Source organism: uncultured Gordonia sp., from assembly GCF_937858515.1.
GTDB lineage: Bacteria > Actinomycetota > Actinomycetes > Mycobacteriales > Mycobacteriaceae > Gordonia.
Genome location: NZ_CALLZT010000175.1, coordinates 1 through 42,452, shown reverse-complemented (window position 1 = coordinate 42,452; position 42,452 = coordinate 1). Strand labels below are relative to the sequence as shown.

58 protein-coding genes are annotated in these 42,452 nt (G+C 66.4%); 6 read left to right on the top strand and 52 right to left on the bottom strand.

Features of this window, described 5'->3' with window-relative positions; all coding sequences use genetic code 11:
- Window positions 1-60: 60 nt before the first annotated feature.
- A complete protein-coding gene (locus Q0627_RS17435) occupies window positions 61-366 on the top strand; it encodes a Uma2 family endonuclease (RefSeq protein WP_298811674.1) in 306 nt (101 codons plus the stop codon).
- 16 nt (window positions 367-382) lie between these two features.
- On the opposite strand, the gene Q0627_RS17430 is transcribed toward Q0627_RS17435, so the two are convergent.
- Complete coding sequence (locus Q0627_RS17430) at window positions 383-1,126, bottom strand: SDR family oxidoreductase (RefSeq protein ID WP_298811672.1); 744 nt, start codon at window positions 1,124-1,126, stop codon at window positions 383-385.
- A gap of 537 nt (window positions 1,127-1,663) precedes the next feature.
- On the opposite strand from Q0627_RS17430, the gene Q0627_RS17425 reads away from it, so the two are divergent.
- Complete coding sequence (locus Q0627_RS17425) at window positions 1,664-2,545, top strand: tyrosine-type recombinase/integrase (protein ID WP_291020715.1); 882 nt, start codon at window positions 1,664-1,666, stop codon at window positions 2,543-2,545.
- Window positions 2,546-2,619: 74 nt separating this feature from the next.
- Here Q0627_RS17425 and Q0627_RS17420 read toward each other — a convergent pair whose 3' ends face one another.
- The 26 genes from Q0627_RS17420 to Q0627_RS17295 form a co-directional block, all read right to left on the bottom strand.
- Entirely contained in the window at window positions 2,620-3,303 is a 684-nt protein-coding gene (locus Q0627_RS17420) for a hypothetical protein (protein ID WP_298811670.1), read from the bottom strand.
- Complete coding sequence (locus Q0627_RS17415) at window positions 3,300-4,559, bottom strand: hypothetical protein (protein WP_291020743.1); 1,260 nt, start codon at window positions 4,557-4,559, stop codon at window positions 3,300-3,302. Before Q0627_RS17415 ends, Q0627_RS17420 begins: the two co-directional genes overlap by 4 nt.
- Before the next feature lie 4 nt (window positions 4,560-4,563).
- On the bottom strand, window positions 4,564-4,839 hold the full coding sequence (locus Q0627_RS17410; RefSeq protein ID WP_298811668.1) for a hypothetical protein: 276 nt from the start codon (window positions 4,837-4,839) through the stop codon (window positions 4,564-4,566).
- 2 nt (window positions 4,840-4,841) lie between these two features.
- Window positions 4,842-5,525 carry a hypothetical protein gene (locus Q0627_RS17405; RefSeq protein WP_298811666.1) on the bottom strand — a complete coding sequence of 228 codons (684 nt, stop codon included), beginning with the start codon at window positions 5,523-5,525 and terminating at the stop codon, window positions 4,842-4,844.
- Window positions 5,526-5,537: 12 nt separating this feature from the next.
- Entirely contained in the window at window positions 5,538-6,716 is a 1,179-nt protein-coding gene (locus tag Q0627_RS17400; protein ID WP_298811664.1) for a hypothetical protein, read from the bottom strand.
- Between the two features lie 10 nt (window positions 6,717-6,726).
- Window positions 6,727-7,791, bottom strand: coding sequence for a hypothetical protein (locus Q0627_RS17395; protein ID WP_291015133.1), 1,065 nt, complete (start codon window positions 7,789-7,791; stop codon window positions 6,727-6,729).
- Entirely contained in the window at window positions 7,788-8,162 is a 375-nt protein-coding gene (locus Q0627_RS17390; protein WP_291015130.1) for a hypothetical protein, read from the bottom strand. Before Q0627_RS17390 ends, Q0627_RS17395 begins: the two co-directional genes overlap by 4 nt.
- 1 nt (window position 8,163) lies before the next feature.
- Entirely contained in the window at window positions 8,164-8,445 is a 282-nt protein-coding gene (locus tag Q0627_RS17385; protein ID WP_291015127.1) for a hypothetical protein, read from the bottom strand.
- Window positions 8,442-8,687, bottom strand: a complete 246-nt coding sequence (locus Q0627_RS17380) for a hypothetical protein (RefSeq protein WP_291015124.1) — start codon at window positions 8,685-8,687, stop codon at window positions 8,442-8,444. The genes Q0627_RS17385 and Q0627_RS17380 overlap by 4 nt, the downstream gene beginning before the upstream one ends.
- Window positions 8,684-9,382: an N-acetylmuramoyl-L-alanine amidase gene (locus tag Q0627_RS17375; RefSeq protein ID WP_291015122.1), complete on the bottom strand. Its 699-nt coding sequence runs from the start codon at window positions 9,380-9,382 to the stop codon at window positions 8,684-8,686. The genes Q0627_RS17380 and Q0627_RS17375 overlap by 4 nt, the downstream gene beginning before the upstream one ends.
- Window positions 9,375-9,749: a DUF2744 domain-containing protein gene (locus tag Q0627_RS17370; protein ID WP_291015120.1), complete on the bottom strand. Its 375-nt coding sequence runs from the start codon at window positions 9,747-9,749 to the stop codon at window positions 9,375-9,377. The genes Q0627_RS17375 and Q0627_RS17370 overlap by 8 nt, the downstream gene beginning before the upstream one ends.
- A 10-nt stretch (window positions 9,750-9,759) precedes the next feature.
- Window positions 9,760-11,382, bottom strand: a complete 1,623-nt coding sequence (locus tag Q0627_RS17365; RefSeq protein ID WP_291015118.1) for a hypothetical protein — start codon at window positions 11,380-11,382, stop codon at window positions 9,760-9,762.
- Between the two features lie 9 nt (window positions 11,383-11,391).
- The gene (locus Q0627_RS17360) at window positions 11,392-12,237 is read right to left on the bottom strand and encodes a hypothetical protein (protein WP_291015116.1); all 846 of its coding nucleotides are present in this window, start codon (window positions 12,235-12,237) and stop codon (window positions 11,392-11,394) included.
- Window positions 12,234-17,522, bottom strand: coding sequence for a phage tail tape measure protein (locus Q0627_RS17355; protein WP_291015114.1), 5,289 nt, complete (start codon window positions 17,520-17,522; stop codon window positions 12,234-12,236). Before Q0627_RS17355 ends, Q0627_RS17360 begins: the two co-directional genes overlap by 4 nt.
- Before the next feature lie 24 nt (window positions 17,523-17,546).
- On the bottom strand, window positions 17,547-18,032 hold the full coding sequence (locus Q0627_RS17350; protein ID WP_291015111.1) for a hypothetical protein: 486 nt from the start codon (window positions 18,030-18,032) through the stop codon (window positions 17,547-17,549).
- Window positions 18,008-18,427 carry a hypothetical protein gene (locus Q0627_RS17345; RefSeq protein ID WP_291015109.1) on the bottom strand — a complete coding sequence of 140 codons (420 nt, stop codon included), beginning with the start codon at window positions 18,425-18,427 and terminating at the stop codon, window positions 18,008-18,010. The genes Q0627_RS17350 and Q0627_RS17345 overlap by 25 nt, the downstream gene beginning before the upstream one ends.
- Window positions 18,427-19,287, bottom strand: a complete 861-nt coding sequence (locus Q0627_RS17340) for a hypothetical protein (RefSeq protein ID WP_298811657.1) — start codon at window positions 19,285-19,287, stop codon at window positions 18,427-18,429. Before Q0627_RS17340 ends, Q0627_RS17345 begins: the two co-directional genes overlap by 1 nt.
- Before the next feature lie 140 nt (window positions 19,288-19,427).
- Window positions 19,428-19,895, bottom strand: coding sequence for a hypothetical protein (locus Q0627_RS17335; protein WP_291015104.1), 468 nt, complete (start codon window positions 19,893-19,895; stop codon window positions 19,428-19,430).
- The gene (locus Q0627_RS17330) at window positions 19,895-20,209 is read right to left on the bottom strand and encodes an HK97 gp10 family phage protein (RefSeq protein ID WP_298811652.1); all 315 of its coding nucleotides are present in this window, start codon (window positions 20,207-20,209) and stop codon (window positions 19,895-19,897) included. Before Q0627_RS17330 ends, Q0627_RS17335 begins: the two co-directional genes overlap by 1 nt.
- 12 nt (window positions 20,210-20,221) lie before the next feature.
- Window positions 20,222-20,491: a hypothetical protein gene (locus Q0627_RS17325; protein ID WP_291015100.1), complete on the bottom strand. Its 270-nt coding sequence runs from the start codon at window positions 20,489-20,491 to the stop codon at window positions 20,222-20,224.
- A 14-nt stretch (window positions 20,492-20,505) separates the two neighbouring features.
- Window positions 20,506-20,898: a hypothetical protein gene (locus Q0627_RS17320; RefSeq protein ID WP_291015097.1), complete on the bottom strand. Its 393-nt coding sequence runs from the start codon at window positions 20,896-20,898 to the stop codon at window positions 20,506-20,508.
- 1 nt (window position 20,899) lies between these two features.
- Window positions 20,900-21,316, bottom strand: coding sequence for a hypothetical protein (locus Q0627_RS17315; RefSeq protein ID WP_291015094.1), 417 nt, complete (start codon window positions 21,314-21,316; stop codon window positions 20,900-20,902).
- Window positions 21,313-21,555, bottom strand: coding sequence for a hypothetical protein (locus tag Q0627_RS17310; protein WP_291015092.1), 243 nt, complete (start codon window positions 21,553-21,555; stop codon window positions 21,313-21,315). The genes Q0627_RS17315 and Q0627_RS17310 overlap by 4 nt, the downstream gene beginning before the upstream one ends.
- Window positions 21,552-22,508 (bottom strand): major capsid protein, encoded by a 957-nt coding sequence (locus Q0627_RS17305; RefSeq protein WP_291015090.1) that lies wholly within the window; start codon window positions 22,506-22,508, stop codon window positions 21,552-21,554. Before Q0627_RS17305 ends, Q0627_RS17310 begins: the two co-directional genes overlap by 4 nt.
- A 50-nt stretch (window positions 22,509-22,558) precedes the next feature.
- On the bottom strand, window positions 22,559-23,227 hold the full coding sequence (locus Q0627_RS17300) for a hypothetical protein (RefSeq protein WP_291015088.1): 669 nt from the start codon (window positions 23,225-23,227) through the stop codon (window positions 22,559-22,561).
- A gap of 205 nt (window positions 23,228-23,432) precedes the next feature.
- Window positions 23,433-23,606 carry a hypothetical protein gene (locus Q0627_RS17295; protein ID WP_298811648.1) on the bottom strand — a complete coding sequence of 58 codons (174 nt, stop codon included), beginning with the start codon at window positions 23,604-23,606 and terminating at the stop codon, window positions 23,433-23,435.
- 95 nt (window positions 23,607-23,701) lie between these two features.
- Between Q0627_RS17295 and Q0627_RS17290 the strand changes: the two genes are divergently transcribed.
- Window positions 23,702-23,947, top strand: coding sequence for a hypothetical protein (locus Q0627_RS17290; RefSeq protein WP_291016843.1), 246 nt, complete (start codon window positions 23,702-23,704; stop codon window positions 23,945-23,947).
- 82 nt (window positions 23,948-24,029) lie between these two features.
- On the opposite strand, the gene Q0627_RS17285 is transcribed toward Q0627_RS17290, so the two are convergent.
- The 24 genes from Q0627_RS17285 to Q0627_RS17170 all read right to left on the bottom strand — a co-directional run bounded on the left by Q0627_RS17285 (window position 24,030) and on the right by Q0627_RS17170 (window position 40,558).
- Entirely contained in the window at window positions 24,030-24,278 is a 249-nt protein-coding gene (locus Q0627_RS17285; protein WP_291016846.1) for a hypothetical protein, read from the bottom strand.
- A complete protein-coding gene (locus Q0627_RS17280; protein ID WP_291016848.1) occupies window positions 24,275-26,248 on the bottom strand; it encodes a hypothetical protein in 1,974 nt (657 codons plus the stop codon). The genes Q0627_RS17285 and Q0627_RS17280 overlap by 4 nt, the downstream gene beginning before the upstream one ends.
- Window positions 26,245-27,720: a phage portal protein gene (locus Q0627_RS17275; RefSeq protein WP_291016850.1), complete on the bottom strand. Its 1,476-nt coding sequence runs from the start codon at window positions 27,718-27,720 to the stop codon at window positions 26,245-26,247. The genes Q0627_RS17280 and Q0627_RS17275 overlap by 4 nt, the downstream gene beginning before the upstream one ends.
- An 18-nt stretch (window positions 27,721-27,738) precedes the next feature.
- The gene (locus tag Q0627_RS17270) at window positions 27,739-28,383 is read right to left on the bottom strand and encodes a terminase (RefSeq protein ID WP_291016852.1); all 645 of its coding nucleotides are present in this window, start codon (window positions 28,381-28,383) and stop codon (window positions 27,739-27,741) included.
- Window positions 28,367-29,407 carry a terminase gene (locus tag Q0627_RS17265; protein WP_291016855.1) on the bottom strand — a complete coding sequence of 347 codons (1,041 nt, stop codon included), beginning with the start codon at window positions 29,405-29,407 and terminating at the stop codon, window positions 28,367-28,369. The genes Q0627_RS17270 and Q0627_RS17265 overlap by 17 nt, the downstream gene beginning before the upstream one ends.
- Window positions 29,400-29,891 (bottom strand): hypothetical protein, encoded by a 492-nt coding sequence (locus tag Q0627_RS17260; protein ID WP_291016857.1) that lies wholly within the window; start codon window positions 29,889-29,891, stop codon window positions 29,400-29,402. The genes Q0627_RS17265 and Q0627_RS17260 overlap by 8 nt, the downstream gene beginning before the upstream one ends.
- The gene (locus Q0627_RS17255; protein WP_291016860.1) at window positions 29,891-30,106 is read right to left on the bottom strand and encodes a hypothetical protein; all 216 of its coding nucleotides are present in this window, start codon (window positions 30,104-30,106) and stop codon (window positions 29,891-29,893) included. The genes Q0627_RS17260 and Q0627_RS17255 overlap by 1 nt, the downstream gene beginning before the upstream one ends.
- A complete protein-coding gene (locus Q0627_RS17250) occupies window positions 30,106-30,303 on the bottom strand; it encodes a hypothetical protein (protein WP_291016861.1) in 198 nt (65 codons plus the stop codon). Before Q0627_RS17250 ends, Q0627_RS17255 begins: the two co-directional genes overlap by 1 nt.
- A complete protein-coding gene (locus Q0627_RS17245) occupies window positions 30,303-30,800 on the bottom strand; it encodes an HNH endonuclease (protein ID WP_291016863.1) in 498 nt (165 codons plus the stop codon). The genes Q0627_RS17250 and Q0627_RS17245 overlap by 1 nt, the downstream gene beginning before the upstream one ends.
- Window positions 30,800-31,051: a hypothetical protein gene (locus tag Q0627_RS17240; RefSeq protein WP_291016866.1), complete on the bottom strand. Its 252-nt coding sequence runs from the start codon at window positions 31,049-31,051 to the stop codon at window positions 30,800-30,802. Before Q0627_RS17240 ends, Q0627_RS17245 begins: the two co-directional genes overlap by 1 nt.
- Window positions 31,052-31,317: 266 nt before the next feature.
- A complete protein-coding gene (locus Q0627_RS17235; RefSeq protein ID WP_291016869.1) occupies window positions 31,318-31,596 on the bottom strand; it encodes a hypothetical protein in 279 nt (92 codons plus the stop codon).
- 2 nt (window positions 31,597-31,598) lie between these two features.
- Window positions 31,599-32,396 carry a hypothetical protein gene (locus Q0627_RS17230; protein WP_291016872.1) on the bottom strand — a complete coding sequence of 266 codons (798 nt, stop codon included), beginning with the start codon at window positions 32,394-32,396 and terminating at the stop codon, window positions 31,599-31,601.
- A gap of 1,597 nt (window positions 32,397-33,993) precedes the next feature.
- Window positions 33,994-34,257 (bottom strand): hypothetical protein, encoded by a 264-nt coding sequence (locus Q0627_RS17225; protein WP_291016875.1) that lies wholly within the window; start codon window positions 34,255-34,257, stop codon window positions 33,994-33,996.
- Window positions 34,254-34,772 carry a hypothetical protein gene (locus Q0627_RS17220; RefSeq protein WP_291016878.1) on the bottom strand — a complete coding sequence of 173 codons (519 nt, stop codon included), beginning with the start codon at window positions 34,770-34,772 and terminating at the stop codon, window positions 34,254-34,256. Before Q0627_RS17220 ends, Q0627_RS17225 begins: the two co-directional genes overlap by 4 nt.
- Entirely contained in the window at window positions 34,769-36,262 is a 1,494-nt protein-coding gene (locus Q0627_RS17215) for a DNA translocase FtsK (protein WP_291016881.1), read from the bottom strand. The genes Q0627_RS17220 and Q0627_RS17215 overlap by 4 nt, the downstream gene beginning before the upstream one ends.
- Window positions 36,244-36,432: a hypothetical protein gene (locus tag Q0627_RS17210; protein ID WP_291016884.1), complete on the bottom strand. Its 189-nt coding sequence runs from the start codon at window positions 36,430-36,432 to the stop codon at window positions 36,244-36,246. The genes Q0627_RS17215 and Q0627_RS17210 overlap by 19 nt, the downstream gene beginning before the upstream one ends.
- A gap of 74 nt (window positions 36,433-36,506) precedes the next feature.
- Window positions 36,507-38,138 (bottom strand): ParB/RepB/Spo0J family partition protein, encoded by a 1,632-nt coding sequence (locus tag Q0627_RS17205; RefSeq protein WP_291016887.1) that lies wholly within the window; start codon window positions 38,136-38,138, stop codon window positions 36,507-36,509.
- A 5-nt stretch (window positions 38,139-38,143) separates the two neighbouring features.
- Window positions 38,144-38,410: a hypothetical protein gene (locus tag Q0627_RS17200; RefSeq protein ID WP_291016890.1), complete on the bottom strand. Its 267-nt coding sequence runs from the start codon at window positions 38,408-38,410 to the stop codon at window positions 38,144-38,146.
- A gap of 107 nt (window positions 38,411-38,517) precedes the next feature.
- Window positions 38,518-38,865 (bottom strand): hypothetical protein, encoded by a 348-nt coding sequence (locus tag Q0627_RS17195; protein ID WP_291016892.1) that lies wholly within the window; start codon window positions 38,863-38,865, stop codon window positions 38,518-38,520.
- Entirely contained in the window at window positions 38,862-39,080 is a 219-nt protein-coding gene (locus Q0627_RS17190) for a hypothetical protein (protein ID WP_291016894.1), read from the bottom strand. The genes Q0627_RS17195 and Q0627_RS17190 overlap by 4 nt, the downstream gene beginning before the upstream one ends.
- Window positions 39,077-39,451, bottom strand: a complete 375-nt coding sequence (locus Q0627_RS17185) for a hypothetical protein (RefSeq protein ID WP_291016897.1) — start codon at window positions 39,449-39,451, stop codon at window positions 39,077-39,079. Before Q0627_RS17185 ends, Q0627_RS17190 begins: the two co-directional genes overlap by 4 nt.
- Window positions 39,448-39,924, bottom strand: a complete 477-nt coding sequence (locus tag Q0627_RS17180; RefSeq protein ID WP_291016899.1) for a hypothetical protein — start codon at window positions 39,922-39,924, stop codon at window positions 39,448-39,450. The genes Q0627_RS17185 and Q0627_RS17180 overlap by 4 nt, the downstream gene beginning before the upstream one ends.
- A complete protein-coding gene (locus Q0627_RS17175; RefSeq protein ID WP_291016901.1) occupies window positions 39,921-40,274 on the bottom strand; it encodes a hypothetical protein in 354 nt (117 codons plus the stop codon). The genes Q0627_RS17180 and Q0627_RS17175 overlap by 4 nt, the downstream gene beginning before the upstream one ends.
- The gene (locus tag Q0627_RS17170; protein ID WP_291016904.1) at window positions 40,274-40,558 is read right to left on the bottom strand and encodes a hypothetical protein; all 285 of its coding nucleotides are present in this window, start codon (window positions 40,556-40,558) and stop codon (window positions 40,274-40,276) included. Before Q0627_RS17170 ends, Q0627_RS17175 begins: the two co-directional genes overlap by 1 nt.
- A gap of 270 nt (window positions 40,559-40,828) precedes the next feature.
- Here Q0627_RS17170 and Q0627_RS17165 point away from each other — a divergent pair, with 270 nt between their 5' ends.
- Complete coding sequence (locus Q0627_RS17165; RefSeq protein WP_291016906.1) at window positions 40,829-41,320, top strand: hypothetical protein; 492 nt, start codon at window positions 40,829-40,831, stop codon at window positions 41,318-41,320.
- 135 nt (window positions 41,321-41,455) lie between these two features.
- Entirely contained in the window at window positions 41,456-41,752 is a 297-nt protein-coding gene (locus Q0627_RS17160; RefSeq protein WP_291016908.1) for a hypothetical protein, read from the top strand.
- Window positions 41,753-41,757: 5 nt separating this feature from the next.
- Here the strand turns inward: Q0627_RS17160 and Q0627_RS17155 are convergent, their stop codons facing one another.
- The gene (locus Q0627_RS17155) at window positions 41,758-41,943 is read right to left on the bottom strand and encodes a helix-turn-helix transcriptional regulator (protein WP_291016909.1); all 186 of its coding nucleotides are present in this window, start codon (window positions 41,941-41,943) and stop codon (window positions 41,758-41,760) included.
- A gap of 92 nt (window positions 41,944-42,035) precedes the next feature.
- Here Q0627_RS17155 and Q0627_RS17150 point away from each other — a divergent pair, with 92 nt between their 5' ends.
- The gene (locus Q0627_RS17150; RefSeq protein ID WP_298811631.1) at window positions 42,036-42,440 is read left to right on the top strand and encodes a helix-turn-helix transcriptional regulator; all 405 of its coding nucleotides are present in this window, start codon (window positions 42,036-42,038) and stop codon (window positions 42,438-42,440) included.
- Window positions 42,441-42,452 lie beyond the last annotated feature (12 nt).

Sequence of the window (42,452 nt, the reverse complement as noted above, 5' to 3'; positions counted from 1 at the left end):
GCACGCGGCACACCACCAGGCTACACCCTCAACGACCTTAACTGAACGGTATTGGACCTAATGGCCGTCTCACGCACCGCCGTCGCCGCCGCCAGCTACGCGTTCGTGCCCGCCGATATCAGCCTCGCGGTAGAGATGGTGTCGCCACGTACCAAGACCAAGGACCGCAAATTCCGCCCTGTGCAATACGCCGAAGCCGAAATCCCGGTCTTCTGGCGCGTCGAGAACGACGACGACGCGATGGTGATCCACACCTTCGCCTTGTCCCCCGACGCCGTGTACACACCCACGGGCATCCACCGCGACCACATCCTGACCGATCACCCGTTCCCGATCGACGCCGCGATCCCGGACGTCGCCTGGTAACCCGACTCCCGCGTGATCAAAACGCGAGCCACTGCTCCAGCGTGGTTTCCGTAACGACGTCGGCAGGATCGGGGATAAGGCGACCGTCACGGAGGGCCGGGCCGCCGAAGTTGATGGCGACGGGGGCGCGTTTTCCTTGCTGCCGGCGCAGCACCCGCCCCACGTCCGCGAGGTCGAGCCGCTGCGGACCGCGCACGGTCACCAGCGTCTTGCCCTGGTGCGCCTCGCCCAGCGCGGTATCAGCGATCACTGCGGCGCCGTCGACGGCGGCGAGCGGCGCGGTCAGCATGTGCGGCACCATCGCGATCGGCCCGGCCGACAACCGATCGAGCATGGTGGCCGCCAACTCGAACCACTGGGTGGTTGCGACGACCGTGGCGCGGTCGCCCAGATTCTCGCGGTACACCCGTTCCTGGGCAGCCTTGCCGCGGTAGTAACCCATACGTTTGTTGACGGCAGGGTCGGCGGTATTGCAGATCGACAGGCAGACCAGCCGGGCACCGGCAGCGTCGACGGCACGACTGACGTTGCCGGCCGCCGCCGCGAAGAACCCGATCGCCTTGCGTCCCGAGCTCGTGGTCACGTTGAGACAGTCCACGACGACATCGGCGCCGACAATCGCATCGGCAAGCCCAACCCCGGTTACCGCGTCGACACCACTCCCCCGGTGGGCCCGCACCACATCGGCCCCCGACTCCTCCAGCCGCCTGCCGACCAAGCCACCCATCAAACCACTCGCACCGAGAATCACTGCTTTCACAGGTCCAGACTATTTCACAGGTCCAGGCTACGACCGACACGAATACTCCCCTCCGAGTATCGTCGGAGGGGAGTATTCGTATGGTGCGCCCGTAGGGATTCGAACCCCAAACCTTCTGTCGCTCAGTCCGATCAGCAGGCTGCGGCCACGACCGGCAAGGTCGTCCCATTCAAGCGCCCGGACCCCAAACCGGTGGTTGTGCCGTCCAAACCCGGTCGGCGCGCGTCGTGAGGGGGGCACGGATGTACGTTTCCGACGACTACCACACGCACCAACGCGTCCGGTATGTCGGCATCAGTGGCATCAGCAGCATCGACTTGGTGGGCCGGGTGTCTCGCGTCTACCGCACGCACGTCCGCGTGCGATGGGACAACGGGCTCGTCGAGCAAGTGCACCCTGACCACATACGGCCCGTCCGATGACGATCGGCCATGCAACACCCTGGTCACTGCCGGATCCGGCAGAGAAAAGACCATCGTCCCGAAGTGCGCACGACCTCTGGTCAAGACCGCATCAAATGTCACAGGATTCACATTCATGAACTCGTACACGACGCAACCCACCCACAACACCGGCCGCGCCAAACCCGTCCCCGAGCACTGGGCGCCGCTGATCAGCGCCTGGCTGATCTACCTCGCCGCGATCGGCCGGCCAGCCACGACGATCAACACCCGCCGGCAGCAGCTCGAACGATTCGCGCGCGCCGTCGAAGGCCTGCCCGGTGAGGTCACCGCCGATCGCATCATCGAGTACCTCGCCGCCGCCCGCTGGGCGCTGGACACTCGACGCGGCCACCGCAACGCACTCGTTGCGTTCTTCGCGTGGACCGTGACCAGCGGCCGACTCGACACCGACCCCGCACGCCACCTGCCGAAGATCTCTGTCGCGAACCCCGCACCGCGGCCGGCACCTGACCGCGTCGTCAACCGAGCGATCGCCACCACGGACCGGCGAATCCTGCTCATGCTGCGTCTGGGCGCCGAACTCGGACTACGCCGAGCCGAGATCGCGACCGTGCACACCGACGACCTCGAAGACGGCGACCGCGGCGCCATGCTGCGCGTACACGGCAAGGGCGGCAAGGTCCGCGTCATCCCCATCGCCGACGAACTCGCCGACATCATCGAGACCGGCCCACACTGGCACACCCCCGGCGCCGGCCGACGCGGATGGCTGTTCCCCGGCAAGATCGACGGCCACCTCTCACCCCGACGCGTCGGCGAACTCTGCGCCGACGCCATGCCCGGCACCTGGACCGCCCACACCCTGCGCCACCGATTCGCCACACGCGCCTACCGCGGCAGCCGGAACCTGCGCGCCGTCCAAACTCTGCTCGGCCACTCGTCCGTCGCCACCACCGAGCGATACACAGCCGTCGACGACGACGAGGTACGCGCCGCGATGATGCATGCTGCGTAGCCCGCCATCGCCGGCCTGTCGCTGATCCGCGGTCGGGCCGCGTGACATTCGGGTGATTGGGTTTCAGGTGAATGTCACATGGTGAGTTCGATGATCCATGTCATCCACGACCGGGTGCCGTAGTCGGTGTTGGGGCTCCAGGTGATGGCCTGTGAGCTGGCGGTGATGGTGGTGCCGCCGACCGGACCACCGGAGTCCCACACCTCGGTGCGGGTGAGCGCCCCGGTGTGGGTGTGTGCCAGGAGGTCGGTGGCCGGTGAGGTTGACGGGGCGGCGATGTCGGTGGCCTGGACGTACCAGTCACCGGCGTGCGCGACCTGCAGCACCAGCGAGGACGCGTTGACCGTGGCCGCCGCGCGGGCCAGCGGGGTTGCTCCGACGTTGCCGGCGTTGGCGTACGAGGTGGCGCCGATGCCGGTGACTCCTCGGCAGACGACTGCGATGACGGTGTTGGCGTTGGTCCAGGTGCCCGAGGCCTCCGCCCCCGAAGCGGCGATCCGGTATCCGATGGTGGCTTTGCCGTAGCTGGAGATGCCGCCGGTGTCGGCGCGGACCTGTGTCCACCCGGCAGGGAGTGTCGGCTGCACCGACCCGGACGAGGCGAAGGTCGTGAGTGCCACGATCAGGAGGAAGTCCCCGGCCTGATGCTCGGGCAGTGTCACCGATGTCGCGGACGCCGCCGCGGAGCCGATGAACTCAGCGTCCTCACCCGACGGCACCGACCGGCGGCCAGCACGGAACCGGGTCGCCGGGATCACGCCGTCACGTCCCCGGCCACGATCCACGCATTGGTCCCGCGTTTGCGCAGCGTCATCACCGCCCACTGAGAGGCCGACTTCAACCCAACCGCCGCATTCAGGGTCACGCCCGCGCCGGGCGCCAGGGTGACCTGACCGGCACCGGTCTGTACCACCTCCAGCACCGACCCCACCGGGAAGGCTACCGAGGCGTGCGGCGGCACCGTCACCGTCACCCCGGCCGCGTTCGCGCACTCGACCGCCTTCGCCGCGTCGGCCAGCACCAGTGTGTAGCTGGTTCCGGTCTGAGCGTTCACCGCCACCTGCTGAGCGGTGGCGATCGCCGACGACAGCCCTGCCGGCTGCACCGCAGTGTCGGCCAACCCGAGCGAGGTCTGCACCGCGGCCGCGAGCTTCGAGCCGAAGATGCCCGCCGCCGCGTTGATGTCAGCGTTGACGATCGCACCGTCAACGATCTTCTCCGACGTCACCGAATTGTCAGTCGGGGTTCGGGTATCGGTGAACCGGGAATCATTACCGGCCGCAACGGTATTGGCGGCGGTCCCCACCGGCAGCCGGGCGTACCCGACGGTGCCCGAGGTGATGTCAGAACCAGCATGGCCGTGCGCGGTCGGGGGACGCGCATCGGAGAGTCGCTCATCGTCACCCGGGCACGCCGTCGAGCTCGACGACCCCAACGCCAGATTCGATGTGCCCGCACCGATCACCGACCTTGCCGCGGCCGCGTTCGCCGCGACGATCAGGCCCTTACCGACGGCCGTGGCATCGGTGATGTCCTCAGACGAGACGGTGCCACCACCACCGCCGCCTGGTGGTGTCGACCAGACACCATCACCACGCAGGTACGTCGTCGACGACGGTGTCCCTGATGCGTCGATGTCGTCGACGTCATGGGTGTGCGCGGTCGGGGGACGCGCATCGGAGAGTCGCTCATCGTCACCCGGGCACGCCGTCGAGCTCGACGACCCCAACGCCAGATTCGATGTGCCCGCACCGATCACCGACCTTGCCGCGGCCGCGTTCGCCGCGACGATCAGGCCCTTACCGACGGCCGTGGCATCGGTGATGTCCTCAGACGACACAGTGCCACCACCACCACCGCCTGCGTTGAGTTTGGTTTGGACCGCGGCCGCGAGGTCGGTCTCGGGAATCCCGGTCCCGGGCTTCTTGTACGCGGCGTCGGCGACGGTGGCGATGGCGTTGAGGTCGGTGCCGTAGACGGTGTCACCGGACTGCCAGTTCTTCTTGAGCGCCATCGTTCTATTCTCCTGCGCTGATCTGATATCCGTTGAGCCACAACGCCCCCGACACCGTCGGCGATGCCGCGACGTACGAGCCGGGTAGCCGGGTCATCGACTTCGCCGCCCCCGAGGCATCGACAGCGGCGACCACCACCGCCTCCGGGCCCTGCGCGCCGAACACATCCTGCACCCACACCGTCACGAACTCGTGGCCCGCCAAAGTCGGGTCCAGTCGGAAAACTGTTGCCGGCCCGGCGAACCCGGACACCTGCCCCACCTCGTACGCAACTCCCATAGCTATGTCTCCTGGACTAGTTCGACTACCGTCACCACACCGGCGGCACCCTCGCCGCCGGTCAACCCTCCGCCGCCACCGCCGGCGGGGAAACCTCCGGCGCCGCCGGTGCCCGCCGAGTACGCGGACCCACCGGACCCGGACTGCGCGACCTCCCACAGCGGCGGCCAGGACACCCCGGCTCCGCCGCCGCCGGTACCGCCGGGCACCAACCCTGAGGCGCCGCCGCGACCGATGCCGGGACCTCCCGGGTATCCGCCGCCGCCACCGCCGGCGAGCAACCGCACCGGCCCCGAGGACGCATCACCCCCGTTGGGGAGCGCCTGCGATCCGCCGGCACCGCCACGCATCACCGAGAACCCCCCCACGGCGGCGACCACACCATCGGCGGTGCCACCCTCGCCGCCAGGGCACGACACCAGATCCCCGAACGACGATGCGCCACCAGGTGCACCGGTCGTCCCCCCGGCACCACCGGCACCGACGACCACCTCGACCGGGTCATATACGCCGCCGGTGCGGGTCAGGTCGGTGCCGCCGATCTTGCGGGTCGCGACAGCCGCACCACCACCCCCACCACCCTTGCCGGCGCCGCCGCCGCCGCCGCGCAGAATCACCTGCAACGACCGCAACCCGGTCGGCGGGTAGTACAGCCCGTCGGCGGTGAACACAATCGTGTGCGACACCAGACCCATGTGTCAGGCCGGGGGCTCGATGATGAACATGACCGCGGCGGCCCGGCCCCCCCCGGCGGTCCCGGTGGCACCCCCCCGCCCCCCGCCCCCAGCCCCGCCGGGAAACGCACCGTTACCGGCGTCCCCGCCGGACCAGCCACCGGCACCACCACCGGCACCGGTCGCCACGATCGACGACGGCGGATGCCCATCACGAGTCGCGGTGTTCCCCGATGTGCCGCCGGCAGAGATCCCGCCGATACCGCCGGGCCCACCGATCCGGCCACCACCACCGTCGGTACCGCCACCCCCACCGCCACCGCCGCCGTGCAGGTCGTAGGCGCTCGTGGAGTTCCCACCTGGCCAGCCGTTGCCCGAGGACACCCGACCCGAACCGCCGGCACCGCCCGGGATCATCCCGGCACCGCCGACACCACCGACACCCGGCGCGGTCGACGTACCGGTCATCCCGCCCTGACCACCACCAGCGGTCAGCAGACCGCCACCGAACACGGTGTCACCGCCACCGGTACCGGGGTTGCCGACCGTGCCGCGGGCACCGCCGGCGCCGATCGTGATCTCGATCGACGCGAAATCCTCACCATCTTTGGGCAGCAGCGTGGCCGGGATGTTGACGTGCACCTCACCACCACCACCGCCACCGCCGCCGGGGCCACCGTTGACCGCCGACGCGGTCCCACCGGCACCGCCGGCACCGCGGCCGATCAGGATCACATCCACCGACAGGACCCCCGCCGACGGAGTGTAGGTGTTGTTGGAAGTGAACACGAGCGCATTGCCCTGCAAGATCAGCTGGTTGAACGCTTCGCGCAGCTCGGTGATGGACTGCGAATGATCGTTGACCGTGGCCTGCTGAGCGGCCAGGTCCACCTGGACCACCGTCAGCATCCCCATCAGCGGATCGAACGCGGCACCGATCGCCGAGAGCATGTTCGGTTTCGTCGTCAACCCACCAGGCCCGGCCAGCAGGTTCGCCACATTCGTATCGATCGGCAGACCACCGGTCACCGACGGCACCCGCGAGGTGTCGAGCCGATCGTAGGATGTGTTGTCGTCGAACCGTTCCTGCGTTTGCCGTGACGGCAACACGAACGGCACCGTCAACGGCAACCCGCCACCGGTCAGGTCACGGTCGGGCGGATCGTCGTACCAGTCCTGCACCGGCTGCAACGATGACGTCATCGCGCAGGCCTCAGGCGTTCGCCGGGATCAACGACACCGACAGCTGCGCATCCACTGCGGCCACCGACCACGACCCCGCCCCGTCGACGACCACCGCCGTCGCGTACAGCAACGCCGAGGCCTCGGCCGCGGTGCGGCCGGTCGCACCATCAGGGGTCGCCGTCAGGTTCGTCTTCCCCGACTCCTGCGAGGAGTAGTGCGGCACGATGATGCACGGCCCGGACTCGACCGCCATGCCCTTGCCGACGATCTGCCCCGACGACGCGTCACCGAGTCGCACCACGATCGCCACCCGCGTCGTCGCATCACCGGCACGCGAGACCCGCACATGCCCATGCACATCGACGTGATAGGCGTACGCCAGCGACGGCAGACTCATGACGCACATCGTGTGCGACCCGTTCGTCCCCGTGTACGCGGTGAAGGCACCTTCGGGCTGGGTGTAGCGCAGCACCCGCGGGAAGGACCCCAGCTCCAGCAACGACCGCGGCTCGTACTTCGCGGCCGCATCCGACCACACCGGCACATCACCGGTGTCCCTGGTCTGGGTGTCGTCGTAGAGCTGCCACGGCCCCGACGGACCTTGCGGGCCCGGTACGGCGGGCACCTGGAAATGCAGGTGCGGAGCTTCGGCGGTCCCGGACACCACCACCGCGAACGGATCACCGGCGGCGACGAGCTCACCGTCGACGGTGATGTCAGGGACCGGACCAGGCAGACCCGGCCCGAACGCATCGACGAAGTACCGCCACTGGGTGCCGGTCCAGTACGCAATGTCGGCGGTGCCGGTGCCGTCATTGATCACGTACGCCTTACCGACATCGGTCGGTGTGTTGGTCAGCGTCGGCAACTCCGAAGCCGAATCCAGCGACGGGAACTGCCACTTGAACGGCGCCGCCGGCGCACCGGCCGCACCCGGATCACCACGCAACACCGGGATGCCGAGCGATGCGTCATCACCGACCACCGACAGCTGCGCATGCTGCAGCGGAGGCTCACCCGGTGGGGTGGCCAACCCGAACACCTTCGCCTTGAGCAGCACATCCCCGAGATAGGTCCCCAGATTGTTCGTCACGCCAACTCCTCCGGATGGTATTTGCTGATCACGGTGTCGACTCGGTGCTCAAGATCGCGCACAGCCTTATTGACCCGGGCATCCCCGTCACGCCGAAACGTGCGGTCCTCACGGACCTCGGTCCCGATGCGCGCGGTGCGCTCATCGATGGCACGCACCTCCGCGCGCAGCTCGGCCACCTCAGCACGCAACGCCCGCAGCTCGGACAGGACGTCGTCGACATCATCACGCAGCGGCCGCGGGTGGTCGTTGACCGTCGAGTCACGCACCGCCGCCGCCGACCGTGCGTTGCGGATCGTCATCACCAGCGTCGGGGTGGTCAGCATGATGATCGCCGACAACCACACCAGCGGATGCGTGCCCGCAGGCATGTCAGGCACGATGCCGCCCCACGTACGCCTCCAGCTCGTCGATCTGCCGGGCCGTCACCCCGTTCGGGGTGAGCTTGACCCCGACCACCCCGAGCAGCTGCACGAGCGCGGCCACCACTGCGATGACCATCGGGTCCACATCCACACCGAACGACACCAGCAGCCACACCGCATTCACACCCAGCGTCACCGCCGAGGTCACGGTGTTCGCTGATGTGCGCCACCACGGCTGCGCTGCCAGCTGGGCACGCAGCACGTCGACGAGCACCTCGTCAGCGCTCATAGGTCCGGACCCTGAGCACTGCGAGCATCGATCACGGCCTGCCGGACGAAACAGTCCTTGGCCTCCAACAACTTCCGCAACCCGGCCGTCAGCTCCGGACCGGCCATGGATCGGTTGACCATCGTCAGCGCCACGGACCTGCACTGTTCGGACACCATGCGCAGGTGCGGAGGCAGATGGTCGCACTCGAACAGCGACAGCAGGTGCAGCACGTCGTCGCGAGGTCGGTCAGCGATGTTCATTTGCCCATTCCCTTGATCAGCGTGTCGAGCTTGGCGTGTACCTCGGCCAGCGAGTCGACGATCGTGCGGCCACCGAGCTGCGGCCACCCCTTGCCGTTCGGGCCGCGCAGCTGATCCCAGATCTCTTGCAGCAGATTCGGAGTCGACACGGTCGGGGTTCCTCTCGTCATGGAGTCGTAGTGGTCCTGGGCGACCTGCATCCACCGTGCGTGGTACTTGCCCGGCCGGCCCTCGTGGTCGGCGGCCAGATGCCACGGGCAGCCGGTGCCGTAGAAGTTCTTGTGATCGCGGATGTTCTTGCCGTACTCGGGGCGACCGAGCTCGTAGAACACGCACAGCGCCGCGGCCCACTTCGCACCGGCCACGATCGTCGCGTCAGCGATCGGCCAATCCTGCTCGGCACCACCACAGTTCGAGTGCTCAATCGCGATGGCCGAAGCGTTCGCCGCGACGTCACCGTTGGCCCACGCGGTATCGGCGTCGTACACCAGCTGCCCCACCCGGCCGGACACCTCGATCTGATAGTGCGCCGACGCCTCACGCCTCTGCCACGTCTGCCACGTCTGATCGGTCGTCGAGATCCCGGCGTTGTGATGGCGAGTGACGAACCGGATCTTGCTTGCACCACGACCTTTCGTGAAATGCTTGGTCATCAACCGCGTGTAATCGGCGGTCACGGTCGCATAGTCAGGCATCGTCGTCTCCTTCGTCATCGTCGAACGCGGCGAGCTGGGCGCGCAGCACCTGCCGCTCAGCCGGTGTCATCGCCGCCGGATCAGGTGTGGCCAGCTCCGGCGGGTCCGGGGTGTCGGCGGGCACCCACAAACCGGTGTTGCCCCAACCGGATTGGCCACGCGGGGACGGCCAGTACTTGATCTGGCGCGGTGCGGTCTTCCGCAGCCCGCACGCCTCGGCGTGGCAGCCGAGCCGATCACGCTGGGCGTCGTCGAGATACAACGCGTTGCCGCCGTCCAGGATCGGCATGTCCCGGAAGAACTCGGCAAACCGGTGCGGACCTTGCAGATCCGCCGCCGACGGCCCCCGCCACACCTCACCGGACACAGCCCACACCTCACTTCTCGAGGAACAGTTTCTTGGCGATCTCACGCAGATCGTTGGCGTGCCGCCACAACTGGGCGATCGGGTCCTCGTCCTCGTCGTCATCGCCGACCACCAAAGTGCGTCGCAGACCGGCGGTTTCCTCATCACGACGCCACTTGATGTTCGTTATCTGATCGATATACAGAGACCCGTCGGGCATCTCGAAACAGCACATCGTGCCCTTGCGGATGTGCTTGCCCACCAAATACGGGAACCCGTCAATGATCTCGGCGTGCCGCACGATCCGCGGCCGCGAGTCATACCAACCCTTCCGGAGTGCGAGCGCCGTGCTGATGCCGAAACCCGTTGAGCCCTCGGCGCACCACACATGCTTGAGCGCGAACCTCCCGGCGCGCCGGGCCCGCGCGGTGTCTTCGACCTTCGCGAACGCCAGCACCACATTGTCGAGCTGCCCCTGATACAAGTGCGCCAACCCCGGGATGGCCATCAGCCACCCTATGTAGCTCAGCGCCGTCGTGATCGCCAAGGTGATGCCCTGATTGACCCACTCCGGGGAACGGCCACCGGTCCAGAAGATCGTCCCGGTCGACTTCTTCTTCGCCACCCTCGTGCCCACCAGACCCGAGTACTGACCCAGCCGGTACACCGGCCACGGCTGCGCCGGCGGCAACCCCACCTGATTGCCGAGCGCATGCTGAGACGGCAACGCCGGCATCACGTTCGGGTCCAGCACCGGGTGAGTCACCTGAGTTACCAGGTTCGTCCCGAGGGACACGACGAGCTGGATCAGCCCGCCGAGCAATGTGCCGACCAGCCCGGGTGTGCGTGGGTGGTGCTCGATGTCGATGATCACGCAGTTACGCGAGAGCCTCATGTACTGAGGGAACGGTTGCCGGTCACCGACCAGCCACGGCCGGGCGATCGGAATGCACTCGGCGTCCTTGAGTCCCTGAGTCATCGCCGGCAACGCCATGTCGAAGCGCCACGAGGTGATCGTCGGTTTGGTGAACGTGCCCAGCAGCCCGGTCGGGGCGACCACCAGCGGCCAGCGTGAAGGATCAATCGAGTCGGCGATCCCCTCCGGGGTCACCGAATCGGGCACCCGCCACAGCGGCGAGTAGGTCTGCAGCAGGTTGAGCCAGAAACTCAGCAGGTACACCGTGCGGGTGTCGCCGGGGATCGCGAACAGCTTCGGCAGCTGCAACGCCGCCGGCAGCAACGGCATCGCCATCAGGATCTGCGACTCCCAATACGCCAAGAACGAGACGAACGTGACCTCCACCCACTCGGTGCCGTCCTCGTCGGTCACCAAGTCGACGCTGAGCGCCTTGTACCCGACACGGTCGTCGTACCCGTGCACCTCCACCGTCATATTCAGATCAGCGTCGGCGGGAACCCAGTCGTAGGCGAAGTACCCCTCAGGGGAGCGGTAGGGCACCTGGCACGTGGCACCACCGACCGCATAGACCGGGTCCTCACCCTCGGAGAAGATGTCCGAACGGACCTCGATGTTGATGTTCATGTCGCCGTCCCACCACCGAATCAGCGCCGACTCGAAATGCTCACGCCGAGTCTGGTGCTGCACCGCCTTGAGCTGGTGGTACACCGCATCCGGATCGATCGGCCCCGACATCTCAGCCCCTCAGCCCCACGGGTGTGAGAACCGTTGCTCCAGCCGCAGCTGGCACCACGCCGACGACGACCCGGCGACCTTCACCCCGAACACGTACTCGCCCTCACCCTCAATCCACCGGGTGAACCCACGCTGGAGTAGCTCCCACTTGTTCGGGTTGGCCGTGGACTGCAACTGGAAGGCCAGCGGATGCGAGTCGGCCACCCACTCCTCACCGGCAGCCATGCGCGGCAACGGATTCCACAACCCGCCCGGCGACTGCTGCAACACCCAATCCCCGGCCCCACCCACCCACTTCGGATACGACCGACGATCTCCGCGGTTGGCGATCCGCAGGTTCCCGTATCCGGTGCCGGCGGTGTTACGCCACGTCGCCGTCAGGTCGCGGCTACGCCAGTCCGGATCGTAGGCATCGAACTGCAAGTTCCAGATGTGCGAGCGGGACAACGTCGGATCGACGCCGAACACATCGTCAGGATTCTCCCGCAGCCGCACACCGATCCACCGCGGACCCCACGGCAACGTCGCCACCACCAACGGTGAATCATGGGTCGGCGACAACAGCCGCCGCAACCTCCGGTTCCACCACTGCCAGGCGATCGAATCGGCGCCCTGCACGATCACCGGCAGATCGATGGCCCGCTTGGCCACGCGCACAGTCACCGGGATCGCACCCGGCAACGTCGCCGCCCGGATCTCCACCTGCGTCACCGGCGCATCAAAGATCCCGCCGAGCCCTTCGAGCAGCTGCGCGCCGTGGGTGTTCTGCCGCGGCCCCGACAACTCGACGAAGTCACCGGACCCACGCCAGTCGTAGATCCGCAACAGCGTGTCGTCGACCAGGCGCACCGTCACCGCCGACGCACACCCTTACGCCCGATCCGCGCGATACCGGCGCCCTGGGTGACGATGTTGTCGTGCCGGCGCGCACCGCGGAAGAAGTCACCGGCCTGCTCAGCCGGACCGCTGTACTCATACCGCGAGCCCTCATGGTTGTGGACCTCGGTCCGCGGCTCGGCGAGGACCTGCGACAGACCGGCCTGCCCGCCCTGAGCACGCGCGGCGATCCCACCGTCGGCATGCATCTGCACCAGCTGCAACCCGCGCCGGCGGGCCCACTCGGCGCCGATCGCCACATGCTGCGGATCATCGGTGTCCGGGATGAAAAACTCATCAGCGACCGCACGATCACCGATCACCCGCCACGCATCGGCCGCCACCACCGCAGCCTTGGTCGCCGGCATCGGGTCCAAACCGCCGGCCTTGGCACGCTGGGACCACACACCACCGTCGGCATAACCGAGGGTCGTCGGCCACACATTCTGCGGACCACCCCACCGCTTGGCCGTCCAGTTCAGCGCGGCCACACCATTGGCGAGCACGTTGAACACATCATCAGGGAGCTTGTCGTCCCGCATCGACGCGAACGTCGGCGGCTTGACCTGCCACACCCCCGACGGCGTGCCGTCGGCCGACACCGGCCCGAGCGCCTTCGGATCACCCTTGGACTCGATATCACCCTGCGCGCGCATGATCTCGTTGTAGGAGGCCTGCATCCCGGTGATCTGCAATGCCGCCGCGATCTGCTTGTCCCACTGCACCGTTCCCAACGCCGCGTTGTACGGGGCAGCGTTCACCATCTGGTACGGGTCGGTCTCGTCCTTGGGATGCACACGCCCGGAATAGGTTCCATCATTGGTGGAAGTGCCCGCAGTATTGGCGGTGTCGGTGCCCGAGGTGCCCGTCGAATCGGTTTCCTTGATCCGCCGCTGCTCAGCCTGATATGCGAACTTCTTATCCAGCTCGTCGCGGTCACGTTGCTGCTTGAGATCCAGGAGCTTCTGCGCACGCACGTCTTTGTCCTTGTTCGCCGCCCGGATCGCGGCCTGCTCACGCTCGTAGGCCTGCTTACGGTCCAGCTTCTCCCGCTCATATTTGGTCTTGAGATCGAGCAACGCCTTATCGTCGGCGTCCTTCTCGGCCTGCGACCGCTTGGTCGACGACTTCTTACCGTCGCCCTCATCGTCGGTGGCCGTCGGTGCCTGCGCCTGCTCACGCCGGTACCGGTCGGTGTTCTGCGCGATCGTCACCGCCCGCCCGATCGTCGTCGAATCCGGATCGGCCAGCGCCGAATCCTCCAACCCGAACGTCTCCAGCAACCCCCGCACACCGATCCGCGCCGCCTCAGCGGCCACATCCTCCAACTTCGGCGCGGTCGGCGCCTCAATGGTCTGCTTCTGCTCGGCCTTGTCGCCGCCGCGGGCGAGCTCCTGATCCTTCTTGTTCTGAGCCGCATCCGGAATGAACGGGGACCGATCATCGGCCGGCTTGTCCTCCGGTGTCGGCGCCGGATTGATCAAATTGATCGGCAGGTGATACCGGTTGGTGAACTGCGGATCGAACGCACCCGCAGCGCCGCGGCCCCACCGCACCTGCGAGGGCTGCGAATTACCACCGGACTCGGTATTGACCGGCCCGTCGGCGGTCATCACCGTGGCCGCCATATGCTCACGCGAAGTCCCGACCGCGATCAGATCCGACGCCGACGCCCCCGCCTGCAACCCCGCCGTCTGACCATCAAGCAACGAATACGTCGTGAACAACCGTTGCAGCGGTTCCCCCTTGGCGGCCTGCACAATCCACGACACCCACATCGAACAATCGCGCGCACCGGAGATATAAGGCAGGCCGTCGTTGGCCTTACCGACCTGCTCAGCCGACACCGCGCCACCCAGTGAATGCCCGGCCGGGCTGCGCAGCTGCTGACGCAGCGCCAGTATCGCCGCATGCCCACCGGCCGCGGCCACCTTCGCAGGGTCGGCATACAACTCACCATTGGACAGGCGCACCGCCGTCAACGGACCACCGGCCACCGGCACCGACGCCGACGAGGTGGCCAGCGCCGCCAACGCCCGATTCAGCCCATCGGGACCACCGGCCGCGGCGGTCTCGGCCGCGGTGAACACATGCCCACCCACCGGCACCATCGCCGCAATCGAATCCGAGGTCCCCGAACCCGGCCCCCGGATCGCACCATCGGTCCCGACACCACCACCGTCGGCATACCCCCGCACCTGCCCACCACCGGCATACTGCGTGCTGGCGTAATGCTGACCGACCGCGGTACCGTTCGTCGAGAACGGATTCTGATACGCCACATACTCCACCGTGACCGTCTGCCGCTTGGCCGGCGGCTGCCACTGATCGACCTGAGCCTTCGCATCCAGCCACTCCTGCAACTTCGCACCGATCTTCGGATCAGTGCGCAGCGTGTCCAGACGCGCGATGTCGAGCAAGGTCAAATCCTTGCCCTTGGTCCACTTGTCGAAGCTGCCACGCACCGTCGGATCAGTGATCGTCTTCCCGAGCGCCGCCAGATCCTTATCGACCTTGTACTTACCGGCCTCGAACACCGTCGTATCCGCGTCGATCGTCGGGTTCGCCCGCAGAATATCCGTCGCCGCAATCGACTCGGCGATCCTGGTCAGCTTCGCACCCGCCGACGCGGTATCAGCGGTCACCCGGAACTTACCGTTGGGCAACTCCTGAATGGAGAACCCGAGCTTGTCGATCAGGGTCTCGGCGCCGGCGATCTGATCAGCATCGAGCTCCACCGACTGCCCCTTCGGCAACGCGCCGAGCTGTTCGCGCAGATCGATCACATTGTCGGCGACCTTCCCGGTCACCTCCGCCTGCTCCTGCGCGAGCCGGTTCGCCTGCGCGGTGTCGCCGATGTAGCCGCCCATCTTCGACGACAGATCCAGATACGCCCGCGACGTCTCATCAAGCGTCTCGGTCAACGCCTCGTAGTACGAACGTTCCTGCTCGCGGCCTTGACCGTCGGTGTAGGTGTACTTGGTGGCCTTGAGTTTGTCCTGCTGCGCCTTCGCCCCATACAGGCCCTGTGCGATCTCCACATCGGACATGCCCGTCTTCTCGGCCACACCCGTGGCCCACTGGTTGCCCTTCAGCTGATCGGCAAGCGCACGATCCTTGCCCGCGTTGAACCGCTCAATCGCCCTCTTGTCACCCGAAGCCGCATTCACCAACGTCTTCTTGTCGAACCCCAGCTCGTACCCGTCGGTCAGGATTCCCTTGTCCTGCAACGTCTTGGCCATCTGCGCCTTACCGGCATTGTTGAGCGCACCGGTCTGCAGATTGATCGACTGGGTCAGCGAGTCCACCATCTGCTTATGCTCGGCCTCAGCCGCCTTGGCCTTCTGCTGATGCTGGGCAAACAGCGACAACCCGGCCACCGCACCGGCGATCGCCACCCCCCACGGACCGCCGAGGGCACCCATCAGACCGGACGCCCCGACCCGCATCGTGGTCATCCCGGCCGACACCGTGCCCGCCGTCGACGACACCACCGACCCGAACCGCGACATCGACGTCTGAGCATTCGTGAACGACCGCCCGATCGCGGCGAGGGACCCCGACCGCTCACCCATCGCCCGGAACGTCCCCGACAACCGGGAGATCGGGGTACCCGCAGCCTCCGCGCCACGCCGGATATCACCGACCTGCGTCGTGAACCCACGCATCGCCGACACACTGCCCAACGTCGATGTCCGGTATCCCGCCATGACTCGCTGCAGCGGTGACAGGGTCTGACCGGCAGACCGCGCCAGCGCCGCCTGAGTCCGCATGCTCCCGTTGAAGTCCCGCAGCGCCAACGTGGCACGCTGCCACCGGGATGCCTCGTTGATGTTGGTCACCCGCGACAGTGAGGCACTCATTTTGTTGCGGGCGATCGCGAGGGCACCCATTGCCAGGGCAGCGGTCTGGATCGGGCCTGGCAGCGCGTTGAACGCACTCACGACCCCGCCGACGACGCCGAGCACGGGCTGCAGGCCGGCGATCGCCACACCCGCCCCGACCTTCGCGCCTTCACCGAAGGTGGACACCGCCCCGCCTGCGGCCACCAGATCCTTACCGGTCTCAGCGACGGATCGACCGATCTTGCCTACTTGATCGGCCAGCGGCCGCAACGCGTTCCCGGCGGCGGTGATGTCATCGGAGGACAGCCACTCGGAGAACGCACCGATCTTGTCCGCACCGAACGAGGCGATCTCGGTCATCGGCCCACGCAGCAGGTCATAGATCGCCAGCTCCGCGGACTCCACCGAGTTCTGGATACGCTCCATCGCCCCCGGCAGACCCTCATTGAAGGCAGCCGCCAGCCGCTGCGCCGACCCCGCTTCGCCGACCGCCTTCGTCATGTCCTTGAACGCGCCCGCGCTGGAGTTGGCGGCGATCATCGACAGGCGCATCGCATCAGAGCCGAACAGGGTGGAGGTGGCCTGGTTGTACTGCTCCTCGGTCAGCTCCCCGGAGGCCTTCTTGAGCTGGGCCATGATCGGACCGAACCCAGCGAACTTGCCCTTCGCGTTATAGACGGAGATCCCGAGTTCCTCCATCGCCGCCGACGCCGGCTCACCGGTGTCCTGCAGAGCGAGCAGCGCAGACTTGAGCAGCGTGCCCGCGTCCGAGCCCTTGATCCCGTTCGACGCCAGCACCGCCAACGCGCCGGCGGTCTCGTCGATCGTCATGTTGAACCCGGACGCCACCGCCCCCGCTTGCGCGAGACCCTGTGCGATGTCCTCGATCTCGGCACTGGACTTGTTGGCCGCGTTCGCCAGGACATCGGCGACATGCCCGGCGTCGGTGGCCTTGAGGTTGAAGGTGTTGATCGAATCGGCCTGGATCTCCGCAGCCCGCCCAGCGTCGATCTGCGCCGCCGCCGCCAGCGCCAGCGACCCCTTCGCCGCATCCATCGAATCCTTGAGCGACAACCCACCCTTGGACAGCTCCAGCATCGCCGAGGCGGCTTTGCTCGTCGACGTCGCCGGCAACGTCATATCGTTACCGAGCTGCTTGGCCTTATCGGAGATGGCCGCCATCTCCTGCGCGGTCGCCCCCGAGGTGCCCTTGATCTGATTCAGCACCGTATCCAGGTCGGTACCCACCCCGACGATGTGCGAGATCGCATCGGAGACACCACCACCGAGGAACGCCAACCCCATCACCCCGGCCGCGGTCTTGACCGCATCGGTGGCCGCAGACAACGCATTGTCGATGCCCTCGGCCACACCCTCATCGTTGATCGCGACATCGATCTCGATCCGGCCACCGGCCATATCAGATTCACCTCCTCGGATTCGTTAGACGACGACCAGATCAGACCGGTCAAGATGGAGCAGCGACAGCAACGCCCGCGGGTCCATCTGACCCGCCGGTGTCTCGACCGCACCCTCATGGCGCGCCATCAGCTCCTCGTACTGCACCATCAACCGGGCGTGCACCGCCGCGGGCCGGCGCGCCACCGGCCGGATGATCGGCACCGGCGGCGCCGCCCGCCCGGCCAACTCACGCTGCGCGCGTCTGGCTTCGGCCGGTGACGTCGTCGACCGCACGTGCTCGCACTCGACCTGGTAATTGATCAGGTCCACCAGGCGTGCGGTGTTCTCGTCGGTGTCCGACCACGCCGAGTCGAGCTCGTCGACCAGGATCGCCAGATCCTGCCACGGCAACGAGACCAGCAATTCCCGCAGATCTGCGCCGTACTGCCGACGGAACCGGCCAATCAGCGCGCCCCAACCATCCCGGACAGCGTCCAGGCAGGTCAGAGCGCCAACACGTTTCCCCACTTGTCCGTCAACCCGGCCCGATTGTTCAGGTACGCGAAGATACGGCGGGCCTCCGGGATCGACCGCTTACCGATCTCATCGAGCAACGGATCGATCATGTCGTGATCATCGGCGGCGATGATGATCCGCAGAATCTTCCGATTCCCTGTCCGGATCTGCTCGTCCGTCCACGACGAGGTGTCCTCACGCTGCAGGTCCGACCACTCCCAGATCACCGCCGCCGGATAATACCGGTTGATCGCGAACTCGACACCGGCGAACACCGCCGGCAACGGCGCCAACCCCGGCTCACCGACCTCCAGCGCGTCGAGCAGATCGACCCGTTCCACGGCAGAAGCCGCCGCCGAACCCGTCACGGATTCGGCGGCGGCTGCCTTACTGCTGGTCTTGGGCATCAGGCCGCGACCACCGACACCGCCGGCGAGCTACCACCGGTCAGACCGGCACCACTGCCCGACAGCGTCCCACCATTGGCCAGGGTGACCGCGTACGGGCCACCGGCCGAACCGGTCACCGTCGCCGTGGTCACCGTCGAAAGCGCCTCCAGCGCGGCCTTGACCGCCGCGGCCGCCGCGTTGTGCGCGATCACCGCAGTCATCTGACCGTTCACGGTCAGCGTGAAGTCACCGCCGGTCGGGGTGCCGGTGATCGTGACCGCCCAGGCGGTCGGGGTGATGGCCAGCGGATTGATGTTCGTGATCGGCACCAGCGGCGCCAGGGACACGATCTCCAGATCCCAGCCGTCCAGACTCGTGCCGTCGATCTTCTGCGGCGGCGGCGTGGCCAGCGTCGCCTTCGGCGTGTAGAACCCCATCCGGAACGCCGAAGCATTCGACGGCTCGGCCAGCAGACACAAGAACGCGAACTCGTCGCCGTCACCGAAGAGCCACTCGAAGATCCCCGACCCCGGAGCGGTCTCGGTGATCGACCCACCGGAGAGCACCGTCAGCACCGACGCCTTCGAGTAGTCGACCGCCCGGAACTTGGTGGTCTGCTCCAGCGGACCCCGGCTCACCGCGTACGCCGCCTGCCGGTAGTTGAAGATCCGGTGCTTGGTCGTCTCCTGATCCGGAGTGCGTTCGAATCCGGCCTGGATACCGCCGAACGGATCCCAGTTCACCTCATTCGGTGCGGTACCCGAGATCAGCGGCAGCGCTCCGAACGCACCGGCCGGCAGCGCGGTGCCGGCCGGTGCGCGGAACGCATCACCGTCCTGCCACACATACGCCTTCGAATTGTCAGGTGTGGTGCTCACAAGAACCTCTCCCATCTTGGTCGCCCACACCATGTGGGCAAGAACAAACTTCTCGGTTGGGCCGGGCCCGGAGCGGGAGCCGCCCTCACCCCGGGCCCATCAGTCACCACCCCGGTCGGGCGGTGAAAACTACTGCGGCGCTACTGTTTCCCGATGTTCATCTGAACCTGGATCACCGCACGATAAATCGGATTATCGGGGCCCCGCTCAACATCGACGAGCGTGGTGGGACCCTCATCCCACACACCACGCCACCGCGCGCCACGAAACTCGAACGACGGGCCGCGGCCCATCATCCGGCGCATATCCAGAATCTGCCCGGCCGTAGCCGCGATATTCCACGCCAGCTCCTCCGGATCAATCACCAGACCCAGATTGTCCACCAGCAGTTCAGCTTTGGGCACCCACGCATTGAGCATCAACCGCACCGACGACACCTGCTCATTGAGCCGCCGGTTGATCGCAGCCGCGATCGTCACGCACGGCCGCACCAACGGATCAGGCAACTCGCGGGTGGTGATCACCGACGGATCAGCACCCACCAGCGCCACGAAATCAGGGTCAGCGCGCAGGATCTCACGAGCAGCACCCGGCGCGAACGGCAACATCAGCGCGGCGAGAACCCGGTATAGGCGCCATGGCGTGAGGCCGCATTCGTCAACGTCGCATGCGCCGGCGACTTGGAGGTGCCGTACTCCTTGTAGAAGGCATCCGGATCGTTGTCGACGATCATCACGTCCGACCCGTCGACCTCCACACTCACACCATCGCGATAGGCACCGGTCAGGACCGGCGCCTCAGCACGCGCCTCGTCACCGATCTGATGGGCGATCTGAGCACGCTGCTCAGTAGAGGACTCGTACGCCTCACGCCGCGCCGACTGATAGTCAGCGCTGGCCCGAGCCGACAGCGACAACCCCACCGGACCAGGCCCCTACTTGCCGGCCGCAGCCTTGGACGAGGCAGGCCGCGCCTTCACCGCAGCAGGCTTGTCCTCGGCGACCGGATTGTCCTGCGCCGCAGGCCCATCATCGGCGGGCTTATCCTCGTCCACCTTGTCGGCGTCGACCTCGGCAGCGTCGGGTGTCGGCGCGGCGTGCTGCGCGGCCGCCACATGCTTCTTGTACGCAGACCCGTTGCGCGAGCCGACATGCTTTCTGCCGTCGGCGTCGGCCCATTCCACGAGCTCAGACTGCACAGCCACGATTGACCTTCTTCCTATTGTTCGATGATGTCCGTTGAGCGCCGAACATAAAGCGCCACATACCTGACCGGCGGCGACCAGAACCGGTGCCGATGCCGGTGCACCGGAATCCGCACCACCGACCACACCGCGCCGTCCGGCCCGATCACCTGATGGGCGGTGGTGATCCCCAACGCGGCCGCGGCCGGCTCCAAACACAGCAACGGCTGATCAACGACCACACCCCGCAACGGATGCGACCGCACACCAGCACCCAGCTCGGTCTGCATGTTCTCCGGGAACCGCTCCTGCAGAACGCCCCACACCGGCACCGCAGCAGGCGCCGGCCCCGGAATCCGGTTCCCCGTCGACAGATCCACGACCGTCGGACGAGGTGCCCGCACCTGCCACCGCTGAATGAACCGCATGTCAGCTCAGCGGCACGAAGAACATGCCGCCCCGACCATCAGCACCGGCGAGCGGGTCCGGCGGCATCAACGCCGCACGCTGAGAATCAGTCATCTCCACCAGCATCCGATTCGCCGCCGCCACCTGCGTGGTCCCCAGCTCCGGATACGACTCACCCGTCGACCGGAACCCGAGCTCCACATTCTCCAGCGCCGCAATCACCATGTCGCACGCGATGCCACGCACCCGCACCGCCGACAACGACCCCGCGGTCAACCGTGCATCCACCGCCGGCACCCGATGCCGGATCTCGGCCGCAGCCTGCACACACAACTCGTCGAGCTGGGCCCGCAACACCGACCCGGCATCAGGCACCTCACGCGCCAGGACCGTACACACATCCGACGCCGAGACCAGCGTGTGCACGGGACCGGTCATTCGACGACGGTCACCGTCTGCTCGCCGGTGTCGAGATTGCGCGTGACCTCCACCAGCAGGCCGTCGTCGGCACTACGACGCAGGAACGTCTCCACCCGATCGGCAGACTTCGCCGAGACCTTCGGCCGGCGCCGTGCCTTCGGCTTCCCCGCCGCAGACACGCTCACTTCCTCGGCCGGCTGCTCATCGACGGCGTCATCGATGTCAGCCGACTCGTCCAACCCGGGGTCCTCACTCATGCCGCCAGCACCCCACGCAGACGAGCCGCACCACGGCCACCGAACACACCTAGACCGACGTAGAACTCGATCCGGGTACGCAGTGCCGGCTTCTCCTGCAACTCGCCGAGGTCGTACACCTGCACACCGCCGTTGGTCAGGCCGGTGACGGCGTGATCGCCCTCGGAGCTGCCGAAACGCACCGCGTAGATCGACGAGGTCACCGACGAGGACCCGACGGTCTCGGTTTGCGGCAGCACCGCAGCACCAGCCGCCGTCGAACCCGGGTCCAGAACCGGGATGCCGTTGTACTGCACCACCCGCTTACCGGTCAGATCCTCACGCACCATCTCGGTGCCACCGATCCGACGACCCGCCGACTTGATCTTCGCGATCACCGCAGCGTTCGCGTACAGCGCGCCGTTGGACCCGTCCAGGCCCGGCACCGACGCGAGCAGCTCGTCGAGCTTGTCGAAGAACACGTGCGGATCAGACGACCCGTTACCGACGATCGGCAGACCGTTAGCCGCCGCGTCGAGCACCTGCGCGCCGGTCAGACGCTTCTTGAGCCCGTCGAACCCCTTCGTCTCGGTCGCCACGTCACCGTTGAAGAAGTGGTCGGAGAACTTGAACGAGAGCGCCTTCACCTTCAGCTTGGTCTGCTCGGCGCGCTGGTTGGCCAGGTTTGAGCGGGTTTGCTGAATGAACCGGTCGACGTCGGCGTCACCACCGAGGATGACCAGCCCCTCAGTCTTCTGGTTGAAGGTGCCCGTCGATTCGGTGTAACCCTCGTTCACCCCGCGGAAGGCCACCCCGGGCAGCGTCAGTTCCTCGTTGTAGGCGAACGCGTTGCCCTGGATCGTCATCAGCGGAATCCGGTCCAGAATCGGATTCTGCTGAACGAAGATCTCCTGCACAGCCTTCGACAGCTGATTGGTAGATATCACTGCCGACTGGGCCAGTGTGAGTGCCATAGCGCTCTGTCCTTTCTCTGGTTGCCCCGAGGGCTATGGCCACCGGGAAACTACTTGTTGCTGTTGCTCGTCGAGTACGTCGCTTCGAGACGTCCCATACCCGGCGATACCTCCGCCGAACCGCCGGCATCAGAGGCGCCCGCACCATCGGTGCGTTGACCGGACGACACCTGCTTGTCCAGATCAGCCTTGAGTGCCTTCGCGTCCGCCGCCATCTCCTCAGCGGTCGCACCGACGATCCGCTTGGCATACGCGATCGGCAGCCCCGCCGCGTCCGCCGCATCGTACTGGGCGTTCTTGAGCTGCGCCGCCGCGAGATCGGCAGCCTGCTGCTTGGCCGCCTCAGCCTGCCGCTGCTCCTCGGTCTTGCTCGCATCATCGATCGCCGCCAGCTTGGCCAGCGCCTCGTCTCGCTCGCGCCGAGCGGCCGCCAGATCCGTCAGTACAGCCTGCTCGGACTGCTCGGACTTGAAGTCATCGCCGCCGGCACCGTCGGCCGGTGGGGGTGTTGCGCCGCCAGCACCGTCGGCCGGTGGGGGTGTTGCGCCGCCGGCACCACCGGCACCACCGGTGATACCGCCACCACCACCGTGTCCTGCGGCATCACGCCGCGGGAACTTCCAGTACGCGCTCTTCGACGACCGGTGCGTCGCGAACTCGTCGAGCTCGTCCGGCACACACGCCCGAACAGCGTTGAGTGCCAGGGTCTTACGTGACATCTAAAGTTTCCTCCATCTCGGACACCGCATCCCACGGCTTAAGAAACACAAAAGGACCCCGCATCCCGCGAGGCCCTCAAACGCAGAAACCCCACACCCGAACCCGGGCATGGGGAAACCAACGAGCTCAGTATGCCTGTGGATAACCCGACTCGCAAACACCGGCACACGCCAGGCCGGGGACCGGAGCCCCCGGCCCCGCCGGTCAGGCGATATCCGCCCACGGCTCGGTCACCGGGTTCAGGTCACCGTCCCACTCGACGATCGCGCATTCGCCGGCGTCGGCGACCAGCGTCCCCTTCACCAACTCCCGGGTCTGTTCCTTGATCCGGATGTTGATGACCCGGCTGCCGGTGGCGATCTCGCGGAAGTTCCTCATTGTCTTGGCCTTTCGTAGGTGGTGCCTTGGTTGTGACACCAATGTAGCATCCCTACGGATTCTTACGCAACCCGTGGGATGCTACCCTCTACGACGTGCACAAATACCTCTCCGTCCGCCAGATCGCCGAACGACACAACATCCCCTACGGCAGCATCAAATCCATGGTCGCCCGCCGAATCGCAGGACAAGACAACGGATTCCCCCTACCCGACGCCCAAATCGGCGAACACGACGGCACCGGCGGCCGCGGCCTCACCTACGGCTGGAAACCGGCCACCATCGACACTTGGCACGCCACCTACCAACCCGGCCACTCCCGCACCCGCACCGCGAAATAGGGTGTTGAAATATGCCAGTTTTCATGCCGGCAGCGCGATTTATACCTGTGTCATCCGCCCTCAAGCGGACGAAGCGGCCCTCTCAGCCTTTGATCTTGGCCCGTAGCTCGCCCTTTTCGCGCGACCACCGCTCACGTGCCGCGGCGAAGAAGTCGTCTTCCAATTGCAGTTCATCGTAGGTCGGCAACGGCATATCGCCGCCGTGCTCATACTCCTGCAATTGAACGGGATCCAGGTGCGGGTACTCCGAGTAGAACTGCCGAGACAACTCTTGCGCCTCCAGTTCCTGTCGGCGCATCAGGTCCTCCATACGTGGATCCAGTTCGCTCACCGCGACGCACCTCCCGACAGCTTCTTGACGCCATACCAATTGGATCCGAGCATAACCTGTGCACCAAGGTCCGGTGTTCCCTGAGTGCGTAACCCGGCGATCTCACGTGGCGTTGGCAGCTCGTCGATCGGGCGGACAGCTCCCCCGTCTGTCAGACGTTCCAGCATCGCGTCAATCGCCTCACGGTCCTCACGTGTGGTCGCTTGGAATCGCACATAGTGCAGGCGGCCAACGATGTTGTCGATCGATTTATCCAGTTTGTTCTTGTCCCACCTGAAATCCTGGCGAGCCCACGTGTACCCGCCGTTCTCAGCCGCCGCGAACACTTCAATCCGATCTACGCCCGACCGCTGGTAGTACCGCTCCAGCCGAGGGGCGAAAGCGGTGGCAAACCCGCGGCCCTCGTGGTCGTCTGACTCCTCGTTGAGGTACATGCCGGCGTTGTCCACGACCAGGCGCCCGTCGTCATCCCGACTGAAGATCCTCTCGATCGGTCCGGCCTTCTCTCGGCGGCCATCCACGACCCGCGAGATCGTCCCCCGCATCACAATCTGGTCAGCACCCGGCTCGACCTCGTGGAAGTCGACGATGAACTCGCCGTCGCCGCGTCGGCCTCTTGACCTCACACGCCCTGACAAGTCACGCGCCAGGCGCCGAGATGCCACCCCGTACCGTTCGTGGCCCGCTTTGTACTCGTCGAGAACCGTGCCCAAGTCGTCGGCGAACCGCGGGTCAAGATCACGCTTGTCGATCGGCGTCGAACGGTACGCGGCGCGGTCCCGCTCGAAGTCGCCGCCGCCTGTCGTAGCGCGACCAGCAGGTGGCTTGCGTGGTGGTCCCGTGCCGGACGCTTTCGACCGGCGCCGCCTGCCACCTTTTTCGGCCGCCGCGTCAAGATCCACATAATCATCGCCGGAACCATCACCTCTCCGGCGTGGTGTCTTCCGTTTCAGCTCGGGAGGAAGTGCCGTGTAGCCGTACTTGCCGAGCAGCTCGACCGCATCCTCACGAGTGCGAGCTGCCTGATAGATCGCCTCCGGCATCAGCCGAGGCATCGGTGTTCCCTCCATCCGCATGCGTTTGCCCGCCCACCCCCTCTTGGTGGTGGCCTCCGTCGTCGTCGGCAACACCTGCGCGCGCGGCCGACCACGCCGGATCGCCGCCAGCTCGTCGTTCGTCAACCGGCCGGAGGCGAAACTCAGGCCCGCACCGCGCCGGGCGTTCACCACCTGCGCCGGGTCCGCGCCGTCCCGGATCGCCTGCGCGCCGGCGGCCGTGAACTCCCGGTCCTGCTCGGACTGGCTCAGCGACTCGAAATACGATCGGGCATCGACCGTGCGGTCCTCCAGATCCGACGCCCGAGCGGCGATATGCCTGCAGTCGCACCTCGGATGCCTGTCGAAGGCGTCCCTGGACCCGTACACGCGGCCGGCGAGGATCGCGCACCGCGAGCACGACGACCCGACCAGCATCCGCGTATACCCGACACCAGGCCGCGAGATGATCCCCAACCCCGTCGCAACCCGCGAGGTATCGGCGATCACGGTCTGAGCTCGCGTCGTCAACGCCGCCAAACCCGCATTCACCCAGCCGTCGCGGATCGACGCCAGGTTCACTTCCGGCGCCCGCGCGATCGCCCGCCGCGCCGAGATCACCGACCCGTACAACAACGAATCCAATGCCCGGCCATCACCGGCCACCCCGACCAACGGCGACGGGTCGACGTCGACGTCGGGGGAGATGTCGCCACCCTGCTCGTCGAGCACCGCCCCGACGTAGTCCAGGCCCTGACCGGCTGCCTCAGTCTGCGCCGCGGTGAGCGTGGCGACCATGTCGTCGACGTTCGCCGCGAACCACGCATCGAAATCGTCCGGGGCCCGATCGCCCCAGATCGCCGCCAGCACCCGCAACGCACGAGCCTGCAAGGCACGCTGTTCGGTGTAGAACTGGCGTGCCTGCTCCGGAATCATCTACCGGCGCGGCCGATCCCGCCCGATACATCGTCACCGGAAAGGTCGGTGGTGAACTGCTCGAGCATCCGCGCACCGAACGCGTCCGCAGCCTCGTCCTGCTGCATCTGCATCCAGTTTTCGAGCTTGGCCGGCGTCGCACCGGGCAGCATGTCGAACGCAGCCTTACGTGGGAACCCGGCCGACACGAGCTTCACGACGCCGTCGACGGTCTGCGCGAACGACCGCGGCTCGGTGTCAGCCCAATCGATCGTCCGGTTCCTCGGCTCCTGGCCGCGCGCGACGTCGGTCAGACGCAGCACCTTCCGCATCCCCGAGACCACCTCACGCTTGAGCTCGGCCACCAGCGAGGTCAGCGTCGACTCGGCACCCGAGAGCGCATCCCCGGACAAGTTCGCCATCCGATCCAGCGCGTACTGCGGCGGTACCTGAGCCTTGCTGAACAGATCAGTCAGGAACGCCTTGTACACCGAGATGTACCGGTCCAGATTCGACTCCGCGAGGTCGAACACCTTCGTGTCCGCGCCGGGGAACACCAGCATCCGATCCACCGAGGCACGCCCGGCCTGCCGCAACTGCGGCACCGGCTGCCCATCCGGACCGATCACCACCTCACCGCCCTCATCCCGCACGTACACGACCTCACCCGCCGCGTCCCGCATCACCGGGTCATACCCGACCACCACCCGCTGCCGGTACGCAGAGAACTGCATCGCCAGCAACGTGTTGAAGCGGATCGTGTTGATCGCATCCTGCAACGCCTCCAGGTCGTCGACCGGCGAGCGAGGGACGTTGTCGGCGTCGACCTGGTGACCGAACTGCACGAACGGAATATCGCCGAGACCATGGTCGGTTTCACGCACCAACTCCCACGCACCGGGCCCGGCATGCCCGGCCCGCTCGAACCGATGACACGTGGTGTCGGTGTACAGCACCGCGATCGTCTTCGCACCGGTCACATCCACGGCCGATGGCACCCACAGCGCCGAGGCAGGCCGGGCGGTCTCGGTCCACATCTTCACCGCGAACGCCGGCGTGAACGGGTCCTCCGGCGAGGGATGCAGATACACCCGGCGCGCCGACTCCACCGACACCTTCGCACCAGCGCCGGCCTTCGACACCGACAACACGCCCCGTCCGTGCGTCATCATCGACTCGTACACGATCCGCTGACGGGTCTCCAGGTCGTTGGTCACCCAGACGTGTTGCCACACATCCGGATCGGTCTTGCCGGTGTCGGCGAAACTGAGCGACTCGGCATCCATCCGCTGCACCGGAGCATTGAGCGCCGGCCGAATCCAGTTCGCCAGCGCCTGCCGCCGCAGCTCCAGATATTCGACCGACACCCCCGGCGGCGCGTACGGCAACCGCTGATCCCCGTCGAAGTAGCCCTGCCGATGATCGAACAGCGCAGCGCGCGACTCGATCTCAGCCACACCGATCCGCAACCGATCCTGCACGCTATCGACCATCGCCACTTTGTCCTTGTCCTAGTTGAATCCGTACATCACATCCGAGATCCGGTCCTTCGGCCCGGTATCCCAGCCGCCGTCGACACTCGACGCATCACCGGCGGCCTCCCACGCCAGCACCGACGCGATCGCCGTGTCGATCTTGCGGTGATGCTCCCCGGCCGGCTTGCCGAGCGTGTACCGCTGCGAGTTCCGCGCCACCTTGCGCGCATTGCCCATGTGCACAGTCGTGATCGGACACCCGTCGTGCGTCAACCGGCCCGTCCGCAGATCGGTCTCCATCCGCACCAGCGCCTCGTACATCGGCTTGTCCCGGTTCGTCGGCCACTCCACGACCCGCTCCTCGCCATACTTGCGCGACCACGCCCCGATCTCGGAATACCAGCCCTGCGGATCGGCGTACATGCGCGCCACCCGCCACCGGGTGAACACCTCGTCGACCGCGGCGTCGACCTCGGCCCGCGGGATCTGGCCACCCCACTCGGCCGGATCCCAGATCGTCGGCCGACGATCAGGCCCGTACCGCGGCGTGAACAACCGGCCGCCGCGCGTCACACACTTGAGCGCGGTCCAGTCCTCGTACTCGGACCCGTCAAACCCCGCCGTGATCTGCGTGCCGCGAGGCGGATTGGGCAGCCACACCATCTCAGCCGGTGCGGGCATACGCCGACTCCCACAGCCCTTCCTCCAGCCACGCCCCGACACCGGTCACCAGACGGTTGCCGAAGAACCGTTCGGCCTGCGCCGGGTCGGTCTCCATCAAGTCGTTGACCTCGGCCTCGATCGACGCGATCGTCACCCACGGACAGTCGGCGTACACGTGCTGCAAGATCTTGCGCCGGTCCCGGCGATTGCCCCACGACAATTCCTTCGGTGGCTGCCGGAAAAACTTGAACACGTCTTTCGCACGAGATTCCCACGTGCGCTGGGCATCTGAGTTTGACGACGGGTCCCACGCATTCGTTGTCGCCATCGTCCGCCCGTCCATGCCGGCCGCGCCGCGGCGCTGCGTCTGCGCGACACCGAGCAGCTTGTTCTCCTTCGTGTACAGCCCGTCCTCGTCATGGATCACGAACGAGACCGGGTTACCCAGCCGCGACGAGGCCGACGCCGTCACGATGTCGATCCGGTTGTCCTCACCCGGCAACCGGATGAACCCCTCACGGATCAGCATCAGATCGGCCAGCGGTCCCATCTTGATCATCGACCGCAGCGGCCGGTACACGTTGTCGACCTGGTCCTCGCTGGTGGCGGTCAACTGGATCAGCGGCGTCGGATTCGGCATCCCCATCGGGTCACCCGGCTCGTACTCGTACTCGAACCCACACCCACACCCCCAGTCCGAGCACGCATACCCATCACCAGGTTCGGCCCACCCCGCGAACAACGCCGGCCCGACCGCCTCGGTCGCCACGACCGTCGCCGACCACGGCCCCTTGCCCGACTTCTGCGGACCCACGATCAACGACCGACGATAGGTGAAGGCCTGCGCGCGCATCGGCTTACGTGGCTGCCAGCGCGCCGAGGACCGCACCCGGTAATGGTTTGCGGTGCACCAGAACTGCCAGTCCGCCATCACGAACGGCTCGCCCTGATCGAACCCGTCCGGGACACAACAATGCGCCCGCACCCATGGGTCCTGGACGTCGGCGAGCGTCGGGAAATCAACAATCCACGATTCATCCATCGGGCAGCGCCCGCATCCGCTTCCCGCCGCCGTTCGTGCGCGCCGCACGCCGGCCCACCGCACGCTGCCGCTCCTGCGTCACCTCATGCACCGCGGCATCATCGGCGACGATCAGCCAGCCGTTCTCCTTGAGCCCGGCCGGCGTCATCCCGATCTGATCGGCCAGACGCTGCGCCGCGGTGATCGTCGCCGCCGTCGCCTCGGGGTCCTCGGCCCGCACCATCCACCGCACATACATCGCGATCGACCGCCAGCGCCACGACTCCCGAATCCACTGCGCTGCTTGCGGAGTCCGCCACACCCCGGCCCACACCACACCCTCACGCTCGACCGCATCAGGCAGCAGCTCCGACAACGGCGGGAAGTCGCCGGCGTACCCGCCGACCGGCAGCCGCAACGCACGCAGATCCCGGGCATCCGACCGCGCCGAGTACATACTCGGGTGCGGCCCCGACCGCGACCGCGCACCACCGTGGCCGGCCATCAGACAACCTCACGCAGAACGAGGACCGCAGCAACCGGCACCCAGCCGCCGGCATACCGGCCGGCCACCCGCGTCTCCTCTCGGATGTGCAACATCCCATCCCAGATACCCGGCTTGAGTCCCGCACCGTCGCCGTCGCGGGCAACGTACTCGACGTCCACCTCAGTCGACGAGCCAGCGGTCAGCAGCAGCCGGCACCGCACCCACTTCGCCATCACCGCACCACCTGCAACCGACCCTCGTACATGACGAGCATCGCCGGTGATATCGAAATCATCGCTCCGCCTTCGGTTTCCATCACCACTCGCACGCCGGTAGCCTGCACCTCCAGAGTCAGCGTGGCTTCGGGGAAGACCGACTCGGGGAACCGGAACCTCGTCCCGTTCCGCAGCCCCAGCAACCGAACATCCATCAGCCTGACCTCTCGTCATCAGCCTTCGGCCGGCCTCTCACCGGACGTCTTGAACCCTCCGCACCATCGAGAGCCCTCCCCCGAGCCAGGCCTCTTCGCGCCGCGGCGGGGCCACCCCCCACCCCTTCGCACGAACGTTCGACCTCGCGGCGCATCGCGGCCGTCGTCCGCGTGCCCTTGCGCGAGTTGCACGCCCGGCACAGCACCTGCAACCGGCCATCCCACCGACCGCCGGCCTGCAACTCGTGCACGTGATCAGCGGTCAGGTCCGACGAGGCATGCGCCGGCACCTCGAACCCCGGACACCAGTCACCGAACCGCCGGCGATGCCTGGCCACCACCGCCGCACGCCGGTGACGATCCCGATCCTGAGATCGTTTCGTCGGCGTCGTCGACGACAACCACCGATTGCGTTGCGCCTGATGGTCGGGACACCGAGCGCCGGCCTGCACCCGGCCGCATCCCGGCTCTGCGCACACACGCAGCCGCGCGCGCATCAGTCGTCCCCGTCCACTCGGTCGTACGGGCCCGCGGCGCAGATGTCGACCGCACACGCCAGCAGCCCACGAGTGGTGTACGTCGGGGTGTCCGGCTGCACCAGGAACACACCACTGGTGTTGTCCACCAGGTCAACGACACCAGCCACGACGATGAAATCAGTAATGATGTCATTCGCTCCGAGGTTCAAATCCTCACGACAGACCGCTTCGATCGCCGACCGCAACGCGGCCATTCGCTGCTCATCCATGCCGACCACCGCCGACACCGAGCCGGACCACCAAGCAGGGAAGGGATGGATTCGTTCGGCGGCGACCAGCGAGGACGAGCAGCACGTGCCAGACTCCGGGCACGCAGCAGCCAACGCGCTCAGGATACCTGTGCATAACCCGCGACAGCCAGGTCACGACCGCGGCCCCAAGAATCCGATCCGAACTGATCTCGTTCTGATTCGATCCAATCTCATCTGATCTCATCCGATCTGATCTGATCCGGATTGATCTCGTTTCGATTCGACTACACAACACCGGGCGCACCGCCGTTCGCGATCATCTTCGGGAACCACAGCGCCGGCGTGCAATCGGGATGCTCGGACCAGATCATCGCCATCGGCAACAACCCCGCCGCGACCGGCTGATCAGTCGGGGACCCGTCGAGGTACGCGGCCACCTGCATCGCCATCGCACGCAGCACGTCGACGATCCGGCACACCTGGTCATACCCCAACGGCTCACCCGCCACCGCAGACCTCGCCGCCTCATCCAGCCGCGCCTCCACGAACTCAATGATGTTCACCCTCAACGTCCTTCCGGAGACTTCAATCGTTTGGCCAACCACTCCCACTCACGGGTGTTCCACGCCGGATGCCCATGCCATCGCATCCCGCAATCACGAGACGGGGGAGTGCAATTCGCGCCGTGACACACAATCAACGGGCCCGGACCGCCATCGGCGACGAGGCTCACCGCATCCAGAGGACGTGAGAAGTCCAGCTCGTCCGGGTAATGGACCCGCAACGTCGGCTCACCCACACCGCGGGCCGTCAACCCCTCACACCACGGGCAGATCCCCGCGAGATCCTGACCCGACCGCACATCACCGAGCAGCCGAGCCGCGGCGTCCGGTGTCGCACCGATGATCCGCTCACACCACGGCGCCAACGGATCATCCTCGTCGACGGTGCGCAGATGCGCCTGCGGCAGCAACGCCGCCGACATCCGCAACCACGGACGCACATCGAACTGAGGCGACCACGCAGGCCGCCACACGCACGCCTGCCACGGCACCACGAACAACACCTCGTTCGCGATCCGCACCGCCGCCGTCTGGATCTCGGCGAGCACATCAAGCACCGACACACACGCCGGCGTCGGGCGGGGCACACCACGATGCCCCATCGCCTCCAGCTGCTCGGCCGACAACACCGACCGCCGACGATCGTGCTGCGCCCACCGCGCCTGAGTCCCAGTCACCTTCATCGACACCAGGAACGGCCACGCCGCATCCAGATACACCAGATCCCGACGCACATCCCGCAACTTCGCCGCCAACCGCCTGCGCGCAAGATCGGCGTCATCCTCAACAAGAACCGTCACACTCTCACGTCTCCTCACTTCGACCACGACGACGAGACCTCCGACCACGACCACCACGCGACCGAGCAGCAGAAGCCCCCTGCGAACCTTCCGAACGATCAACAACCACCGACCCGACCCGACCCGACCCGACCAGAGACGACAGATCCTGGACCGCATCGATCTGTCCGGATCTGTCCGGATCAGCCAGATCCGGACAGATTCCGGACAGATCGGGAACGGGATCGGTTGACGCAGAACAAAGACCAGGCGGGGACAGGTCATGTCCGGCCTGGTCGTCAGCCGGTGCGGCAGGGGAGCCTACGGCAGTCCGCGCACACTCCGCCCCGGGCGCTTCCGGACAGTTGGCCGGCGCAGCGGGTGCCGAGGGTGCGGACTCATCCGCGACGCGCGTCGACTCAGGACCACGATCAGAGGGTTCGGCAGGGGCGCCTACGGCTGCCGCCTTACTCCGCCGGGTCCGGCTGGATGCCGGCCCGGTCTGATCTGTCGGTCCTGATCCGCTGGGCCGATCGATGCGCGGCGGCTGGGTGCCGTCGACGCGTCTGCCCGGGATCACATACGTGGGGGACGCATCCGGGACCGGTAGGCCCTGGCTGATCCTCCATTTGTTCTCCGTCAACCACTTCACCGAGAACCGCGAGAAATGCGGGTCAGCGGGTGGGTCAAGCAACTGGGTCACCCCGGGTGGGAACTCCCCAGCTTGGCGAGCGCCATTGCAGGACTTGCAGCACACGAGATACGTGTCAACCGTGGCCGCTTCGCCCGGGATCAGATGATCATATGTTCCGGCTCTCCCGGACTTACGATCATAATTCCAATCCACAATGGCACCACACCACCGGCAACCGTCACCATCTCGGAGACGCACCGGCACAATCAGATTCGGACGATTCGCATCAGCCTTCCGTTGCCGTTCCCAATCGAGTTCCGCCTTGAGTCGCAAATGTAGAAACTCGGGATCGTCATCCACGAGTTTGAACGCAATCACAGTTCCGGCCTCGTCGAATACCTCGGTCATCAACTCGGCAAATACGCACACCTGGGTCAGCAACTCCCAGCGTGACATTCCGCCAACGATCTTTGCCGTTCCGAGCGTGACAACGTAATCCGTTGAATGCAGCCCGGATTGGGCTGCGCACCTGGACACGAACCCGGCTACCTCATTCAGCAGCCGGTCATCACACTCGGGATGGTCCAGCACCTCCAGGAAACGAGGGTGCATCGCCGAGCCATCGCCCCACCGCACCCAAGCCACCAGATACGCCTTCCGCTGAACACCAAAGCACCACAACCACACTCACGTAGAACGACCGGGGGACCACGGGCAAGGCAACACAGCGTGCCAGTCACCGCCGACGGCCTCCACGCCGCCGACGAGGCTGGTCAGGTTCCTCCTGCACAGCGGCACGACCCGACACCAACTCCAGATCCACCCGCTGACCCGAGTACGCAGCCACGGCCGCAGCACGAGCAGCCGCGGCCCGGGCGCGGAACGCCGCATGCGTACGGTCCGGATCAGGCCGGCCATGCTCACAATCCGCGCACACCACAAAATGCGCATTCACCTGCGCCTGACACCGCACACACCGAGGCATCATGGCCGCAGGACCTCGTAGGTCACCCGCACGTCATCAGGCAACGGATCCAGCCTGATCGACGCACCCGGCCCGAAACGCTCGGCCGGCACCACCCACACCTTCCGGCCCTCGTCATCGATGTGGGAGAACCGCAACCGGATCGGCACCCACGGCGACAACACACCTTTGACCCGATCACCGGTGTCCGGATCGATGACGTACGTCGGCAACGAGCACGCCGCACCATGACGAGCCCACGCCGCCGGCGCGGTCCCCGTCACGACTCCAGCTCCAGCAACTGCAACGCCATCACCGCGGCATCGGCACGCAACAGATACAGATCACGGACCGACTCCGACAGATCAGACCACTTCTTATCGTGATGATCGGTGATCTGAATAGCCTGCGCGACCGCCAGCACCTGCGCAGAATGCCGACGAGCATTCGTCTCCCGGGCCTCGATCTCCTCCTCCAGCGACTCCGCCGCCGCGAAGAAATCACCCGCGCAATAGCACGCGGCACGGCCGTCGAGATCGACCAGCAGCATCCCCGCCCACCGCACATGCACCGGATCACCCGCATCCGGCTCCGGCAACTCGGCGCCGACGAGCTCGCGAGCCTCCTCGAGCGTCGGTGCCGGCCGCACCGGCACAAACCGGTCCGGCATACTCGCGGCGGTGACGAAGTTGAACTGGCTACCCGACAACTCAACGACGGTGTAGCCGGTTTTGTCGGGCAGGGCGTACGCGATGTCGCCGATATCGGGGTCCTGAAAGACACTGACATGCTGGGTCATTGGTCACCCTCCTGTGTGGTGATGATGTGGGTCAACGCCTCGCCGAGACGCTCGACCGGGTAGAGCACTTCACGGGCGTGCAACCCGCCCGGGGCCGGGCCGACGATGCCGAGCGCTTCCAACTCGTCGAGCAGCCGATACGCCCGAGCGAGCGGAATGTTCAGGACCCGCTGTAGTTGAGCGGCGGCACCGAACTGGGTTTCGATCACCTTCTGAGCTGCATCCAGCAACAACTGATTCGTATCCGGCAACAGGCTCGGCGGGTCCAGGTCCGCGTCTGAGTTCGGACCCGGGGCATCTCCCGATCCCGGTTCGCCCGGTGCGAGTAGCGCCCCTGACGCGGTGCGCAGATCGAACGGCGCCCTACCGGCCTTACCATCGCCGGTGGTGTCGGCAGGTGGTTTCGGTGTCGGTGCGGGTCCGAGCTCGGCGAGAGCATCGTCGACGCGGTCGGCCGGCCACAGCACCTTGCGTGCCTCCAACGAGCACGACGCGACATCGGAGCCGTGGGCCACGATCCGGACTCCGGCGAGCTGATCGAGCAGCCACGCCGCGTCCTTGGCCCGCACACCGAACCGCGCCGCCAACGACGCCGGGTCAGCGAACTGCAACCGCACCACCCGCGCACACACCGACCGCAACAACAGATCGGTGTCGGCATTGTTCAGATTGCGTTCCATCGGTTCAACGGGCAGCGGGATCTGATCGGGCTCGCCACGATCAGGCAAACACGCCGACCACGACGCCATATCACCGGTGAACGACGAATCGCCCTCAGGCAACACCACCGGCGACAGGCAGCCGACGAACGAATCACCCACCGCGATCGTCACCAACCCCCGACGATCTACCGGCGAGGTGCGGAACAGTTTCGCGTGCGCCAACGCCGTCGGCGTCGAATACGCCTTCTGCGCCTTCCCGAACCGCGCAAGGTACTCCATGTTCGCGCCGAACTCGGTGTGCGGCCAAGCGATCTGCGTGCGCAACTTCGATGCCACCAACATCCGCACATCCGGAAAACCCTGCTCCGGCGGCAACGGCACCACATCCACCGACCGCCGAGCATCGGTCCCCTCGAACAGGCCCGTCGCGTCGGTGACCGTCAACTGCAACTCCGGACCATCAGCACCGACCGCACCAGCACGCGTTTTGTCCAGCAACGACACCCGGACCTGCCACTGAGGGAAATCGGTCACCGATTCCCGCACGGCCTTGTGCACCTGCAAGATCGACATCAGATCATCGGCGGTCAGATCGATCACCCCGTGAGCGGGGAACGTTTGCGACCACACCGACACCCGCGCCAACCCCGCGGTGAACCGGTCCGTCGCGCCGATGATCAGGTGCTCGGGATCGATCCACATCCGGGCCCGCATCAACACCGGAATCTGCTCATCCCGGCTGATGTGCGGCAACACCGAGATCAACGCACGCCGCAGATCAGCGGTCCCGACCTGAGCGTCGACCACCGTCACCGGCACGCTGACCACCGCCTACACGCTGCCGCCACCCGAATGGCCACCAGCCCCACGATCAGCGTCACGAGCTCGACGACGCCGACGACCGCCCCGAACACCCGCCGGCGCATCGTCGACGGGGACATCGGCACCGAGCAACGCCCGCTGACCAGGACCAGGTGCCCGCGACGCGGCGCCGACATCGTTGGCGAACCACCGATACAACTGCTCACGCCGGCGCGGCGAGAGCGAATGCCACCACCTGTCAGCATCCACATCACGCATCCTCGCCGGCGTCGTCGAGCGCCGCGAGCAGCTCGTCACGGTAGGCGACCTCACTGCTGGAGAGCACATGCCCGCACTGCTCCAACAGATCCACGTAGCCAACGACCACCTTCATCTCCGACACAGACATCCACTGCGCCGACTCGGCTCTGTTCACGTGCCGATCTGCGGCCTGCAAGATCATGAACGCGTGCACGCACAGCAACGACGACGCCGACGCATGCCCGAGCACCCAATCAAGCACCCGACCCGAATCATTGCCCTGACCAGAGTCCTCAATCGGCAGGAACGGCAACAGATCCGGTCGCGCCAGCACTGCGCCGGCATCGAGCGCACCGAACGCGAACTCGGCGAACGCCTGCGCCGTCTCCAACGACGCCGTCGTGATCTGCTCGGCGATCCACCGGCGGCGGACCGCCGTCGCCGCCAGACGCTGCTCATCAGCCGAGTGCTGCGCCGCCAACTCCGTCTCCTGGGCCTCGGTGCGCTGGCGGTCGCGGTCGGCGCGCTCACGCTCGGCCACGGCGCCGGGATACTGCGGCGGACCATCACCCGGGACACGACCAGCATCAGTGTCCGCATCGCCGGCCCGGTCCACATCGCCGGCCGGGTCCTCGTCGACGGGGTCCGAGTCCGAGTCAGCGTCCGGGGTGACGGGATCATCGAACTCATCACCGGCCACCCACACCATCAGCACCGCATCAGTCCTAATGCTGCCCACCGTCAGCAGCGACCGCGGATCGGCGTTCGGCGACACCCGCACGAACGCCACCGAATCCTCGGCCGTCGCCAACTGCTCATCAGCACCAGAACGGCAATGCCAATTCGTCTCCACCGCCAGATGCACCCGGCCACCGAACCGGTCATCAGCCTGCCTGGTGGCGGCCACCAGATCCGGCCACGTCCCCGACGCGATACCCAGCTTCTTCGCCGACGCCCTGACCTTCGCGATCTTCGCCCGAGCATCCCGACGCGCAGCCACCAACCACTTCGTCGTTGCCCAGTCCCGCGTCCCGAGCGCCTTCGTCAGATCCCGCACGTCGAGCTCGTTGGTGTCGGCGGCGATGAACTCGGCATCGGCCAGAGTCACCGGCACCTCAGGATTGAGAGCGTCGATCCGCGCCTTCACCGGCGGCGGCAGCGCGGCGATCTTCCGCCGGCGTCGTACCTTCTGCAGCGACCACCCCAACTCGGCCGCCGCATCCTTATCGGTGAGCCCGAGATCAAGCAGGCCCTGCACACCGTCGGCCTCCTCGAGCGGATCCAGATCCGCCCGCTGAGTGTTCTCGGTCAGCATCAGGACCCGCTGGGCGACCTCGTCGAGATCCCGCCGGATCAGACACGGCACCGACTCGACCTTCGCGATCTGCGCCGCGGCGTGCCGGCGATGCCCGGCCAGGATCACCCACCGATCCGGCACACCATTGGGCTGCACGATCAGCGGCTCATGCACACCTGAGGACTTGATCGAGGCCGCCAACTCGGCCACATCGCCGACCGAGCGCCGCACATTGTGTGCATGCGGCACAAGCGAATCGGTCGGCAGCAGCCGGAACTCCACATCCGCGGGAACGAACTCACCGGTCAACGTCTCCACCACCGTGGTGGACTTCTTGGAAGTCATATGTTTCACAACCCTTTTCGGAGTTTCTTAGATTTGAGAGGGGTTCCGTCAGGCCGAAGGATCTGCAACCCTTCGGGTTTCGGATTCCGCGGCTTCTGCGCGGCACACGTCCGCGAATGCAACGTGAACAACTTGGTGTCCGTCCCGTCCGCATGCGCCGCGGCGACCTCGTCATCGGTGAGGACCTGCCCGTACGTCACCGGCCGACGCGACACCGGATCGATCGTGTTGACCTGCCGCACATATCCATTCGGGTCCGGCGACCAGTCCACACACAGCACTGTGTCGCGTTTGGTGTTCGGCCACCACCGCACCGGCAGATCACACCACCGACAACGGGCAGGCTCACGACGAGGACGAGGACGCGACATCGCAGCGACTATCCGTGCACCACGGCGGGGTCCTTGCGGCGCACCACTTCCCGCAACAACTCCACTCCACCGGGCAGCTCGACGATCATCCACGCATACACCTGCTGCGGATACAACACCGCCAACCGTTGCCGCTGATCGGTCGGCGCGCACTCGATCACCTGATGCACAGCCGCCTCGAACGGCGACGGCGCGAACCGCCGCAACGCCCGCGGATCAGCCGGGTCCGGCCAATGCCGGCCTATCAGCATCCACAGCACCTGACCGGCCACCTCGAACGGCACATCCCACCCCCACGCAGGGTCCGGGATCTCCGCCGCCGCGATCACCGACGTCGACAACGCCGCCCGCCTCACGACACCACCACCCCACCGAGCGTGCCGATCAACTGCCTCCGCTGCTCCTCGTCGAGCATGCACGGTGCCCACACACCATCGGTGTTGATGACCGTGATCTGGGTGCGCAGGCCGCGGCGCACCACACACAGCTCGGCACCGTTGGTGCGGTGGCAGTGCGAGACGAGATCCAAGTCCCCGGCCAACCGCTCATCGACCTCAGCGCGGCGCGTCACGACCGGGCCCCTTGCGACGGGATGATGTAGCAGCCGACCGCGGTGACGTTCTCGTCCCACACCATCCGCACCGACCCCCGCCAGATCTCACACTTGAGTGGCACACCCACCCGTCGAGAAGCCACACGCATATACCCGGCGAACGGTGTTGTGTACGTTCGGCATTGCCACCCGGTACCACCCATCGGCCCATCGATCCGCGAGGGACCACCAGAGGGCGAACCGAAGTTCTGCGACACATTCTCGGCCCCCGGGGCGCACGCCACCTGCCGATACGGCAACGGCGCGGCCGGTGCGGCCGGCGCGAACAACACCACCACCACCACCACCGAGATGACCGCCACGGCGGCCGCCCACACCCGCCGGGTCATCGCTGCACCCCCGACTTGCGATGCAGATCAGCCTTCGGGCACGTCACATGATGCGACAAATACCGCGGCCCATCATCGTCTTCGAGCGTCGGCGCCGACGACACCCGCGCCAACAACCCCCGACCCGACGCATCCGGCTCGACGAACACATTCCCGAACGCGGCCGGCTCCGCATCCACCGGCATCGACTTCCCACCATCGGTGGTGCACCACAAGATCGACGCACCACAGGACCGGCACCGATTCCGGGCCCGATCCCACGCCGACGGCGGCGTCGAGTTGACCCGGATGTTCCTCGTCGGTTCCGGCATCCGCGTCAGGATGTCGTTGAGCACCGTCGCCACCGCCAGCACCGCATGCACCTGCGCGACCGTCGCCACCGTCAACGGATCCTCATCGGCCGTACTATCGGACGTGTAGACCTTCGCCAGCAGCGCCGCGGCCTGCTGATAGTGCTCCTCAGCCGTACTCATCGCACACCGCCGGCCTGCTCGCCGCGACGATGCCGGCCCCCGGTCAGCGACTCGTGCCCGTACCGGTGCGGCAGCACCCGCAACGGACACGACGCCGACACCACCCGCGACACCGGATCATGCAACACCCACCCGTCATCAGCCAGGACCCGACCGTCGTCCAACAGCCGGTCCACCTCAGCATCCAGACCGGCCCCCAGCTCGACGGCACGCTGGGCCACACGCTGGGCGCGGCGATGGACCCGGTCCACGACCCACACCACCAACGTCGCCACCGCCAGCACCGCGAGGAAACACAACGCCAGCAACTCCAGGAACCCCGAACCGAGCCAGGGCGTACTATCGAACATCAGAATCTCCAATCGATTCGCAGATCCCGCCGACGGCCAAGGTCGGCGGGATCACCTTCTTCTTGGTCGAACAACTCACCGAGCACGGCACCGAGCGCATCAAGCGCCCGCCACACCCGCACCCACACGTCCTCACCCACCGGCAAAGACACCGACGATGACGCCCCGACCGCGACATCGACACCACCGACCCCCGAAGGGTCTGGACACGCCAGGGGCCCAGCCGACACCACCCCGCTGGCAGCAGCGACACGCGGCACCTCGGTGCCGTCCGCCCCTGACATGTCCACACCCCGCCGAGCCGCCAGCCCAGCAGCAAACGCAGCCGACGCGGCATTCGCACGATCGAAATGAGAGAACAGCCAATCCAGATCGCGGCCCATCACGCCCCCGGCCCGGATGACGGTCCGACAGCCCCCGCGGAGGCCTCCTCGCCGCATCCAGCGGACGGGGACTGTCGGACCCAACCCCTACGCTGCAACCACCGACGTGACACAGGAATCACGCCGGTTCCATAACGGGTGCCAGCCCGTGCAACGTAGGGGAGCTTTTCAATGGAGTGGGGCAGTCTCGCGGCCTGGGTGGCAGCGGCGTTATCTACCGGTTTTGCAGCCTTCTCATGGTGGGAAGCCAACAAGTCGAAGAGCTCGCGCGAGCGCGCCGAGACCGCGCAGATCCGTGCAGAATCACAAGTCGGCGCTCTGCGGACGCTCGCACAGCTCGAGCAAGTGCAGGTTGATCGACTACCCGAATGGGAGATCCGGACACACTCACACCCGGCACACACGTACGTTCTCCGCAATGTGACAGGCGATGCCGCGCTAAACGTTCGAGTGCCCGAGACCGACAGTCGCGGCGAACCGTCAATGCAGTACGTTGCCGAGTTCGAGCGCATCGAGCACCGCGACGAGGTCGTCGTCAGATTCGCCCGCACGTTCGGCGGCGGTGCAGACTTCTGGATCACCTGGGACCACCCCAATCACGGTCCACGGCGCGTCGTTCTCGTTCCGCCTCCCGCCATTCGCGCCGATCCTCGACGAACTTGAGCGCGCCGACCACCAACGCGACAAGCGCAAATCCAATCAGGCTCCCGATCAGGAACTCAGCCATCACGCCACCGCCGTATCAGCCGAACCACGGAACACGGCCAGCGTCGGCGGCAAGGCACCTACGATCCGAGGGTGAACAATCCTCTTTTCGAGTACTTCCCCATGTCTGGACACCGCGCAGTCATCAACTACAACGGCCTCGAGTTCTCGGTGAACGCCGAGATCGCCGAGGACTTGATGGAAGTCATGCACTGCATTGACGCCGTCTTCGACGGCCGTCACTTTTTCCGGATACCGGCCGACAGCGGCGAGTATGTGCAGCTCTGGGTAACCGCAGGCATACCGATCGCCATGACCTTTCCACCCGAGTACGAACTCGGTCATCTGCCTCGCAGCTACGTCGAGACGTTCGTTCGCATGTCGCAGTAGGGCCATCACGCACCCGCCTTCACGGCACGCTCGCTGAGCAGCTGGTCGATCGTCGTACCTAGCGCCGACGCGACGGTCTCCAGTTCGTCGACGCCAAACGAGACGGAACCGACGACTCGACGAGAGATGTATTGCTGCGACCGACCCAGCCTTCGGGCAAGCTCGACCTGAGACACGCCTGCCCTGGCCATCTCGGCGCGTACATTGCCAGCTACACGCTCAGCTAATGATTGGTGCATGGCGACATATCTACGCGCTCAGCGCTTAGTCGTCAAGCCATGACATGGATCACGCGTTGATCTATTGGTTACTCGTCCATCTTGCATTCACACGCTCAGCGCGTAAACTCCTGCTCATGACGACATTGATGGTGATCGACGGAGATCGGGACGAGACCCGATCTGAAGCCGTCGCCCGACGACTGCGCAGCGAGCTCGCACAGCGGCGGATCTCCGTGAGCGAGGTCGCGAGACGCATCGGAATGACTCAGGGCGCACTCTCGCGGCGCATGACTGGCCACGTCGAGTTCGGTATTGACCTGATCGGGCAGATCTGTGACGAGACGGGAATCTCGTTCATGTACGTCACGACCGGCCTGAAAAAAGCACCCCCGACCGGACCTGACGGCCCAACCGGGGGTGATGAGTGCGCCCGTAGGGATTCGAACCCCAAACCTTCTGATCCGTAGTCAGATGCTCTA

Excerpts from the sequence above, each read along its gene's own strand:
- Q0627_RS17380 (WP_291015124.1), bottom strand. The coding sequence starts at position 8,687 with ATGAACATCGCTGACCGACCTCGCGACGACGTGCTGCACCTGCTGTCG.
- Q0627_RS17175 (WP_291016901.1), bottom strand. The coding sequence starts at position 40,274 with ATGTTCGATAGTACGCCCTGGCTCGGTTCGGGGTTCCTGGAGTTGCTG.
- Q0627_RS17345 (WP_291015109.1), bottom strand. The coding sequence starts at position 18,427 with ATGCCCAAGACCAGCAGTAAGGCAGCCGCCGCCGAATCCGTGACGGGT.
- Q0627_RS17375 (WP_291015122.1), bottom strand. The coding sequence starts at position 9,382 with ATGCCTGACTATGCGACCGTGACCGCCGATTACACGCGGTTGATGACC.
- Q0627_RS17300 (WP_291015088.1), bottom strand. The coding sequence starts at position 23,227 with ATGTCACGTAAGACCCTGGCACTCAACGCTGTTCGGGCGTGTGTGCCG.
- Q0627_RS17425 (WP_291020715.1), top strand. The coding sequence starts at position 1,664 with ATGAACTCGTACACGACGCAACCCACCCACAACACCGGCCGCGCCAAA.
- Q0627_RS17390 (WP_291015130.1), bottom strand. The coding sequence starts at position 8,162 with ATGCCTGCGGGCACGCATCCGCTGGTGTGGTTGTCGGCGATCATCATG.
- Q0627_RS17415 (WP_291020743.1), bottom strand. The coding sequence starts at position 4,559 with ATGGCGCTCAAGAAGAACTGGCAGTCCGGTGACACCGTCTACGGCACC.
- Q0627_RS17355 (WP_291015114.1), bottom strand. The coding sequence starts at position 17,522 with ATGGCCGGTGGCCGGATCGAGATCGATGTCGCGATCAACGATGAGGGT.
- Q0627_RS17320 (WP_291015097.1), bottom strand. The coding sequence starts at position 20,898 with ATGCGGTTCATTCAGCGGTGGCAGGTGCGGGCACCTCGTCCGACGGTC.
- Q0627_RS17250 (WP_291016861.1), bottom strand. The coding sequence starts at position 30,303 with ATGGATGTTCGGTTGCTGGGGCTGCGGAACGGGACGAGGTTCCGGTTC.
- Q0627_RS17410 (WP_298811668.1), bottom strand. The coding sequence starts at position 4,839 with ATGGGAGTTGCGTACGAGGTGGGGCAGGTGTCCGGGTTCGCCGGGCCG.
- Q0627_RS17305 (WP_291015090.1), bottom strand. The coding sequence starts at position 22,508 with ATGGCACTCACACTGGCCCAGTCGGCAGTGATATCTACCAATCAGCTG.
- Q0627_RS17295 (WP_298811648.1), bottom strand. The coding sequence starts at position 23,606 with ATGAGGAACTTCCGCGAGATCGCCACCGGCAGCCGGGTCATCAACATC.
- Q0627_RS17265 (WP_291016855.1), bottom strand. The coding sequence starts at position 29,407 with ATGGATGAATCGTGGATTGTTGATTTCCCGACGCTCGCCGACGTCCAG.
- Q0627_RS17210 (WP_291016884.1), bottom strand. The coding sequence starts at position 36,432 with ATGTCGGCGCCGCGTCGCGGGCACCTGGTCCTGGTCAGCGGGCGTTGC.
- Q0627_RS17205 (WP_291016887.1), bottom strand. The coding sequence starts at position 38,138 with ATGACTTCCAAGAAGTCCACCACGGTGGTGGAGACGTTGACCGGTGAG.
- Q0627_RS17280 (WP_291016848.1), bottom strand. The coding sequence starts at position 26,248 with ATGATTCCGGAGCAGGCACGCCAGTTCTACACCGAACAGCGTGCCTTG.
- Q0627_RS17255 (WP_291016860.1), bottom strand. The coding sequence starts at position 30,106 with ATGGCGAAGTGGGTGCGGTGCCGGCTGCTGCTGACCGCTGGCTCGTCG.
- Q0627_RS17335 (WP_291015104.1), bottom strand. The coding sequence starts at position 19,895 with ATGTTGCCGTTCGCGCCGGGTGCTGCTCGTGAGATCCTGCGCGCTGAC.
- Q0627_RS17220 (WP_291016878.1), bottom strand. The coding sequence starts at position 34,772 with ATGACCCAGCATGTCAGTGTCTTTCAGGACCCCGATATCGGCGACATC.
- Q0627_RS17180 (WP_291016899.1), bottom strand. The coding sequence starts at position 39,924 with ATGAGTACGGCTGAGGAGCACTATCAGCAGGCCGCGGCGCTGCTGGCG.
- Q0627_RS17435 (WP_298811674.1), top strand. The coding sequence starts at position 61 with ATGGCCGTCTCACGCACCGCCGTCGCCGCCGCCAGCTACGCGTTCGTG.
- Q0627_RS17150 (WP_298811631.1), top strand. The coding sequence starts at position 42,036 with ATGGATCACGCGTTGATCTATTGGTTACTCGTCCATCTTGCATTCACA.
- Q0627_RS17240 (WP_291016866.1), bottom strand. The coding sequence starts at position 31,051 with ATGGATGAGCAGCGAATGGCCGCGTTGCGGTCGGCGATCGAAGCGGTC.
- Q0627_RS17170 (WP_291016904.1), bottom strand. The coding sequence starts at position 40,558 with ATGTCAGGGGCGGACGGCACCGAGGTGCCGCGTGTCGCTGCTGCCAGC.
- Q0627_RS17310 (WP_291015092.1), bottom strand. The coding sequence starts at position 21,555 with ATGAGTGAGGACCCCGGGTTGGACGAGTCGGCTGACATCGATGACGCC.
- Q0627_RS17185 (WP_291016897.1), bottom strand. The coding sequence starts at position 39,451 with ATGACCCGGCGGGTGTGGGCGGCCGCCGTGGCGGTCATCTCGGTGGTG.
- Q0627_RS17315 (WP_291015094.1), bottom strand. The coding sequence starts at position 21,316 with ATGACCGGTCCCGTGCACACGCTGGTCTCGGCGTCGGATGTGTGTACG.
- Q0627_RS17400 (WP_298811664.1), bottom strand. The coding sequence starts at position 6,716 with ATGACGTCATCGTTGCAGCCGGTGCAGGACTGGTACGACGATCCGCCC.
- Q0627_RS17245 (WP_291016863.1), bottom strand. The coding sequence starts at position 30,800 with ATGCGCGCGCGGCTGCGTGTGTGCGCAGAGCCGGGATGCGGCCGGGTG.
- Q0627_RS17365 (WP_291015118.1), bottom strand. The coding sequence starts at position 11,382 with ATGTCGGGGCCGATCGATCCGGATGCGGTGTACCACCAGCTCAAGGCG.
- Q0627_RS17275 (WP_291016850.1), bottom strand. The coding sequence starts at position 27,720 with ATGGTCGATAGCGTGCAGGATCGGTTGCGGATCGGTGTGGCTGAGATC.
- Q0627_RS17165 (WP_291016906.1), top strand. The coding sequence starts at position 40,829 with ATGGAGTGGGGCAGTCTCGCGGCCTGGGTGGCAGCGGCGTTATCTACC.
- Q0627_RS17155 (WP_291016909.1), bottom strand. The coding sequence starts at position 41,943 with ATGGCCAGGGCAGGCGTGTCTCAGGTCGAGCTTGCCCGAAGGCTGGGT.
- Q0627_RS17260 (WP_291016857.1), bottom strand. The coding sequence starts at position 29,891 with ATGGCCGGCCACGGTGGTGCGCGGTCGCGGTCGGGGCCGCACCCGAGT.
- Q0627_RS17270 (WP_291016852.1), bottom strand. The coding sequence starts at position 28,383 with ATGCCCGCACCGGCTGAGATGGTGTGGCTGCCCAATCCGCCTCGCGGC.
- Q0627_RS17385 (WP_291015127.1), bottom strand. The coding sequence starts at position 8,445 with ATGAGCGCTGACGAGGTGCTCGTCGACGTGCTGCGTGCCCAGCTGGCA.